Raw genomic sequence first — 44,542 nt, 5'->3', positions numbered from 1 at the left:
TCCTCATTCACTCTGATCAAGGTTGGCACTATCAAATGAAACAATACCGCCATTCTCTTAAGAATTGTGGCATAACTCAAAGTATGTCTCGCAAAGGAAACTGTTATGACAATGCCGTTATTGAAAATTTCTTCGGTATTATGAAATCGGAATTTCTGTATCGAAAAGAATTTGAAAGTATAACACATTTCAAACAAGAATTAGCAAAGTATATAGAATACTATAATCATAAAAGAATTAAGGCAAAATTAAAGGGTATGAGCCCAGTACAATACCGGGCTCATACCCTAGAGGCTGCCTAATGAAACGACCTGTCTAACTTTCGGGGGTCACTTCAATTGGATTGGCTTTTTGTCAGGTTGTTGGAAAAAGAGCGTACATTTTTCTCTTTTAAACATTAGCTAAAATTTGATCATAGCACGAAGTAATAAGTGCTTCCAGATCTTTTAAGTCATTAACGTTATCAATAAAAATTCTACTCACTCCCTGTGATTTTGGGGCTTGCCGGATGCCCTTAAAAAGAACAAGAAGGCAATATTGAGTATCAGTTTAATGGTCATAGAGATGTTAATGGGCATGAACAAGAATACCATTGCAAAGATGGAGATGTGAAGTTTTGTCTTTATGATAAAATAAATCAAAAAGCGTTGTTTTCTATGGACTTCTTTAAAAAGAGGCCTCCAATTATGAAAAGTAAAGAGGATGAAAGGGCAATAAAATTAAATTTATTATATGTTATTGATGATTCGTTGAGAGACAAAAGAATATCCACTTTTTATGTTAAAAAACTTCAGAAGAATGCGCTTGATAAGGAAATGAATTGCATTCATGTAGACCCAAACGTTAAAGTTGATATATTTGAAAATAACATGGCTAACGCATTAAGTCTAAGGAAATCAGAAAAATTTTACGACAACTTAAGCACTCCCGAGATGCCTATTAAACGTAAATATTAGTAAAATAAAATAATATTGAAGCAATACGAGAGCATCTATTTGGTTGCTCTTTTTATTATGTATGGAAGATAGAAGCTGGAAAGTAGAATTAAACAAAAAATCTTTTTTTGAAAAAAAAGAAGGAGTCTACTTTTTTTCTGTAAATAGAAAGGGGCAAGTAATTTTATTTATAGAAAAGGGGTAATTACATGGAAAGTTTATTAGAAGGGTTTTACATGTCTTTATGGACAATAGCTTTTGTCTCATTTTTGGTTTTGACACTTTATTGCTACGGAACTAAACAAAAGGCAGGTATCAAGTTTCGAGAATACATGGATGTAATGGGAAGTTTGTTGACTAGCGGTGGAGGTACAATTACTGTAATTATTTCAGTAGTACAAAATAAAGGTGCTTTATTGATTTATGTTGGTTTAATCGGATTATATGTAGGGGCTTTTAATTCGTTTAAGAAAATGATGGACATGTACGATAAAGTATCAACGGTAAAAGAGGAAGAAGAGGAAAAGGGTTTGTAAGTAAAATAAAAAGCATCCATAACGGGTGCTTTTATTTTGGAAGGATTGAGATAAATGACATGGTGAACATTCTTTATAGGATGTAGCGTTGGTATGACATTAACTGTATTAATCATGAAAGGTGTTATCGAAGCGAACTCATCCATATTAAAAATGAAATGTGCAGGTGATGATAAATTTAAAACTCATATCCAAGGTTATGGGATGTGAATTCGAAGGTTATAAATAAAAAAACAGGCTCATGAAATCTTCAAGAGGGGGAGCATTTGAACTTTTATTAATCTGATAAAATAACAAGTTGATTTTTATGATACAAATGGGCATTAGTATTTAAAAATTCTCTAACTTTCCCGCCATTCATACGAGGTGAACATAGTGAGCATACCGCAATATGTTGTCCGGCTTTTATATCGTCTGGTGAAAGTGTTCCAGCATCGAAAAAAATAGATGGTGAAGGAATTTGTTCTATTCCTTTGCTGTTAATTCCCTTTTTTCCCCAGCGAAGGTTTATAGCATATTTATCTGATATTTCTATATACCGCACACTGTCTACAATACCCTCTATGCAAATAGGGTGTCTGTTTTTCCATTCTAGTTGTTTTATGTAATTGAATGCTTGTATATAACGATTTGGTTCGTAATAAAAATCACTCCACTTTATTCTTTTTCCATGCATTTCAATTTCAATAATAGAGTGTAGTTCGGTTTGTTTTTCTAGAATATTCCGTAACTCAATTATCTTTTTCATGGTTGATAAGTATGAGTTTAAGCTCCCGCTAGAATGATAAGTTCTATCTTTTTTATTCAGTGCCTTGTTTTGATCATTCTTTGGCTTTGTAGTTTGATTTTTCAATTCTTCTAAAGGCTCATGGATCATATTTAAGCGAAATAAAAAAGTTTTATCCTCTACACTTTTTAAAATGTCATCATCGGAATCACGTGCGATAACTTTAATCTGACCGAGTGTATTGTATGAACAGAATTCCTCGTGGTTTATGCCGCCTTTTCGGTAAAAAAGCGCTGGAATATCTACTTCATTTCTCATATGTCTTGTGCGATGCGCCACAGGTATTCTACAAACTCCACATTCTAATTCTTGTTTTAAATGCTTATTTACAGGTTCATCTATTTCTTGCGCTGAAACCTTTTCATTCAAAATTGTCGAGTAAGCTTCTTTCATTGTTACTGCCATTTTCCTCTCCTCCTAATAAAGAAAATTTAACACCATCATAAATTGTATTTATATAGGATATTTTACCATTATCAGCATTCGAAGTGGCTAAGTTTGGAATTTAATATTTGACGTATGAAAGAAATTTGGTATCTGAAGATAATCTGATTTTTATTACGTTATTTTGAAAAGAGGGGGGTTATTTAATTATAAGTAGATTCTTTTTGCGCTTTTTTTAGGGGTATTAATATAACTCAAAGAAAACTTATCCATATTCAAAATGAAAAAGAAGAACGTTAATCCTTATAATAAGGCGTTCTTCTTTTATTTTTTATTCCTCGTCTTCTAAATCGCGTAAGCTATTAAGTAATTCGGTAAAAGACGAACAAACAGGATAAATTGCTTTTTCGATATCTTCTTCTTCGTGTTCCCAAAATACAACAGTTGGTGATTCAGGATTGTTTCGATAGTCAAAACATAAGTGATTTCCAAATGAATCTTTACCAAAAGGATATGTTTTATTTGCTAATCGATCTTTTATATCTTCATAAATTTGAATAATTGAATTTCTACTTTCTAAATCAAAAGTTAAAAGCTTACTAAATACATTTTCATCCCGTCCAGGCACATCAAATATTTTAGGTCTCGGATAACCTCCATCGTATTTCTTTACACATGCAATGAAATCTTCAGGAAATTTAATACCAAAATATTTTTCTGCTTTTTGGATTTCTTCATCTGTAATTGGTGTTTTACTCATAAAGGACCATGTAATATTCTTCATTTTAATACTCCATATTAAAGGAGGGCTGTTTTCAATGCTTCTTCAAGCATTGTATTGAAATCATTATATGTGTTCATCACTGTTCCAGATGGTTTATCAAGTTCTAAATAAGTACTGTCAGATAAGTTTTTACAAAACCACGCAATATTTGAATCTCCAAAGAAAAGATACTCTTTTTGAAATTCATTTTCATACCAAATCTCATTCGTTTCTATAAAGCCGCAAATTTGTTCATCTTTTTCTGTTTCTAGTAAAGAAGAATCGACTCCATAAAGTACCAGCCCATTAAAATCTAAACCATTTACAGTTTTAAGAAACTCTACGTATTCACGCGGTAAATCAATACTAATTTTCTCTTTTGCATGTTCTCTTAATCTCTGAATTTCAGTATCCGTTGCGGGTGTATTCAATTTATCATTAAAACTTTTCTCTATTTTTTCAATTTCTAAAACTAGATTTTTCCACATACAAAAACCTCTTTCTAAATTTATTTATTCCCCTTTAGGATAGATGTTGTATTTTGGGATAGGCCAGCTTATGTCTACACTATCTCCTGGTTGCAAGCCTTTAGTTAATGTACGTTGTGTATTAGTTATAACTTTATGATATGGATGATTTTGTATTAAAGTTAAATTTTCAAATGTATTTGTTCCTCCATCGTCTAAGGGGAGGTTATGATGTACCTGCCACCCTTTTGGGTTGTTTCCTCTTTTCATCCTTTCTATATCAGCATCTGTTATCCCCGCTTTTTTGAGTTCTTCCAATTTAACAGGGTCATTTACCAATGCATTAAGAAAATCTTTTCTCACACTTCTATCAAATTCCTTCCGAAGTTGTTCAGCTTCTTCTCTAGTTCTCTTAGAATAAGTAATATCTGCAACTTTGACATCGTCGAGATGTACATCTTTTCCATATAATTTACCAACAAAAGTGTCTCCATCTGTGTTGCTTTTAGTATATTGATAAGGCGATAGTTTATCCTTAGCTGTTTGATAAGTATCAACAAGGCTAGTTTTTAAAGAATTCCCCCCAACACCAGCATAAGCAAAACGGTTTCCGGTGTTCAATTTAAAATTATTTAATGTATACAATGCATCTCTGTATGCAGGGGCAGTAGTTAGAATCGATTTTCCTTTTGTAAGACTTGTAACAGCTGCTATTTTTCCTACTTGTCCAACTTTATCCAGACCTTTGCTACCAATAAAACCTGTGAGTAGCGAGGTGACCGCATAAGCTGCATAATGTTCTCTACTTTTCATATCCCCATTCCATAATTCATTCATGAATGAATCGGATAGGGCATTCCATGCCACAGGTAGGGTTTCTTTATAATTTACGATTGCATCTTTCATGTTTAACCAGGTCTCTTTATCTCCTAAAGCGACAAATCCGTCCCATGCGTCTACAACCCCATCTACAACCCCAGTAGAAATCCCAGTCCACGCATCATTCAAGTCCTTTTTATTTCTATCCCAAAAGGTCTCTTCTGATTTTGGCGGAATTTTGCTACACATTGCACCTTCTTCTAGTGTAACATCTTGATTATCCGCATTGCGGAATTTTTCAGCAATCCTTTTCAATTCTTCTTCCACATTTGTGATTGCATTGATAGAGGTAAATGCTTTTGGTCTTGCATCATTGAACATTTGGATGAAATTTTGATTAGAAGCACCTATCCATTGATAACATAAATAATCAATTTGATTACATAAGTCGTTATGTATGGATTCTAACGCGTTTCTAGTGTTATTTGCACGGTTTGCAACTTCTTCTAGCATTTCGGGTGTTACTTTGATTTGAACCATATAGCCCCTCCTCTCCCTAAAATTTACCAATGAAATTATACCATATAGGCATTTTTCTGTTACAGGGATTTTGGGTGAAATCTAGTATGGCTCTTTATTATGTATTGGATGTAGAAGGAGCCGGCGATATTAGATAATTCACCTAATAAAAAAGTGAACGAGTGTGAAAAATATTCGTTCACTTTTATTTTACCCTTTATAAATGCAATTCATAATTTCCGTCCGTACTATCGGGCTTTCTAAAAATTTCCTCGAATGGATCAATCTTTTTTGAGAAACCATTTTTTAATGCAAAGTGGTAACCTTCTTCAGTTATAACTTCTTGTAATACTAATCGTTCGAATCCTTTTTCTTTAGCGAATGTTTTAAACCATTCAAGAACAATACTTCCCTTACCTTGATTACTTGGTGTAATGTTTATAGCAGTAATCGCCAAGTATGGATCGGGGAAAAATTCGCTTCTAAGGTTAATGGTGACTTTAGATTTTTTAGAAGAAATATCTAAAGAATACTTAGAAAGGCCTTCTATGAACATTATTTCATCTTGCACTAATTCTTCTAATAACAATTTAAATTTTTGAAAGTCTTGTACATGGAGAGGGATCTTGTTGGATTTTTCTTTCAAAACAAGTAACTCCTTTTACCATCTATTTTGTGTACTTATCCATTTCTATACACACGCCAGCCTTTTTTATTGTGACCCCAAACTAGCCCCAATTACATTCTTTTTTATGCCTTATCTTGCATTATTAAATAAAATAAAAAAAGCCCAGGCTCCTTGATAAACAAGGTTCCTAAGGCTTTTAATAATACTCTTTGCAGAGTACCGAGATTAACGAGAGTAGAACTCTACGATTAATGCTTCGTTGATTTCAGCTGGTAACTCAGCACGCTCAGCGTGACGAGTGTAAGTAGCTTCTAATTTGTCAGCATCGAAAGTTAAGTATTCTGGTACGAAGTTGTTAACTTCGATCGCTTCTTTAACAACAACAAGGCTGTTAGATTTTTCGCGAACGCTGATAGTTTGACCAGGTTTTACACGGTAAGATGGGATATCTACGCGAGCGCCATCAACCATGATGTGACCGTGGTTTACTAATTGGCGAGCTGCACGACGAGTGCGAGCTAAGCCCATACGGTAAACTAAGTTGTCAAGACGAGCTTCAAGAAGGATCATGAAGTTTTCGCCGTGCTTACCAGGCATTTTACCTGCTTGGTCAAATGTGCGACGGAATTGACGCTCAGTCATGCCGTACATGTGACGAAGTTTTTGTTTCTCTTGTAATTGTAAACCGTATTCTGAAAGTTTCTTACGTTGGTTAGGACCGTGAGGACCTGGTGCGTAAGGGCGTTTTTCTAATTCTTTTCCTGTGCCGCTTAGAGAGATTCCAAGACGACGAGACAGTTTCCAAGCTGGACCTGTATAACGAGCCATAGTTGACTCCTCCTTTAAAAATGTTTTTATTTACGTAAAATAAAAACAGACGTAATCGATATTTACGGGCATTTTGTTTTCATGTACCTTCGCTCCAGCAGCAGGGAGTTACGAGATACACCTCCGTAGAGGAACAAAATACAAACGATAAACTCACATTACAAGGCTGCCTTTTTATTTTACACAAACGCTATTATATCTTTTACCCAGAGTTTCGTCAAGCGAGTACGTTTTTGTTTTATGCATATAAATTTTGGAAATTAATATAAGAAGGAATTTAAAACAATATAAAAGAAGAGATAGAAACACAAATAAAACGCTTACATAAAATGTAGTAAAAACGTTCATCAGTTTTTTACTGGTGAATATGCGGTAATAAAAACATAAAGGGGATGTTTTTATGAAAAAGAAGCATATGGAGACAGCGTTAATTCATCACGGTTATACACCTGAGGAACATAAAGGAAGTTTAACACCACCTTTATTTCAAACCTCTACGTTTACATTTGAGACTGCGCAGCAAGGAGAGGCGAGTTTTGCGGGAGTGGATCCATCTTATATTTACTCAAGGCTTGGAAATCCGACTGTGAAATTATTTGAAGAACGTATGGCGGTGTTAGAAGGAGGAGAAGAAGCACTTGCCTTCGGATCTGGTATGTCAGCTATTTCAGCAACTTTAATCGGTTTTTTAAAGGCTGGAGATCATATTATTTGTTCAAATGGATTATATGGTTGTACGTACGGTTTTTTAGAAGTGTTAGAAGAAAAATTTATGATTACGCATTCGTTTTGTGAGATGGAGACAGAGGTTGATATTGAAAATAAAATTCGTCCAAATACAAAGCTTATTTTCGTTGAAACACCGATTAATCCAACAATGAAATTAATCGATTTAAAACAAGTTATTCAGGTTGCGAAGCAAAATGGTTTACTTGTCATTGTTGATAATACGTTTTGTTCACCTTATTTACAAAGACCGCTTGAGCTTGGCTGTGACGCTGTTGTGCATAGTGCGACAAAATATATTGGTGGCCATGGTGACGTTGTAGCGGGTGTAACAATTTGTAAAACGAAAGCGTTAGCTGAAAAGATTCGCCCGATGCGAAAAGATATCGGCGGCATTATGGCGCCGTTTGATGCATGGTTATTATTACGCGGGTTAAAGACGTTAGCGGTAAGAATGGATCGTCATTGTGATAATGCAGAAAAAATTGTATCGTTCTTAAGAAAACATGATGCGGTAGAAGGTGTTTGGTATCCAGAAGGGGAGTTAGCATCTCGTCAAATGAAGCGCGGGGGCGGTGTTATTTCTTTTTCAGTAAAAGGCGGAAAAGAAGAGACGCAAGCATTTATTAATGACCTCCACTTTATTACAATTGCGGTGAGTTTAGGAGATACAGAAACGTTAATTCAGCATCCAGCAACGATGACGCACGCTGCGATTCCAGCTGAACTAAGAAAAGAAATGGGCATTTTCGATAATTTAATACGCTTATCGGTCGGTTTAGAATCTTGGGAGGATATCGTTTCTGATTTAGAGCAAGCATTAAAGAAAATATCTACTGTTAATCAATAAAAAAAGAGTGAGATATCGGTTTTGTACAGGACGTACTAAATCGATAACTCGCTCTTTTCTTTTTACATATGTTTTAGGAGTGTTTCCACAAACTTTTCTAAATAGCGCTGATCTACTTCATCAAAACGATTCTTTTCAGGACTATCAATGTCAAGTACACCAATGACAGCTCCTTCTTTCACAATCGGTACAACGATTTCTGAATTAGAAGCACTATCGCAAGCGATGTGACCTGGGAATTGGTGAACGTCCGCTACAAGCTGAGTTGTTTTCGTTTCAGCTGCTACGCCGCAAACGCCTCGTCCAAATGGAATGAGTACGCAAGCAGGCATTCCTTGGAACGGTCCAAGGACAAGCTGATTTCCTTCTGTTACGTAAAAGCCAACCCAATTAACGCGATCTAAAAATTGGTTTAATAATGCGGACGCATTTGATAAGTTTGCGACTACGTTTGATTCGCCAGTTAATAACGCATCCAGTTGTTTAATTACTGTCTCATATTGCTGCACACGAGATCCTGCATAACTTTCTTTAGTAAACATGGAAACAGCTCCTTTTTTATCGAGATGTGTAAAATATTAGCAAAATACGATGTATTTCACATGACTTTGTCGATAGAAAATTAAAGGAATTTGTCTTAAAAGTCAAGAAATTTAAACTATAGCTGTTCATTGAGAGGAAGTGAGCGCATGAAGCAGACGAAACAAAAAGTAATTGATGCGGCAATATCGTTGTTTAATACGAAAGGTTATGATGGAACGTCGGTGCGAGACATTGCAAAGCGAGCGGATGTGAATGTAGCGAATATTTCATATTATTTTGCTGGGAAGCAAGGTTTATTAGAACAGCTTATTACTGATTTTTTAGAAGGGTATATTCATGTGATTGAAATTTCGTTTGAACAGAGAGAGTATTTGTCGGCTAAAGATGTGATGGTGCAAATGGTGCGTGGGATGTTACGATATCAATTTGAAAATAGAGAACTAACACGTTTCTTCTACCGAGAGCTTTCGCTTGATACGACATTAATTCGTGAAGTGATGACCGTTTATTTTTCTAAAGAAAGATATTATATAGAGCAAATTATTAGACAAGGACAAATGAAACAAGAATTTCAGAAAGTATCATTTACAATGTTTATGACGCAATTAAAAGGCATGATAAATATGCCGTTTTTATATCCACAATATATATCAGAAGTACTGCATTCTTTCCCGTCCGAGACATTTTTCATAGAAATGTACACGAAAGAGATTGAGCAATGGATGGAACAAGCATTATGTAAAGTGAATATGTACCATGAATGGCCAAGAGCTGTTCATATGTGAAGAATCCCCACCTAACGAACTGAGGTGGGGATTCTTATGTTTACTTTTCTTTGCCATAAATTGTTACATAATAGCGCGATAATTGTTAATGCAGCTCCAGCAATTTCAATTTTATCGACTGTATAACCTCGAAACATAGAACCAATCAGTGCAAGGATAGGAACTAAATTCATAAATAATATGCCGTTAATAGATGAAATATAGCGATTTCCCATATTCCAGCAAAATACAGCGATAACCCCTGCGATAATCGACATATAAAAGAGCTCAAAACGAACACTCACAACTGTACGCAGTGACGGCATAGTAACTATATTTGTATACGTTAAGAAAGTAACAATAACGATGAGTGAAATGGAGCCAAATAAACAAGTTAATGTCGTATATCGAAGTGGTGACCAAGATTGAAAACGAGCACCCCCGTTTGTATAAATGACCCAGCAAGTAACGCCGCATAGCATCAATATATTTGTCGATAAGTGGCTTGCAGCTCCAAATAATAAGTGAATATTTCCTTTTGAAATGACAAGCATAACACCGAGTAATGCAACGAACATACAAAGGAATGTGTAGTTTTGTGGGCGCTTGTTTTTTGTTATCCATTGTAATGATAAGGCAATTAGTGGCATGAGAGACTGAATCATCGCTGCATGGATTGCTCCAGAAGGCCCGGCAAGTTGTTGTCCGTAGAAAACGAGAAAACCATATCCTGCGAAACCGACTGTCCCGTAAAAGAACAGAGAAAGTGTTCTTTTTTCTAAGCGGAGTGAAGTCTTCCCTTCAGTAATTAATAGCAAAATAAGAAAAATAATAGCTGCTGATCCATAGCGAATCGTTGTGAAGAAGAACGGATCGATAAATTGCAGGGCATTTGCCATTACAGGAAACATAAATCCCCAGGCAGTGACGGCGAGTAAGCATAGAAAGGATCCGAGTAGCATTTGTTTTTTGTTCAAGAGTATCTTTCCCCTTTACATTTCGTTATAGTAAGTTGATGAAATAAGTATAAAGAGTAATTGTTTATAGGAGGAAATATCGATTTCTTATAACGGTTATAACTTTTTGTTAGAGGTGTGTACGATGGATTTGGAGGCAGTACGATCTTTTATCGAAGTGAAGCATACGCGAAGTTTATCAAAGGCAAGTAAGATTTTACATATATCTCAACCAGCGCTTAGTAAGCAAATTCAAAAGTTAGAAGCGGATTTAGAGGTTACTTTACTTAAGCGTTCTGCGCAAGGAGTGGAGTTAAAGGAGGCAGGAGAGTTATTTATAAAAAGAATGCTACCGATTTTGGAACAAATAAATGAAGTGAAAACAGAAATGAGGGGGTATCAAGAGAACCGAAAGTTTTCAATTGGTATACTACCGAGTTTAGCAGAGCATTACATATTAGAGTGTAAAGATGTATTAGGTGATGAGTTCGAAGTAGAGTGGCAAATCGGACATACGGAAGTATTAAGAGATTTATTTAAAGCGCGGGAGATCGACGCGATGTTCATCGATTCAGTAGTAGAAGGTGCTACGTATATAAAAGAAGTGCAACAAGAGAAAATTGTTTGTGTCATTTCAAATAATCATCCGTATAAAGAGAAGAAAGTCATTCAAATAGAAGAGCTGCAAAATGAAAAATTAATTGTATATCCAGAAATATGCGATGTAAGGAAAATGATTATGAACATGTTTCATGAGAAAGGTGTAAAACCAACTATAGCTGTGGAAACATCTTACGCAGAACCGATGCTTGCAATGGTAAAAGCTGGCCTTGGCATCACTTTACTTCCAGAAAGGGCAGTAGAGCAGTCTGTAAGGCAGGGAAATGTACATGGAATTTCTGTTGAACCACCACTCATGCGGAAAATTTATTTCGTATCTCATACGAAAGATTGTTTGTTATTACAATCATTTGAGGATAGGTAGTGAGGTAGGCGGAATATTGAGAAAGATTACAATCGCATTGAAAGAAACATGAAATTTTAAAAAAAACTAGGTCAAAAACAAGCCATTACATGGTATGATTAGTACATTGTTAGTTGTTAAATATAGGGGAATTCCCTTTTTATACATAATGCCTTCCATTTCATAAACGGAACGGACAAAAAAAGAGATATAACTAGGAGGCTTTTTTGCATGGATTCTATCCTGACGATCGTTATCATTGTAGTAAGCTCTATTCTAGTGCTGCTCATGATAGAGCTTGTGATAAGAAATCGTTCATATAAAGATATTGAAGCACTGGAGCAGTGGAAACAAGAGATAAAAGATAAACCTGTGGCAGATGAACTAAAACGGGTAAAAGATTTAAACATGACGGGTCAAACAGAAGAACTGTTTGGTAAATGGCGTGAAGAATGGGATGAAATTGTATCAACAACCCTTCCGAAAGCTGACAAAGATTTAGCGCAAGCGCGAAAATTCGCCTCGCAATTCTCCTTCCGAAAAGCAAAGCATGCGATGAACGAATCCATAAGTGGTTTAGATGACGCTGATAATCGTATTACAGGTGTTTTAAATGAATTACAGCAATTGTTAGAAAGCCATGAGAAAAATAGCTCGGAAATTGAAGGGTTACGTGATACATATCGTAGTATGAAAAAGAGTGTTCTTGCTCATAGACATATGTATGGTGCAGCAGAGCAGAAAATCGAAGAGATGCTAGACGCTGAATCTAATAAATTTAAAAGTTTTGAAGAAGCAACAGATAATGGTGACTACTTAAAAGCGAGAGAAATTGTTATTAGTTTAGAAGAAGGTTTAGCTGGTTTAGAAATCATTATTCACCAAATTCCAGATTTATTAGTAGAGTGTCAAGCGACGCTACCAGTTCAACTGGAAGATTTATTACAGGGTCATAATGATATGGTAAGGCAAGGTTATGTATTAGAGTATTTGGAAGTCCCTAAAGAAGTTCGTGATATGACGACACAACTAAACACATGTTTAATGGATATACAGGAGCTTCATATAACAGAAGCGGCTGAAAAAGTGGAAGACTTAAAAACTCGTTTAGATGGTTTCTATGATCAACTTGAGCAAGAGGTGCATGCGAGACATTATGTGGAGCAAAAAACACTTTCTGTTTATGAAGACTTAGAAGAAATACGTACCGAAACGATTGAAACGAAAACAGAAACACAACTTGTGAAACAAAGCTATCAATTGCAAGATAAGGATATTGAATCTCAAAAAGTAATTGAAAAGCAAATGCACATTTTAACGAAACGTTTTGAAATGCTACAATTACGCGTTGCTGAACAAGATATTGCCTTCTCTATTATTCGTGAGGAACTAGAAGAGGTTTATGAGCAATGTGAAACATTAAAAGTACTTCATGCAGAATATAAAGAAATGCTGCAAACGATGCGTAAAGAAGAATTTGAAGCGCGTGAGAAGTTACAAGAAATGCGAAATACTATTTTCGAAACGAAACGCTTTATGCAAAAGTCGAATTTGCCAGGTCTTCCAGAGAGTATTATGGAAGATTTAAAAAGAGGGCAAATGGCAATGCAAGCTGTATATGAACAATTAGAAGTGAAGCCGTTAAATATGAACGCTGTAAATAGCAGTTTAGAAGAAGCATACACAACTGTGAACGGTGTAGCTGAAATGACAGAAGAGTTAATTGGACAAGCGTATTTAGTTGAAAAATTAATTCAATACGGTAACCGTTACCGCAGTCATGATGAAAGCCTTGCAGAAAGCTTAAATTATGCGGAGAAATTATTCCGTGAATATCAATACGATGCAGCTTTAGAACAAGCAGCTTCTGTACTAGAGCAACTTGAACCTGGTGTTGTTCAAAAAATAGCTGAATATGTAGACAATGAACAAACCCTTTCATAAAAGGGTTTGTTTTTTTGTGTAATTTTGCAGGCGATGTTGCTATAATGAATAGCGGAATACAGTAAGGTTATTCGTTTCAAAATAAAGTGAAACTGTAATCAGTGGGGGTATCTCACTAATTATTATTATTCACTAATCGGGATAAAACGGAACCTTTGCGTAGTCTTAGCGTAATGACACGTATTTATGATATGATTATATGATGTGATAGCGCTGAAAGGGGAAGAACGATGATCTATTTTGATAATAGTGCGACGACGAAGCCATATCCAGAAGCTCTTCAATCGTACGTGACGGTTGCTGGGAAATATTTTGGTAATCCTTCTTCTATTCATTCGCTTGGAGGAGAGGCAGAGCGTCTATTAACACAATCAAGAACGATTGCAGCGCAGCTTCTTCACGTTAAACCTTCTGAAATTATTTTCACATCAGGTGGAACGGAAGGGAACAACCTTGCGATTAAAGGGATAGCGATGAGGAATCGTTCGCGCGGCAAACATATCATTACAACAAATATTGAACACGCGTCTGTGTTTGAGGCATATAAGCAATTAGAAGAACTCGGATATGATGTAACATATTTACCGGTTAACGAGCATGGTGTTGTATCGGTAGAGGATGTAAAACGAGCACTTCGTGAAGATACGATTCTTGTATCAATTATTCATGTGAACAACGAAACTGGAGCAATTCAGCCCGTTGCTGAAATTGGAACGTTATTATCGAATCATCCGAAAATAAGATTCCATGTAGATCATGTACAAGGGATAGGAAAAGTACCGCTTGATTTATATGCTTCTCATATTGATCTTTGCTCAATATCTGGACATAAATTCCACAGTGTAAAAGGAACGGGTCTTCTTTATATACGTGATGGCGTAAGATTAGATCCGATTTTATCAGGTGGGCAACAAGAGCTTAAGTATCGCTCTGGTACAGAGAATTTACCTGGCATTGTAGCAATGGTGAAAGCACTTCGCATGACAATGGAACAAGTGAAAGAAAAGGTAGCTCATTTGCAAAGTTTACAAGCAGAGCTTGTCAGCTTCTTTAAAGAGATGGAAGATGTGACGATTAATACATCGCTTGCATATGCAGCACCGCACATTTTAAATGTATCATTTGTTGGTTTAAAACCAGAAGTAGTCGTTCATGCTTTAGAAGAGCACGGTGTATATGTATCGACGAAGTCTGCTTGTTCTTCAAAAGCAAATGAAGTGAGCAGAGTGTTAGTGTCAATGGGAGTGCCGCATGCAGCAGCTGCAAGTGCTATTCGTATTAGTTTGGCACCAGACAACACGATGGAAGAAGTAAAACAATTTGAAGGTATTGTGAAAGAGACGATGCCAAAATTATATGAAGTGATGAGGTAAAGAAATATGATGACATATGAATATATTTTAGTACGTTACGGAGAAATGACGACAAAAGGTAAAAACCGTTCTAAATTTGTAAGCACATTAAAAGATAACGTGAAGTTCAAACTGAAAAAGTTCCCAAATATTAAAATTGATGCAACGCATGACCGTATGTACATCCAGTTAAACGGTGAAGATCATGAAGCAATCTCTGAAAGATTGAAAGACGTATTTGGTATTCATAAGTTTAACTTAGCGATGAAAGTACCATCAGAATTAGAAGACATTAAAAAAGGTGCATTAGCAGCGTTCTTACAAGTAAAAGATGATGTGAAAACATTTAAAATTACAGTGCACCGTTCTGATAAGCGCTTCCCAATGAAGACGATGGAGTTACTTCCAGAAATCGGTGGGCACATTTTAGAAAATACAGAGGATATCACAGTAGACGTCCATAATCCAGATGTGAATGTACGTGTAGAAATTCGCAGTGGTTACAGCTATATTATGTGTGGTGAGCACATGGGAGCTGGCGGTTTACCAGTTGGCGTTGGCGGAAAAGTAATGGTACTTCTTTCTGGTGGTATTGATAGCCCAGTAGCAGCGTACTTAACGATGAAACGCGGCGTATCTGTGGAAGCAGTTCACTTCCATAGCCCACCTTTCACAAGTGAGCGTGCAAAACAAAAAGTAATCGATTTAGCACAAGAGTTAACGAAATACTGTAAACGTGTAACGCTTCACCTTATTCCGTTTACAGAAGTGCAAAAAACGATTAATAAAGAAATCCCATCTAGCTATTCAATGACGGTTATGCGCCGTATGATGATGCGTATTACAGAGCAGATTGCTGAGGAGCGTAACGCACTTGCAATCACAACTGGTGAAAGTCTTGGACAAGTAGCAAGCCAAACATTAGATAGCATGCATACGATTAACGAAGTAACAAACTACCCAGTTATTCGTCCGCTTATTACGATGGATAAATTAGAAATTATTAAAATTGCTGAAGAAATCGGCACGTATGATATTTCAATTCGTCCATACGAAGATTGCTGTACAGTATTCACACCAGCTAGCCCGGCGACGAAGCCGAAGCGTGAAAAAGCAAATCGATTTGAAGCGAAATACGATTTCACACCGTTAATCGAAGAAGCTGTAGCGAACAAAGAAACAATGGTATTACAAACGGTTGAAGTAGTGGCGGAAGAAGAAAAATTTGAAGAACTTTTCTAAAACCATAAATTACCATATTTAAAACGTGTATGAAGTCATGTTATTTATCACACTCTATACTCACAAGGAGGTGATATAACATGTCACGTAGCACAAATAAATTAGCGGTTCCTGGTGCTGAATCAGCATTAGACCAAATGAAATACGAAATCGCTCAAGAGTTTGGTGTTCAACTTGGAGCTGATGCAACAGCTCGCGCTAACGGTTCTGTTGGTGGTGAAATCACTAAACGTCTAGTTTCACTAGCTGAGCAACAATTAGGCGGTTACCAAAAATAATCCCATATGATGGCTTAGAAAGAGCGGGTTCTCCCGCTCTTTCTTTTTGTTGTTCATATTAGTATAAATTCATTTCGACAAAAGCATAAAAAAATTGTCAAAAGAAGAGGGTTCAAAATTTACTGAAAATTCTTTATTATATAAGGGAGGCATAAAGAAAAAGGAGGATGTTTATGAAGAGAGAGGAATTGTTGGCACCACCATCTTATAATTTAGTTTCAGAAATAGAGAAATATACAGATGATAAAGAGAAGCTTGCTTTAATTTGGCAAGATGATAAAGGGAATAGACGAGAAGTTACATATTTTGAATTAATGCAAGGGGCAAATAAAATTGGAAACGCTTTTATAAAAAGTGGCTTACAAAAAGGGGACAAGCTCCTTATTATGATGCCGCGTTTAATTGAAGCGTACATGACGTATATCGCTGCGATTAAAGCGGGATTTGTCGTAATTCCAAGTTCGGAAATGTTGCGTAAAAAAGATATTGAATATCGAATTGGACATGGCGAAGTAAAAGCGATAGTAAGCTATGAGCCGTACATTGGACAGTTTGATGATATAGAAGCAATGGAATCCCTTCAAAAATTCGTCCTGAGCGAGCAGTCAGTAGACGGGTGGATCAATTTAAAAACAGCATTAGAAACAGAAAGTGACATGTTAGAAATGGCGAAAACAGATAAAGAAGATATGGTCTTTTTATCTTACACGTCTGGGACGACAGGAAACCCGAAAGGTGTTGTTCATACGCACGCGTGGGCATACGCTCATTTACGTACAAGCGCCCCGAATTGGCTCGGAATTGAAGAGAATGATGTTGTATGGGCAACGGCTAGTCCAGGGTGGCAAAAATGGATTTGGAGCCCGTTTTTAGCAACTCTCGGTTCAGGGGCAACAGGATTTGTGTACAACGGTAAGTTTGAACCGAAAACGTATTTAAATTTATTAGACGATAATAAGGTGAATGTGCTTTGTTGTACACCGACTGAGTATAGATTAATGGCAAAGGTAGAAGATTTAAGCGAGTACAATTTAGAGGCGTTACATAGCGCTGTATCCGCAGGTGAGCCGTTAAATAGAGAAGTCATTGGAACATTCCAAAAGCACTTTGATATTACAGTAAGAGACGGCTATGGGCAAACGGAAAATACACTACTTGTTGGTGTAATGAAAGGGATGGATATTAGACCAGGATCAATGGGGAAACCAACGCCAGGTAACCACGTCGATATCGTAAATGAGGAAGGTATTCCAGTTAAAGTAGGCGAAGTTGGTGATATTGCAGTTCACATTGAAACGCCGGCACTCTTTAAACAATATTATAAAGACGATGAGCGTACAGCGATGCAATTCCGCGGTGATTATTATATTACAGGTGATAAAGCGAAGAAAGATGAAGATGGCTACTTCTGGTTTGAAGGGCGTGGTGATGATATCATTATTAGCTCTGGTTATACAATCGGGCCGTTTGAAGTAGAGGATGCGCTTGTAAAACATCCTTACGTAAGAGAATGTGCGGTTGTCGCAAGTCCTGATGAAATTCGGGGAAGTGTCGTGAAGGCATTTATCGTATTAAGAGAGAATATAGAAAAGAACGAAGAAACATTAATTCCAACACTCCAACAACACGTCAAAGAACTCACTGCACCATATAAATACCCTCGCAAAATTGAATTTGTAGATGAACTACCAAAAACGATTTCTGGAAAAATTCGCCGTATTGAACTTAGAAAACAAGAGATGGAGATTCCGTCAAAATAATTTTGAAAACAGTGAAGTAAATAGTTGAATGAAATGCAAAACAATGATAATATAAAAACGAACACAAGTTCTATTTTATAAACTTAAAAAAGAGGTGTCCGTATGATTTTAGGTATTAATCCGTACTTAGTTTTAGATGGTAGTGGGCAAGAAGCTGTACAGTTTTATAAAGAGGCTTTAGATGCAAAAGTAGAAGTCATGCAAACTTTTGGTGACATGCCTGAAAATCCAGAATACCCTATTCCAGCTGAAGCGAAAGAGCGCGTTTTACACGCTACTTTAAAAGTTGGTAATACGGATCTTATGATTTCTGATACATTCCCAGGTCAAGGACATGCAATCGGATCTCAAGTAACAATCGCAATTCAAATTAGTAATGCAGAAAAAGCAAAAGAAGTATTCGATAAGTTACAAGAAGGTGGAGAGGTTATGATGCCACTTCAAGAAACATTCTGGAGCCCAGCATACGGACAAGTAAAAGATAAATTTAATATTGAATGGCAAGTTACAACGTCTACTACTGAACAAAAGTAATTTTTAGAAAAGCACCATGTTTTGAAATGGTGCTTTTTTTTATACAATAAAAAATAAAGGAGATGGGATATATGGGAGAAATTTGGTATGGCGGCACCATTTACACAATGAGAGAAGAAAATGAAAAAGTGGACGCTGTTTACGTTGAAAACGGTACGATCGTTGATTTTGGAAGTAAAGAAGAGTTAGAAAACCAATATGCCGCGGTTACATTGCACGATTTAAAAGGCAAAACAATGATCCCAGGCCTCGTTGATAGCCATATGCATCTTATTGGGCATGGAGAGAGATTACTCCGTCTAGATTTATCAAATTGTACATCTTATGGTGAGGTGCTTACTCTTGTTCAGAAGCGAGTGAAAGAAGCTCCAAAGGGCTCTTGGATTATTGGAGAAGGATGGAATGAAAATAACTTTACAGATACGAAAGATGTTCACGCGCGTGATTTAGATGAAATTTCGAAAGAACACCCCATTTTATTAAAGCGAGTTTGTCGTCACGTTACATGGGTGAATTCATACATATTGCAAGAAGTGAACATAACAGAAGCGACGCAAAATCCAAAAGGCGGGAAAATCGGTAGGGATTCATCAAATAAGTTAACAGGACTTTTATATGAACAAGGACAAGAATTAATTAAACATGTTCAGCCTGAAATTGATGAAGCGTATTTACAAAGAGCTTTGCAAACAGCGATTAAAGATTGCTGGAAATACGGACTTGTTGGCGGGCATACGGAAGATTTAAATTACTACGGTGGTTTTAGAAAAACATATAATGCGTTTTCTCACGTTATAAAAGAAATGCCATTTAAAGCCCATTTGCTCGTTCATCATGAAGTAGCACATGAACGAAAAGAATATGAAAATGAACATTATATTGAATTTGGGGCAATGAAAATTTTTTCTGACGGTTCTTTTGGCGGAAGAACAGCATTATTAAGTGAACCGTATGAAGATGCGAAGGAAACGAATGGGGTTGCAATTTTCTCACGTGAAGAACTTGCGGAATTAGTGAAGAAAGCACGAGATTTACATATGCCAGTTGCGATTCATACTATCGGTGATTTATCGCTTGAATATGTCATTGATGCACTCGAATTATATCCGCCAGCAAAAGGGTTACGTGACCGCATTATTCATTGTCAGCTTGCTCGTGAAGAGTTGATAGAAAGAATGAAAAACTTGCAAGCCATTATCGATATACAGCCAGTCTTTCTTTCATCAGATTTTCCGTCAGTCATTGAAAAACTGGGAGAACACCGTCTTCGTTATGCGTATGCTTGGAAGACATTACTGGAAGCAGGACTACATTGTAATGGTGGTTCAGATGCTCCTATTGAACAAGTAAATCCGTTTCTAGGCATATATAGCGCTGTTACACGTAGAAGTTTTATTGACGGTGTATGCTATATGCCTGAGGAAAGATTAACGGTATATGAGGCTGTTTCTTTATTTACAACAGGAAGTGCCTATGCAATCGGAAAAGAAGCGAAACGAGGGCAAATTACAAAAGGATATGAAGCAGACTTTACAATATTAGACCACAATATTTTTGAAATTGAGGCAGAAGAAATAAAAGAAGTACAAGCAGAAATGACTGTAATAGATGGCCGAGTTGTCTATAGAAAAGATGTGTAAAAATATATCAGCGATTTTCGGAATATATCGACCGTAACTCGAAATATATGAGCGATTATTAAAATATATCGACTTACCGACAAAAACTGACAAGAATAACGGCCGGATAGTAAGAGATTATTGTTCGCGTCAATCGGGGTAAATAAATAACCGCAGAATTATGGAATTCCATAATTCTGCGGTTATTTTAATCCTATAAAAACGTTCTCTGTACTTTTTCCCAGAACGAATTATTTTTTAATTTAACTGTTTTAATTTGTTTATCGCTTAAGCGTACAACAGCTTTTTCCACTTGTTTAATGCTAAGCGCTTCGTTATCCATGCCAATAACAGGATAATCGTTACCGTCTGGTCTTAGTTTTAAAGTTAATGTACGTTCGTGATTTAAAATGAACGGTGAACCGAGCGTACGGTAAGTGTTGTTGTTTAAAGATGCTAGTTCGCTTACTTGGAAACATGGAATAAGTGGATCAACAACTGCACCATGCAATGATTTATTGTAAGCAGTACTTCCTGTTGGGGTAGAAACTACTAAACCGTCTCCTCTAAATGTTTCGAAATATAAATCATCAACGTGAACATCTACAACGAATGTTTTAATAATGCTAGAACGTAATGAGAACTCATTTAAACAATGGAAAGATGTACTGTGATCTACATCTACCTGAATTGTTGGATATTTTCGCACTTCAATTTCATTTTTTGTAATTTCTTGAAGGGCTGTATCAACGTGATCAATGTGGAAATCGCAGTAGAACGAAGTTTCATCTTTCGTAGAAATCCCTGCGTATAAGCAATCTTCTCTAAAACCAGTTTTACGAACGGCTTGTAAGAAGGTTGCATCATCTCCAACACTGACGATAGCGTTTGCATTTTTTGGATGATCTAATATGGTAAATCCATTCTCTTCTAAAATACGATAGATTGGTTTCATTTTTTCAACGAGCGTTGCTTTGTCATCACCATAAAAGAAAAATAAATTGCGACGATCTGCCATTATGTATCCCTCCACTGCAGTTAAATTTTCTGTTTTTCGTGCTACATATCATTAGAGTCCGTTCCCTGATGATATGTTCAAATAATATATTTCGATACAAATTGTCAAAATACCTTTTTATTTTTAGAAAAATTTTTATATTCAATCTTATGGAACTCTGTTTAATGATGAATAAAGTTGTCGATAATGGGTACGGAGTGAAAGGATGATACGTATGAAGTGGCTCGTAATTGGAATAATAATTCTTCTCCTTTTTATTTTGCTTATACTATTGTCGAAAATATCGCTTAAGGTGACATTTTTATATTCAGAAATGGAAAAGCAATGTTTATTTCAAGTGAAAATATGGATGATTCGATATACATTTGATGTATTGGAAAGAATTGAAAAACAGCAGAAAAAAACAGGACAGAAAATCGAAAAAGCTGAAGAGGACGGCGGACTAGATAATAAAATTATGGCGCAACTTGACAGTATTGGGGAACTGATAAAAAGGCTTCAAAAAGTTCATACTATCGTTAAAGATTTTCTCAAACGAGTGAAAATCAATGGTTGGAAATGGCATACGCAAATTGGAGCAGGCGACGCAGCTAGTACTGGAATTGTCACTGGATATGCATGGGGGACAAAAGGTATGGCTGCTGGAGTTGTCGGACAATATATGCATATTGTCGATGTACCAGAATTTGAAATTACTCCTGTTTTTCAAGGGAAAGGATTTGCATCGAGATGCGAGTTAACAGCATCTTTTCGTATATTTCGTACTATAAAAACAGCGGTGAAATTGCTCGTATTTATGAGGCAGCAAAAATCTGGTATGACAGAAAAATCTGTTCAAGCATAGGGGGGATATAGAATGGACCATCCAATTCAAGGTTTAATGACAACCGCAATGCAGCATTTAAAACAAATGACTGATGTAAATACAATTGTTGGTGACCCAATTAAAGCGGCAGATGGAAGTGTAATTCTTACTGTTTCGAAAGTAAGTTTCGGATTTGCTGCTGGTGGAAGTGAATTTGGTAGGGTAGAACATTCAGGCCGTCATCCATTTGGCGGAGGAAGTGGAGGAGGAGTTTCTATTAATCCTGTTGCCTTTCTTGTTATAAATGGAGATGGTGTAAAAGTATTACATTTAGATAAGCAAACGCATGTCATCGATAAAATAATTGAATTAGCGCCACAAGCTGTTGATAAAGTGAAAGAAATGATGGATAAACGAAAAGAAGATGATCCTGAATTTCAAATTTAACGAATAAAGAAGCTAATCAATAGGTTAGCTTCTTTTATTTTTTTGTAAATAAAGCGATTTTATTTGCATTATCGATAGGGACAAACTATCATTTACATTGTACATATTTTGTTTAAATAAGGGAGGATTTTCAAGTGGCAAACGTAACTTTTAAAGGTAATCCAATGACTTTAGTTGGAACAGAAGTTAAAGTTGGCGATCAAGCGCCAAACTTCCAAGTATTAGCAAACGACTTATCTCCAGTAAGTTTAGAAACATACAAAGGCGAAGTAAAATTAATTAGTGTTGTACCTTCAATCGACACAGGTGTGTGTGATGCACAAACACGTCGTTTTAACCAAGATGCAGCAGGTATTGAAAACGCAAAAGTATTAACAATTAGCGCTGATTTACCATTCGCTCAAAAACGCTGGTGTGCAGCAAACGGTTTAGAAAATGTTGTAACACTTTCTGACCACCGTGACCTTTCATTCGGTGAAGCTTACGGCTTAGTAATGAAAGAACTTCGTTTACTTGCTCGTGCAGTATTCGTAGTAGATAGCAACGACAAAGTAGTTTACGTAGAATACGTAGGCGAAGGTACAAGCCATCCAAACTATGAAGCAGCATTAGAAGCAGCTAAATCTGCAAAGTAATGTGAAGGAAATGACCTCTTATAAAGAGGTCGTTTTTTCTCATATATCGCTGCGTAACGGTGCCGATATATGAGAAAAAACGTTATATCATATATAACTTGAGAGGGAGCTCTTTACAGGAGGTCGCTTTTTCTTTTTGGAAAAAATCACTTTGTGGTATGATATAAGTTATGTGTAAAAGAGAGAAGGAGGAATGTACGTGAGTCAGACAGTGGAAACATTATTTTCTATTTTTGATTCTTCTGCGGTAGTTTTACGTAAAGAATTAGATGTGACATATTTAGAGGCGCTTGTAGAAACAGGTGATAACTTGTTTGAGGGAGCGATTTTACAAGAGGAATTATCCGAATCAGCAATTGAAAGGCTGAATCGTGAATATAGTACGTTTAATGAAGAAACATATAAAGGTGAAGAAATTCGTAAAGCATTTCAGTTAGCCATCTTAAAAGGAATGAAAGAAGGCGTACAAGCGAATCATGAAATGACGCCTGATGCAGTTGGGATGTTCATGAGTTACTTATTCCATAAATTTATGCAAGGTCAAAACGAAATTACAGTTTTAGATCCTGCAATTGGAACAGGAAATTTAATGACTACAGTGTTTAATAGCGCCAAAGAAGGACTAACAATGAGTGGATTTGGTGTAGAAGTGGATGAAGTGCTAATTAAACTTGCTTTAGTAAATGCAAATTTACAAAAGCATGCAATCGAATTCTTCCATCAAGATGGACTAGCACCACTTTATATCGATCCAGTTGATGCAGTCGTTTCAGACTTACCGATTGGTTACTATCCAAACGAAATCGGTGCCAGTGAATATAAATTAAAAGCAGATGAAGGAATGTCGTATGCTCATCACTTATTTATTGAACAAAGTGTGAAACATACGAAAGAGGGCGGGTACTTATTCTTCTTAGTACCAAACTTCATTTTTGAAAGTGACCAGGCACCAAAATTACATGCATTTATTAAAGAAACATGCTTTATTCAAGGGTTATTACAGCTACCTGTTTCCATGTTTAAAAACGAGAAAAATGCAAAAAGTATATTTGTTCTCCAAAAGAAAGGCTCTAATGTAACAATGCCAAAACAGGCGTTATTAGTGGAGTTGCCTAAATTCTCTAACATGAAGGCGATGGAGAACATTATGGATCAATTAAATACTTGGTTTGCAACACATAAATAAAGCTGGGTATATGTAACAGAGTTAGTGATTCATGTAGTACAGTTTTATATAATATGTCATATTTTTAAATATATACTAGATTTAACTGAATTTTTTTGAAATCTGTAATATATATTTTTTCTTGGTGTTACAATTTTTTTACTTGAAATATATGTCGGACGATGTTTAAATTAAAATCGTGAGTATAAAATTTGCTAATGATGAAACGTTTTCATATTTAGTAAATTTGATTAGATAAAATCGAGCGGTTTGTGGAAACATCCACACAACTACCAAGAGAAAAAGGGGCGAAAGACTAGATGTCAAAAATCATCGCGATTAACGCAGGAAGCTCTTCCTTAAAATTCCAATTATTTGAAATGCCAAGTGAAACAGTATTAACAAAAGGTTTAGTAGAACGTATCGGTTTAGAAGATAGTATCTTCACTATTACTGTAGATGGCGAAAAACAAAAAGAAATTACAAACATTCCAGATCACGCAGTAGCAGTTAATATGCTTCTTAAAAAATTAACTGAAAACGGAATCGTTAAATCTCTAGATGAGATTGGCGGTATCGGTCACCGTGTTGTTCACGGCGGCGAAAAATTTGCTGACTCTGTTTTAATTACTGATGAAGTATTAGCTGATATCGAAGAATTAAGCGATTTAGCACCACTTCATAACCCAGCAAACGTTGTTGGTATTAAAGCATTCCAAGAAGTATTACCAAACGTACCAGCAGTAGCAGTATTCGATACAGCATTCCACCAAACAATGCCGGAATCTGCATTCCTATACAGCTTACCATATGAGTACTATGAAAAATTCGGCATCCGTAAATACGGTTTCCACGGAACTTCTCATAAATATGTAACTGAGCGTGCGGCTGAATTATTAGGTCGTCCAATTGAAAGCTTAAGCTTACTTTCTTGTCACTTAGGTAACGGTGCAAGTATCGCAGCAGTAGAAGGCGGTAAATCTATCGATACTTCTATGGGCTTCACTCCACTTGCTGGTGTAACAATGGGTACACGTTCTGGTAACCTTGACCCTGCGTTAATTCCATACATCATGGAAAAAACAGGCCAAACAGTAGAAGAAGTAGTTAACGTATTAAACAAGAAGAGTGGTATGTTAGGTCTTACTGGTTACTCTAGTGACCTACGTGACATCATTGCGAAAGAAGAAGAAGGCGACCACCGTGCGAAAGTAGCACTTGATGTATTCGTAAGCCGTATCCACAAATACATCGGTTCTTACACAGCTCGTATGAAAGGTGTAGACGCAATCATCTTTACAGCTGGTGTAGGTGAGAACAGTGCGATTATTCGTGAGCGCGTATTAGAAGGCCTTGAGTACATGGGCGTATACTTCGATGTAAAACGTAATAACGTATTCGGTGAAGAAGCATTCATCAGCTTCCCACACTCTCCAGTAAAAATTATCGTAATTCCAACTGACGAAGAAGTTATGATTGCTCGTGACGTACTACGTCTTGGAGATATTGGTTAATATATGAAAAAAAAGACGAGATCCTACAGGATTTCGTCTTTTTTCTTTTGGATGTATTTTAAAACACCATCAGGATATAATATTTTTTCTTTCTGAATGAATGCCGTAATAGGAATCCATTTCGCATACGCTACTGTTTGCTCATCTTGTATATTTAATATTTTCATTTCATATAGTGATGTGTCTAATAAACGCAAAGAATATAGTTGAATGATTTCATGACCAATGCCCCCATCTAGATGAAAGACATTTTCTAAACAACCTAAATAATTGATGATTTCTATCTCCGTATGAAGCTCTTCTGTAAACTCCCGAATAACAGTATGTGCTGATTTTTCACCAAGTTCAATGGAACCGCCAAGAGGACGATAATATGTTTCGCCTTCTATATGATATTCTTGTACGAGAAGGCGATCTTGGTGTACAGCAAGACCGAAAGCTTTTGCACGTGGATACATATAGAATCACTCCTTATTTGTTTCGTATAAGGACGATTATAATGTATGGTGTGATAAAAGTATCGTGTATTTAAGTGTGTGGTCTAACTGTAATTCCATCAAATAAGTCTTTCCAAAATGCTTCATTGTATTGGTATACATCCATAATAGGACATTTCATAATGCAAGTACGTTGTAATCCCCAATCTTCTTGGGTGATAGTTGGTATATCGGCAGGAATTAGTAATAGGACAGAGAATGTATGTGTAACGATTTGAGATAAAATTTGTTCTAGGGAACATGCTTCTTCATATGTTCCTCCAGTTCGAATAAACAATATGGATTCTGCCGTTTCAATTGTAGTTAGAAAACGATTAATTCGATGTTCATAGTTTAACTTAATTTCTGTATAAGAAGGCCAATAATTTGGTGTGTTTACATCTGTTTTAAAGTCATGACAGGAGTCAATTTCATAAAGGTTGTCCCTTAATCTTAATTTGGCATCATCATCCCAAAATGAGATGAAGGATAGATTTTCGAAATTTAAAAAACGGTCAAATCGATTTTGTAATAATAAATTTACTTTCGTTAATGAAGGACTTAGCATAAAATCAATAACGCCAAAAAATGGTGATAATTCTAATTGATATAATGCCCAAGCAGGCCAACAGTTTTGTCCTAAGCTGAATACTGCGTTATAGTTTTGTTTTAGATTGGATAGATTCATGTGAAGTATCTCATCCTTTTTGCTATTATTTTATGTCACTCATAAAGGGTATGTGAAAAGAGATATACAAGCATATTTGTAAAGAATAAGCAGAAATATGTTACAATAGAAAAAAATCGAACGAGGTGGTTGTTACGATGCGATCGAAGCGAGAACAAGCCATTTTAGACAATATAAAAGAATGGGAAGCGCAATTAGTTGAGCAAGAAGCGACCGATTTTCAAAAAGTGTTTGATAAATGGTTACATACTACAGTTGCGAAATTACCTGAGAAAAAGCGAAAAGAATTCTTCACGAAAGCAGATGGATGGCTCTTTCATTTGCATGCATTTATTCAAAGTTCACAAGCACAGTTAGACGCACGTAATCGGATTTTAGGAACATCGAGATTATTTGATGAATCGATTGAACAGCTTGAAGATTTGAAAGCATTATCTATTGATCAGTTAACATACATAGCAGAGCAGCAAACAGCACGTCATCGTCTATATTCATTTGTGCAAGGCGGGGCGACAGGTGCTGGAGGTTTATTATTATTAACGGCGGATTTTCCGGTTATGATCGCGTTAAATGTGAAGGCGGTCCAACTTATTGCAACATCATTTGGACATGATGTGAACAAGCCATATGAAATGATGCTTGCGTTAAAGGTGTTTCACGCGTCATTACTACCAGGAAGACTTCAGCAATACGCATGGTACAATTTATTGCAAGAGCTGGAACAAGAAGATTCGTTCTTTTATGAAGGAGACGAAGCAGTGTTACAAACAGCTTCTACTGAAGTTGTGTTAAAACAAATTTTGAAGACATTTTCGATTTATGCTCTTCGTCGTAAATTATTCCAAGGTATTCCGGTAATTGGAATGGCAATTGGATCTACAGTGAATTATCGTTTAACAAGAAACGTTACTGAATTTGCAAATAGATTTTATCAAGTGCGCCATATAGTCGAGAAAGAAAAAAGAGTATAAAAAAAAGCGAGAGGCCGAAGCCTTTCGCTTTTTTAATTTGTTGCATGTTTTTTGGACATTGGAACAGATACTGGCTGTTTTTCTGCTGTTTTTTCTGTTTTTGGATAATAAATTAAATCCAATGTTTTTGCCTGTACGGCAATCGAAAGAATAGTAAAAGCAATTTCTGTCCAATTTAAATAATATAATGAAAGCGCAAGAACAATCGCGTCAAAGACGAAGAAAATTTGCCCAATTGTAAAACGAGTTCGTTTACTTAATACAATTGTTAAAATATCGTCTCCACCGGTTGCACCGCCAAATCGCAATATAAAACCGAGTCCAATACCAGCTAACGCACCGCCAACTACTGCAGCTATAAATAAGTTATTTGATAAATCTACCGTAAATGGAGAATAATTTTCCATAAAGGAATAAAATACTCCGAATGAAATTGAACCTAAGAATGAATAGCCAACCATTTTTTTACCTAAAAATGAAGCACACAGTAAAATAATTGGGATATCCATTAATACAGTTGAAATAGATGGTGAAATATCATAAAAGTTTTGAATGAATAGTGCAATTCCTACAAATCCACCTTCTGTTAAGTGGTTTTGAAAGTGAATATGATATAGCGCTGCTGCTAAAATAAATGAACCGATTAAAACCATAAAAATTTCTTTAATAATTTGCCGACTTTGGATGTTCCTCATCGTTATTCCTTCTTTCCGTAGTTAGTAGTCCTTTTTGTGTTGTAAACTAACTACGAGCTCACATGTAGCTTTCAGTTAGTTTACGAAAAAACTAACTACGCTATATGTCGCTGAAGAAATAACGAATAATCCTCTCGTCCATCAATTCTCCCTACCTTCGTTTTAGTTTAAGTCTTAAAACGACTAAACAAAACGTGGAGTAGGATTCGTCATTTAGCAATCCTGCTCTTCTTTGTTTTGTTTAGTTAGTAACAATTAAGTCCTAAACAAAACGCTATGTGTAAGAAGAGTCTTTTTTTTGCCAAATTATCCTTCGGGCAATCATAATTTCCCCACTCTCGTATTTTTTTCGCTAGACTAAAGTATCTGAGCTGAAAAATACGCTACGTGTATGATTCGTCAATACGATGCCACATGCTCCTTCGAGCGATCATGATATCAAAATCCCTTCCTTCAAGATTTATACTATTATATCATACTTTTAAAAAATGTATGCGGATGGAAACCGACAATAAACGGAGGGAATCTACAAAAAATGTTATGTTTAAATATTTTTGTAGAAAAGCCTAAGTTATTTCGGAGGATTGGACAGTTTGTAACGGTTTGTCCAATAAGTAAGAAAAAAAGGGTTTTATTCAGTTGTATTCTTTTCATCACTTTTATCTTTAAAAAACGCATCCCAACTAATCACACTTAAAAAAGTTAAAGCGATAATAACGAAAGCACGCATAAGCTTTAGACCCCCCTTTGTACATAGTATATGAATCATTCGATTCGGAATGTGTCATTTTTTTACAAGTCTTAACTATTATGAGAGTATATTAATATAGATAGATGAAGGGGAGAGTGAAGATATGCTAAAAGACATGTTCAAAAGAAAAGAATTAATATGCATTTCATGTCAGAAAAAAATTCAATATGAAGAAGAGCTTGTTGCTTTTGTAAAGTTGCCGAAAGAAAGAAGTATATTAGTTGGTCTATTCGATGTATGTTTGGCAAAAACAGCACAAGAAATATATTGTAAATCATGTTACGACAAAAAAGCATGACCCAAAGTAATTGAGGGGCATGCTTTTTTCATTGGTGTGCTTTCCCCTCAGATACATTTTGAGTGAGTCGATACCAAAGCCAAAGGTCATTAATGATGGAAGCAAGATCGGCAATTTCTGAATTTAGTTTACAAGAAACTTCGAAATCTTCTTCGTTATTTAAATAATGTTGTTTTGTATTAATATAGTGCTCAAGTTCTTTTATACGATCAGGAATTTTCCCGCGAACTTGTTCCCATTTTAGTAAAATAGCATGTTGCATTTTTTCGGGGATTTCTTCCCAGTCTTCTTGTAAATGCGGAATTTCAATTCCTAGATGTTCGTCGTATAAGAAATACTTTTCCATAAGTTCACCCCCGTTTTCCTGCTTATATTGTACAGAAAAACAGAAAGAAGTTCGACGAAATTGTTTGAAAAAATTTGAAAATGACTCTTGATACATTTTGTGAAAGGTGGTAAAGTGTGAATTATTATAAAAGAAAATGAATATTTATTCTTTAGGGGGATGCAAAATGGAGAAGAAAAAAGTTGTATTAGCATATTCCGGAGGTCTTGATACTTCCGTTGCAATTAAATGGTTACAAGAGAAGAATTATGATATTATCGCGCTTTGTTTAGACTTAGGGGAAGGTAAAGACTTAGCATTTGTAAAAGAAAAGGCACTTTCAGTAGGTGCAATTAAATCATATATGATTGATGTTCAAGAAGAATTTGCAAACGAATATGCATTGATGGCGATGCAAGCACACACATTATACGAAGGGAAATACCCTCTTGTCTCTGCATTATCTCGTCCGCTTATTGCGAAGAAATTAGTGGAAATCGCAGAACAAGAAGGCGCAACTGCAGTTGCACACGGATGTACAGGGAAAGGAAATGACCAAGTTCGTTTTGAAGTTTCTATCCAAGCATTAGATCCTTACTTAGAAGTGATTGCGCCTGTACGTGAATGGAAATGGTCACGTGAAGAAGAAATTGCATATGCAAAAGAAAACGATGTACCAATTCCGATTAATTTAGATAGCCCGTTTTCAATCGATCAAAACTTATGGGGACGCAGCAACGAATGTGGAATTTTAGAAGATCCATGGGCAGCGCCGCCAGAAGATGCATATGAGATGACATTGGCATTAGAAGATACACCGAATAAACCAGAGTTTGTAGAAATCGGATTTGAAGCAGGAGTACCGACTACTTTAAATGGCACTGCATATTCACTTGCAGAATTAATTAAAACGTTAAATGCGCTTGCTGGAAAACACGGCGTTGGACGTATTGATCACGTAGAAAATCGTCTTGTCGGTATTAAATCTCGTGAAGTATACGAATGCCCAGCAGCAATGACGTTAATCACTGCGCATAAAGAGTTGGAAGATTTAACACACGTAAAAGAAGTAGCACATTTTAAACCAGTGATTGAACAGAAAATAACAGAACTTATTTATAATGGTTTATGGTTCTCGCCTTTAAAACAAGCGCTTCATGCATTTTTACAAGAAACGCAAAAGAATGTAACAGGTACAGTGCGTGTGAAATTATTTAAAGGTCATGCGATTGTAGAAGGACGTAAATCTGAATACTCTTTATACGATGAAAAATTAGCAACATATACTGCTCAAGATGAATTTAATCATGATGCAGCAGTTGGATTCATTTCATTATTCGGTTTACCGACGAAAGTATACAGCCAAGTGAATCAAAAGAAGGTGGAAGCGTGAGCAAACTTTGGGGTGGACGTTTTACAGAAGAAGCGGAAGCGTGGGTTGAAGAGTTCGGAGCATCCATCTCTTTCGATCAACAATTAGTAAATCAAGATATAAAAGGAAGTATTGCACACGTAACGATGCTAGCAAAGCAAGGCATCGTTACGAAAGAAGAGGCAGAGAAAATAAAGATAGGTCTTCAATATTTATTAGAAGAAGCGAAACAAAATAAATTGCATTTTTCGGTTGAAGCTGAAGATATTCATTTAAATATTGAAAAGATGTTAATTGAAAAAATCGGTGAAGTAGGAGGGAAACTTCATACAGGCCGAAGTCGTAACGATCAAGTGGCGACAGATATGCATTTGTATTTAAAAGAAAAGGTAGAACATATTATAAAAGCTACAAAACAATTGCAAACTGTTCTTGTTCATCAAGCAGAAAATAACATTGAGACAATTATGCCTGGCTATACGCATTTACAGCGTGCCCAGCCGATTTCATTTGCTCATCATATTCTTGCTTACTTTTGGATGTTAGAGCGTGATGTGAATCGTTATGAAGATTCATTAAAGCGTATTAATATCTCCCCATTAGGAGCAGGAGCGCTAGCTGGGACGACATTCCCGATCGACCGAGAATATAGTGCGGAACTTCTTGGGTTTAATGGAATCTATGAAAATAGTTTAGATGCAGTAAGTGATCGTGATTTCATACTGGAGTTTTTAAGTAACTCATCTATGCTTATGATGCACTTATCACGCTTTTGTGAAGAACTTATTTTATGGAGTAGCCAAGAGTTTCAATTTATTGAAATGAGCGATCAATACGCGACAGGAAGCAGCATTATGCCGCAAAAGAAAAATCCGGATATGGCGGAACTAATCCGTGGTAAAACAGGCAGAGTATACGGTAATTTATTCAGTTTACTTACAGTAATGAAAGGATTACCACTCGCTTACAATAAAGACTTACAAGAAGATAAAGAAGGAATGTTTGATACAGTCAAAACAGTAGAAGGATGCCTTCATATTATGGCGGGCATGCTTGAAACGATGACTGTAAACAAAGAAAAAATGGGGCAAGCTGTGACGCAAGATTTCTCCAACGCAACAGAAATTGCCGACTACTTAGCAAACAAAGGACTACCATTCCGTCAAGCTCATGAAATTGTTGGGAAGTTAGTGCTACATTGCACACAAAAAGGAATTTATTTATTAGATGTCCCGCTTGAAACATATCAAGAAATGAGCTCTTTATTTGAAGAAGATTTGTATGAAGTTCTTTCACCATATGCGGCTGTAAAGCGTCGTAACAGTGCTGGTGGGACAGGATTTGAACAAATCAAAAACGCTTTGGAGAAGGCGAAGGGGTTAGTTGGAGAGTTTGTTAGAAGTTGATTGATTTTATAGGGAAGAAGGTACGCTAATCTTGATGGAGAGAAGCTTACCTTCTTTTTTTTATAGCCCAAAATTAATCATACTTATGTCGATCTTCTGTAATTCGAATATACTCAATATCCATCAAATCACGAAGCAATGCACCATTACTTAGTTCAACGCCATGTTTCTCTTTAAAGTGAGTGCGAATTGTATCTAGCATTTCAATTTCTTTTCCGTTCACGTCTAAAATAATGCGTTCAGAATCATCCATATAGCATCCTCCTTTTTTACACATATATATTTTGTCCGTCTATTTCTAAAAAATGTATGTTAACGTAATGTTAGGAAATAAGAAAGGGATGAAAAATGAGACGTATTTATTTTATAGGGCTAATCTTGTACACGCTAATTGTATTGCATGTTGCATTCCCAAATATCTTTTCATTTGAGGATTTAGAAACAGTACACGTTGCGATATTTATTTTTGCTCTATTTGTAGTAGATTGCTTTATTTCTATATGGCTTTCGAAAAGAAAAGATATACAAGGCAAAAAAGAAATGGAACGGAAAAAGAGAAAACGTTCATTTTGGATGATGACATACTGTTTGTCTGTAGTGCTTACTGCTGCTTTTTTTAGTGAACATATTCCATTAGAAAGAGTAAATATTGGATTTGGAGCATTCGTATTCGCATACTATTTTTTTATGCACTTTCTTCCTTATATGAAAGAAAAGCGAGGCGAAGGGGAAAATCCGCTTGTAGAAGAAGCGAAAGAACAAGAGCATAAGAGAATAGAAGAAGATATAAAGAAACTTGGAGAACAAAAGTGGTATTTAAGATCAAAAATCATATACGTTCTTTGCTTTATTACGCCACCAATTGGTTATTTGTACGTTTTCTTATTTCGTAAAAAAATGACAGAAGGTGCAAGACGAACGTACTTAACGGTTGCGACGATTATGATGGCATTATGGTCTTTGAAGTTTCTTCCGCCCTATGTGTTGGCAATTACCGTTGTTGTCGTAGCATGTCTTGTGTTTATAGTGAAGTTGATAAAATGAAAAACACCAAGCCTATGTGGACTTGGTGTTTTATCTGTAAATTAAAGATCACCTTGCTCCTCATCACCACGAACAACAAGGACATCGCATTTCGCATAGCGAATAATATGTTCAGAGACGCTACCGATTAGGAAGCGTTCAACAGCATTTAAACCAGTCGCACCACACATAATTAAATCTACTTTATGGTTTGGAGCGATTTCTTTTGAAATTTTAGATTTAGGATTACCAAATTCTAATACAGTTTCAATTTTTTCAAGACCAGCTTCAAGCGCAGTTTTTTTGTAGTCTTCTAATAAGTCTTCTGCAAATAGATTTGCACGTTCAGCAATTGCACGGCTATAAGCCTCTACTGCTGAGTACGCTTTTACATCAACGATATGAGCGATTGTTAATGTTGCATTGTTGCGCTTTGCGACTTGAATTGCTTTTTTAAAGGCTTTTTCTGCTTCTTTAGAACCATCCACCGCGATTAAAATATTTGTATATGTATTATTCATAGTAAATTCCTCCCAATCTGTTTTATAACTGTTTACAACTTAATTATAAAACAAATTTTGGTAACGTGCTTGCCAGAAACGTTACAGAATTTTGAAAACTCTGTTTCAATTCATTTTAGTTGTAATTGGAGCGAGAACTTGTTACATATGAAGTATAGCAATTTAAAAGGGGGCAGTTTTGTGAGACATGCGCTCATTACAGCCGGTACGAAAGGTTTAGGAAAGCAAGTAACAGAAAAGTTATTGGCTAAAGGCTATTCAGTAACAGTAACGTACCATAGCGATATCACCGCTATGGAAACGATGAAAGAAACATATAAAGATGTGGAAGAGCGTCTACAATTCGTGCAAGCAGATGTCACGAAGAAGGAAGATTTACATAAAATAGTAGAAGAAGCGATGAGCCGTTTTGGCAAAATTGACTTTTTAATTAATAATGCTGGTCCATATGTATTTGAACGAAAAAAGTTAGTTGATTATGAAGAAGATGAATGGAATGAAATGATTCAGGGAAATTTAACAGCGGTATTTCATTTATTAAAACTTGTCGTTCCGGTCATGAGAAAACAGAACTTTGGCCGTATTATTAATTACGGATTTCAAGGGGCGGATAGTGCACCGGGATGGATTTATCGTTCAGCTTTTGCAGCGGCGAAAGTAGGACTTGTTTCATTAACGAAAACAGTTGCTTATGAAGAAGCGGAGTATGGTATTACTGCGAACATGGTATGTCCTGGTGATATTATTGGCGATATGAAAGAGGCGACTATTCAAGAAGCACGTCAGCTAAAAGAGCATAACACACCGATTGGTAGATCTGGAACAGGTGAAGATATTGCAAGAACCATTTCGTTTTTATGTGAGGACGATTCCGATATGATTACCGGTACAATTATTGAAGTGACTGGTGCAGTGGATGTTATTCATAGACATCGATAGAATAAAATAAGATGAAGTTTCGAATAATTGGACAGTTTATCCATTGTGCTGAGAGGTGCGGATAATACTGTCCTTTAATATAAAATTAAATCTATCGGAAAACTTGTATTATTTTTTGTCAAATATTGAGATATTATGTTAAAATATAAGAGCGTAGAAAGCGCTTTAAAAAATGATTCAGGGGTCATTTCATAACTCAAGGGGGAACTAATCATGCGTATCGGTATTCCAACAGAAATTAAAAACAATGAAAACCGTGTGGCAATGACGCCAGCGGGAGCAGTACATTTAGTACAAAATGGTCACGAAGTTTTTGTTCAAAAAGGAGCAGGTTTAGGATCTGGCTTTACAGATGAAGAATACGTACAAGCTGGTGCGAAACTTGTAGAAACTGCTGAAGAAGCATGGAATCAAGATATGGTTATGAAGGTAAAAGAGCCAGTAGCAAGTGAATACGGCTATTTCCGTGAAGGTTTAATTTTATTCACATACTTACACTTAGCTCCAGAACCAGAATTAACGAAAGCATTAATCGATAACAAAGTTGCATCAATCGCATACGAAACAGTACAATTAGACAATCGTTCTTTACCATTACTTGCACCTATGAGTGAAGTAGCTGGTCGTATGTCTGCACAAATCGGTGCACAATTCCTTGAGAAAAACAAAGGCGGTAAAGGTATTTTACTTGCAGGCGTTCCAGGGGTAAAACGCGGCAAAGTAACAATCATCGGCGGTGGTCAAGCTGGTACAAACGCAGCTAAGATTGCAGTAGGTTTAGGTGCAGATGTAACAATCATTGACTTAAGTGCAGAACGTCTTCGTCAATTAGATGATATTTTCGGTAACCAAGTAAAAACATTAATGTCTAATCCATACAACATTGCAGAAGCTGTTAAAGAATCTGACCTTGTTATTGGAGCAGTATTAATTCCAGGTGCAAAAGCGCCAAAACTTGTAACTGAAGAAATGATTCAATCAATGGAACCGGGTTCTGTCGTTGTAGATATTGCGATTGACCAAGGTGGTATTTTCGAAACAACTGATCGTATTACAACTCATGACAACCCAACTTACGAAAAACATGGCGTTGTTCATTATGCAGTTGCTAATATGCCAGGTGCGGTTCCACGTACGTCAACTCTTGCATTAACAAACGTAACAGTACCATATGCAGTACAAATTGCGAACAAAGGCTATAAAGATGCTTGCCTAGGCAACTCTGCATTATTAAAAGGTATTAACACATTAGATGGATATGTAACATTCGAAGCAGTTGCAGAAGCTCACGGCTTACAATACGCTGATGCGAAAGAGCTACTTGAAAAAGCTCCTGCTTTATCATAATAGAAATACATTTGAGACCTTCCTTTTCATAAGGAGGGTCTTTTTTATATGGGGAAATAACATGTGAATAATTGTTATTTATTGGTGTAAATCGATTTTTATTATGATAATTTAGAATTATATAATAAAAGAGGGGATTCAATGGGGAGTAAAAAAAGGAAGCAAAAGCAAGCTAAAAGACAAAAGTACATAAAGAAAAAACAGGAACAGAACATACCTTTTTCACAAAAAGTAGTCATTATGATAGAAAAAACATTCCGGTATATTTGTATGGCTCTGTATGTAATTTTGTGTATGTATTCATTTGGAGTGTTTTACAGTTTTGGGATAACTCCCAATATTATTGAGAGCATTCTAGAATTTATACTTGTTGTAATAGAATTAGCCTTATTCGTTATACTCTTTGCTACAGTATGGCCTAGTCATGAAAGTAAAAAAGATAGAAAAAGAAGCAAAAAATCTTCATACACTTCAAGCTCATCAAGTGGATTCGGTCACTACAGTAGCAGTGATTGTAGTAGCTCAAGTGATGGTGGAGATTAAGTTAATTTTTCAGAAGAACGACTAACGAAAGGATGGGATGAAATATGGAAACTGTGAACTTAATAGAATTAACAAAAGACATTCAAGATCAACATAAAAACTTCGTCGTTTCAAATATAAACAGTCATTGTTTACGAATCGCTGTATTTACTGGTGAATATGATTGGCACTATCATTCTAATTCGGATGAATTATTTATTGTGCTAGAGGGAGAATTACTTATTGATTTTGAAGATGGAGAAACAGCGGTTTTAAAGCCAAATGATTCTATTTTAATTCCAGCATGTACGATTCATAGAACAAGAGCATTAAAGAGAACGGTAAATCTTTGTTTTGAACATATAGAGGCTGATACGATTAAAGTGGAGCAATTATGAAAAAATTATCTGTAGCCGATTATAGAAAAGTTCTTCCGGTTTTAGAAGGTAATACAAGAACGACGACGTTTGCTTATGCGGTATGTGATCAAATGATAGATGGTGAGGTTTTTATAAACGGGCAATTAACAGCAGGATTAATTATTACAGCTAATGGTATCTATTATTTATTTGGTGATACGGATGATCAAAATTATAACGAAGAGTTATTTTCATATTTAAAAACGGCTATTGAAAAAACAGAGAAGAGATTTACACTGTTCACTTCGAGTGAACAGTGGGAAATGATGATAGAAGAGCGTTTTAGTAATGTACTTCGGAACATCCCGCGAATGAAATTTCAAAGCGTAACCTTTGAAGAGAGTCAACGAGATTTTAACAAAAATACATATGAAGTGAAGCGTATTGATAGAAGAGATATAGAGCGCAGCGGTGAATTTAAAGAGGAGTACTACAAAGAGTATTGGGGATCAAAAGAAACGTTTTTGAACAGTGGTTTTGGATTTTGTATAGAACAAGATGGGATAATTGTAGCTGAATGTGTCTCAATATTTAGCGGGAATGGTTTTGCTGAAATAGATATTGCAACACATGAAGCGCATCAAGGGAAAGGATTAGCTCAAGCTGTTGCGACAAGGTTCATTGAACATTGCATGCAAAATGACATTATACCGAGCTGGGATTGTTATGTAGACAATATTCCTTCGCGAAAATTAGCTAGTAAATTAAGTTTTTATCATCCAATAGAATATAGTTTGTTTGTACGTAAGAAAACGGGGGAATAAAAATGAATGTAGAATTAACAAGATTTAAAGTTAAGCCTGGTAAGAGTCATCGAGTAGATGAATGGATGCAGCTTCTTAATGACAATTTGAAAGAAGTGCTTTTGACATTAAACGACGAAAAAATGTACGTTGAGACAATTTTCCGGGAAATAAGAGATGGAGAAGAGTACTTATATTGGTATTCTGTGCAAGGAGAAGGTGGTATTTTTGTCGAAAATTCGCATCATGAAATTGATAAAAAGCACTTAGCATTTTGGTATGAATGTATCGATGAAGAAGCACCGTCTATTGATATGAAAACAGAAGTTGTTATGATTCAAGATGTTGTGAAGGAAGCGATGAAATAATAGAATAGTATTTCAGAGAAGCGCATCAAAATGGATGTGCTTTTTATTATGAAACAATTTATAAAAGCTGCATTTGGATGTCTTTAAGTGAAAATAAAGAGGGATACTGAGAATATTTTAGGATAAACTATAAAGGGAAACTTTAATCAGTGTGGGGTTCATCCCCCATCTAACTTCTTGCTTCCGCTGAATTTTGATGTGAGGTCTTACTGCCCGTTAATGCGGGATAAAGAAATAAAAAACACCAAACCAAAAGACTTACCAATATACGGTATAGTCGTAACAGGAAAAACAGAGGATTTACAAAGTTTACAAGGGTCACCGTATATTAAGGCTGCTGTAAGAGGTGTAACAGTTGAGAAATATTGATTACAAGTAATTAATGTGAATAATCAGAAAATTTATGTTATAATATGGGAAAGGGAGGTTTATATGAGGCAAATACATGGAGCAATTTATATTTACATAACAATGTTTTTCGTGGCGATATCCTATGGGTTGGGGCACGTGTATTCGCATCCTATACTAACTTTTTTAAGTGGAGCATGTATGGCGTTTGCGCTTCTTGTCCACCTTTTCTCAGTTTGGATCGTGAAATTTCAATTAAATATTAGTGAAATAGAAGAAGGCACTTTTTGAGTGGCCTTCTTTTTTAATAATATTTTGGAAGCTCTTGTAGCAATTTTTCAATTTCGAATTCGGTTTCTTCACATATAGAAAGTGTGCGTAGTCTGAAAAATAAGCTACGTAAGAAAGATTTTGTATTTCCATATAAAAACTCGTACGATTCAATAGGTAGTGCTTGTTTTTGGACCGGTAATTGAGCCACTAAGTCACGAAGGGCTAATATGAGTATTTCTTCTTTCAGACCATTTTGCAGCATTGCGACAATCGGATAAACGAGACGCTCGTCTTCTTCGTATTTATAGTAAATAGAATGGACAAAAACTTTGTTTAACAAAGTTTTTAATATCTCTTCGTAATGTAAAGTTTCTAGTTTAGGACTATGAACAAGCGCCTCAAATGTATCGGAAGCATGTGCGATACTATGTGCCCAGCCGTGGTCTTGCACATATCCGCGGAAATCATGTTCATTGTTCATATATAGAATTAATTGATCTTTTACAGTTAAAATATCATTCTGTGATAAGAAATTATGAGTTGTATCTGCATCTATAATGAGCGCAATTAATAAGGTCGTAAATGCACGAGTAAATACAGCATCTTCATCATCTGAATGAATCTTATACAATAAATATTTTTCACCGATGCTTTCTAATAATAGTTTCTGTAATTGTGTGTGTGAAAGGTAGCGATTTTTGATGAGATGATAAAAAGTAGAGTAGATGAGTTTGTCCCTTAAGTAGCTATCAGTAACACCGATATGTTCAAGCATACTGGAACTTAAAGAATCAATATGAAGTGTGTTATCTATGATGTAATTATTATTACGAATTTCTTCTAACTGTTGTTGTAACATATAAACCTCCTGTTTTAGAAAATTCTGTATTTAAATAGTATAATAAAAGGAAGGAATAGGCAATGAAGTGAAACTTTAATTAGTGGGGGGATTCCCCACCTAACTTCTTTGCTTTCACCGAATTTTGATGTGGGGATCTTACTGTCCGTAAATGCGGGATAAATAAGTGCATTTGAATGGAGGGGGCATTATGAAGAGAGCATTATTCTTTTTTATTAGTATTTTCTTTTTAGGAAGCTGTTCCATTTCGTATGTTAATTTTTCTAGCGAGAGCAAAAGTTGGACTGGACAATATAAAGGGCATATTAAGGATGACAGTGAAGATGGAATGTTTACGTTTCAATATAAGGGTGGGGATGGAAAGACAGAATTTAAAAACTTAGAGATTGCTATTAATGGAGCCTTTAGTACAATGACACAAACGTCAGAAGTTCATAAAGGAGCAAGGGTTGAAATAAAATCTTCTTGTGTAAGTTGTGCACCTCTATCTAAAGATGAACCGATAGAAGTTGTAATTAAATGGGATGATAAGTATGAGGAGAAGATGGTGTTAAATTTGAAATAGCCTAAAGTAAGGAGCTAAAAATGAATAGGCATGTGAAAATTGTTATGTTTTTAAGTGTATTTCTAGTCATATTATCAGCTTGTACTACAAAACAAGTAGAGCAGGTAACGGTAAAAGAAGTCCCTAAAGAAGGGTATATCATATTAAGAAATGACACGGTATTTTTTGTCGATGATAAAACGTTTAACACAAAAGTAGAGTTGCAAAATTATATAGAACAACAAATGAATAAAGAGCATCCATCACATATAGTCTTGAGCTTTAAGGACAAAGACGCATATAAACAGTTAAAAACAGGGGATAAAATAAAAGTATGGTTTTCTCAAATACTTGAAAGCTATCCAGCAAGAATGATTGTAGAGAAATTTGAAATAGTAGAGGAATAAAAAAAGGCAGCATTCACGCTGCCTTTTTATTATTTTACAAATTGTAATTCTTTCGGGAATTTCGTTAAAATTTCTGATCCGTCTTTTGTAATGTAAATATCATCTTCAATACGAACGCCACCTACGTTTGGTACGTAAATACCAGGTTCGATTGTGAAGACCATACCTTCTTTTAATGGAGACTCGTTACCAGCTTTTACATCTGGATATTCGTGTACGCTAATTCCAAGTCCATGACCAAGTCGGTGCGGGAAGAAGTCTCCGTAACCTGCATCTGCGATAACAGAACGAGCAGCGTTATCGATTGCGCCAAGTGTAACACCTGGTTTACATGCTTCAACTGCTTGTAGTTGTCCAGCAAGTACAGTGTTGTAAATGCGAGTTTGCTCTTCAGAAATCTCACCGAATGCTACTGTACGTGTAATATCAGAGCAATAACCTTCAATGATTACACCTAAATCAAATAGTACGAAATCACCGCGCTTCATTTTGTTTGCGCCAGGAATACCGTGTGGAAGAGCAGAGTTTGCACCCGCTAATACCATCGTATCAAATGACATCTTATGTATGCCTTTTGTTTTTAATTCGTGTTCAATAATTGCTAATACTTCTAGCTCGCTACGGTTTTCTTTAATTGCATTTACACCAACTTCAACAGCGTAGTCCGCCATTTTAGCTGCTTCGCGTAAAATAGAAAGTTCTTTTTCATCTTTAATTAAACGAAGTTCGCGAACTTTCTCCTCAGCTGATTTGAAAGCTGCATTTGGGAATAATTTCGTTAATTCTTCGTAGCGCTCTACGTTTAAATGTTCTTTTTCAATTGCAACTGCATTTGCATTGATGCCGCGGTCTTTAATTGCTTTTGCAATCATATCCCATGGTCTGTCAGTATCAGTAAATCCGATAATTTCATGTGCCCAGCCAGCGTTACGTGCTTGACCTTCTTCCATTTTAGGACAAATTAAAATAGGTTCTTTTTCTTGGAATACAAACATACCAAGTAATCTTTCATGCGGTTCACAGTGGAAGTTCGTCATGTAGAAGACGTTCGGTGTAGAAGTTAAGAACGCAGCTTCTACGTTTTTTTCTTTTAGCCATTGCATTAAATTTTCTAATCTAGCATTCATCGATTGGCACCCCCGAGATATTTAATTACAAATATAACTTTAACTCGGAAGAAAGCGTTATGACAAGTAAATAGATGTTAGAAAAGACAGGGAATTGAAAAATCATGTAGAATAAAAAGTGAGAATGTGAATAGGGGAGGAATGTAATAATGAAAGTATCTTATCATGGGCATTCAGTTGTGAAAATTGAGGCGAATGGAAAAGTTATTTTAATTGACCCGTTTTTAACAGGTAATCCGAAAACAGATTTAAAAGCTGAAGATGTAAAAGTAGATGCAATCCTTTTATCGCATGGACACGGTGATCATGTTGGAGATACAGTAGAACTTGCGAAGAAAAATAATGCAGTTGTTGTAGCGCCATTTGAACTAGCAACATTTTTAAGTTGGCAAGGTGTAAATACACATCCGATGCATATTGGTGGTTCACATGAATTTGACTTCGGAAAAGTGAAGTTTACACAAGCATTCCACGGCTCTAGTTATATTGATGAAGCAAATAAGACGATTACATATACAGGTATGCCAGCAGGTATTTTATTTACAGCAGAAGAGAAAACAGTGTACCACGCAGGAGATACTGCACTATTCTCTGATATGAAGTTAATTGGGGAATTAAATAAAGTTGATCTAGCATTTTTACCAATTGGTGATAATTTCACAATGGGACCAGAAGATGCTGTACTAGCGGCAAAATGGATTAATGCGAAAACTGTTGTACCGATGCATTACAATACGTTCCCAGTTATTGAACAAGATCCATATCAATTTGTAGAAAAGCTACAAAATTGTACAGGGAAAGTATTAGAAGCTGGAGAAAGTATTACACTATAGAAAAGAAACCCTTCATTTGAAAAGAAAAGTGAAGGGTTTTTTACGTGTGTAGGACAGCTTTTAATGCTTGTATTTGTTTTGGTGATTCTTTTCTTTTGGTACGTGGTTGTTCAGGTGTTTCATTCAATTCCATTGCAACTTTTTTCCCATCTACGAAAGCTAAAAATACAGCACCTACAACCTCTAAAAATTTTTTCATCATGTGTACGCTCCTTTGTTTTATTTCTTGTCTTCATTGTATAGGGAATCAAGTGGGCGAACTATCGAATGAGATGACAATAGCATTACATTGTTGTAATAGAATGACTGGTGGAATGTAAGAGTCATTTTGTTATAAAAAAAATAGTACAGGTATGCAAAGAGAGAGTGTAACAGTTTTGAAAATATAGTATACTGAAAGTACAACACATGAAGAATTTAGGGAAAAGAAAGTATGGTGAAACCATTTGGCTACCAAGCATAACCAAATTTTAGAACATATTAATAGCCTGCCAGTAGGCCATAAAATTTCTGTAAGACAAATTGCGAAAGATTTGAGTGTAAGTGAAGGGACAGCTTACCGTGCAATTAAAGATGCAGAAAATAAAGGGTATGTTAGTACAATTGAACGTGTCGGAACAATTCGAATTGAACAAAAGAAGAAAGAAAATATCGAAAAACTGACATATGCAGAAGTCGTTAACATTGTCGACGGTCAAGTACTTGGGGGCAGAGAAGGACTACATAAAACATTAAATAAATTCGTAATCGGAGCTATGAAATTAGAAGCGATGATGCGCTATACAGAAGCTGGGAATTTACTCATTATTGGTAACCGTACGAATGCACATCAATTAGCGCTAGAAACTGGAGCTGCTGTATTAATTACGGGTGGATTTGATACGGAAGATCATGTGAAGAAATTAGCAGACGAATTAAAGCTGCCGATTATTTCAAGTAGCTACGATACATTTACGGTCGCAACGTTAATTAACCGTGCAATTTATGATCAACTGATTAAGAAAGAAATTGTACTTGTTGAGGATATTTTAACACCAATTGAAGAAACGTTATATTTAAAGCCACATGATACAGTACAGCAATGGCATGCATATAATGAAGAGACGATGCACGGAAGATATCCAATTGTCGATGAAAATAAAAAAGTGCTAGGAATCGTAACTTCAAAAGACATGATCGGTGTAGCGAAAGAAACACCAATTGATAAAGTAATGACAAAACACCCAATTACAGTGAATGGTAAAATGTCTGTCGCAGCTGCGGCACGTATGATGGTGTGGGAAGGAATTGAATTACTTCCTGTCGTTGAGGAAGGAAATAAACTGCAAGGTATCATTAGCCGTCAAGATGTACTTCAGGCACTGCAAATGATTCAACGTCAGCCACAAGTTGGAGAAACAATTGATGATATTGTAACGAATCAATTTATGACGCCAAAAGAAGCGAAAAATGAGCATCTATATCAATTTTCAGTGACGCCGCAAATGACGAACTCAATTGGAACG

General features: G+C 35.9%; 53 protein-coding genes and 2 pseudogenes (1 of these 55 running past the window's edge). 36 read left to right on the top strand and 19 right to left on the bottom strand.

The window, feature by feature from the left end; all coding sequences use genetic code 11:
• The coding region (locus ATL10_RS16390) for an IS3 family transposase (protein WP_142669969.1) at positions 1 to 302 on the top strand (302 nt) is incomplete at its 5' end.
• An 88-nt stretch (positions 303 to 390) separates the two neighbouring features.
• Here ATL10_RS16390 and ATL10_RS32360 read toward each other — a convergent pair.
• Positions 391 to 510, bottom strand: a pseudogene (locus ATL10_RS32360) (type I restriction endonuclease); the annotation flags it as partial.
• A gap of 176 nt (positions 511 to 686) precedes the next feature.
• On the opposite strand from ATL10_RS32360, the gene ATL10_RS16385 reads away from it, so the two are divergent.
• The 3 genes from ATL10_RS16385 to ATL10_RS16380 all read left to right on the top strand — a co-directional run bounded on the left by ATL10_RS16385 (position 687) and on the right by ATL10_RS16380 (position 1,471).
• A complete protein-coding gene (locus ATL10_RS16385; RefSeq protein ID WP_090976890.1) occupies positions 687 to 956 on the top strand; it encodes a hypothetical protein in 270 nt (89 codons plus the stop codon).
• 61 nt (positions 957 to 1,017) lie between these two features.
• Complete coding sequence (locus tag ATL10_RS31900) at positions 1,018 to 1,140, top strand: hypothetical protein (RefSeq protein ID WP_258375778.1); 123 nt, start codon at positions 1,018 to 1,020, stop codon at positions 1,138 to 1,140.
• 4 nt (positions 1,141 to 1,144) lie between these two features.
• Positions 1,145 to 1,471, top strand: coding sequence for a hypothetical protein (locus tag ATL10_RS16380; protein WP_090976892.1), 327 nt, complete (start codon positions 1,145 to 1,147; stop codon positions 1,469 to 1,471).
• Positions 1,472 to 1,748: 277 nt separating this feature from the next.
• On the opposite strand, the gene ATL10_RS16375 is transcribed toward ATL10_RS16380, so the two are convergent.
• The 6 genes from ATL10_RS16375 to rpsD form a co-directional block, all read right to left on the bottom strand.
• On the bottom strand, positions 1,749 to 2,663 hold the full coding sequence (locus ATL10_RS16375) for a hypothetical protein (RefSeq protein ID WP_098236704.1): 915 nt from the start codon (positions 2,661 to 2,663) through the stop codon (positions 1,749 to 1,751).
• A gap of 310 nt (positions 2,664 to 2,973) precedes the next feature.
• On the bottom strand, positions 2,974 to 3,426 hold the full coding sequence (locus tag ATL10_RS16370) for an SMI1/KNR4 family protein (protein WP_110497157.1): 453 nt from the start codon (positions 3,424 to 3,426) through the stop codon (positions 2,974 to 2,976).
• A 14-nt stretch (positions 3,427 to 3,440) separates the two neighbouring features.
• A complete protein-coding gene (locus ATL10_RS16365) occupies positions 3,441 to 3,893 on the bottom strand; it encodes a YrhA family protein (protein WP_090976898.1) in 453 nt (150 codons plus the stop codon).
• 24 nt (positions 3,894 to 3,917) lie between these two features.
• Positions 3,918 to 5,231 (bottom strand): WXG100 family type VII secretion target, encoded by a 1,314-nt coding sequence (locus tag ATL10_RS31895; protein ID WP_257142716.1) that lies wholly within the window; start codon positions 5,229 to 5,231, stop codon positions 3,918 to 3,920.
• A 196-nt stretch (positions 5,232 to 5,427) separates the two neighbouring features.
• Positions 5,428 to 5,856: a GNAT family N-acetyltransferase gene (locus tag ATL10_RS16350; RefSeq protein ID WP_098250727.1), complete on the bottom strand. Its 429-nt coding sequence runs from the start codon at positions 5,854 to 5,856 to the stop codon at positions 5,428 to 5,430.
• A 207-nt stretch (positions 5,857 to 6,063) separates the two neighbouring features.
• On the bottom strand, positions 6,064 to 6,666 hold the full coding sequence (rpsD, locus tag ATL10_RS16345) for a 30S ribosomal protein S4 (protein ID WP_000135315.1): 603 nt from the start codon (positions 6,664 to 6,666) through the stop codon (positions 6,064 to 6,066).
• Positions 6,667 to 7,066: 400 nt separating this feature from the next.
• On the opposite strand from rpsD, the gene megL reads away from it, so the two are divergent.
• Positions 7,067 to 8,242, top strand: coding sequence for a methionine gamma-lyase (megL, locus tag ATL10_RS16335; protein WP_098211551.1), 1,176 nt, complete (start codon positions 7,067 to 7,069; stop codon positions 8,240 to 8,242).
• A gap of 62 nt (positions 8,243 to 8,304) precedes the next feature.
• Here megL and ATL10_RS16330 read toward each other — a convergent pair whose 3' ends face one another.
• Positions 8,305 to 8,784 (bottom strand): GAF domain-containing protein, encoded by a 480-nt coding sequence (locus ATL10_RS16330; RefSeq protein ID WP_110497155.1) that lies wholly within the window; start codon positions 8,782 to 8,784, stop codon positions 8,305 to 8,307.
• Positions 8,785 to 8,931: 147 nt separating this feature from the next.
• Here ATL10_RS16330 and refZ point away from each other — a divergent pair, with 147 nt between their 5' ends.
• Positions 8,932 to 9,570 (top strand): forespore capture DNA-binding protein RefZ, encoded by a 639-nt coding sequence (gene refZ, locus ATL10_RS16325; protein ID WP_075718479.1) that lies wholly within the window; start codon positions 8,932 to 8,934, stop codon positions 9,568 to 9,570.
• Positions 9,571 to 9,581: 11 nt separating this feature from the next.
• Here refZ and ATL10_RS16320 read toward each other — a convergent pair whose 3' ends face one another.
• Positions 9,582 to 10,526 (bottom strand): DMT family transporter, encoded by a 945-nt coding sequence (locus ATL10_RS16320; protein ID WP_097821771.1) that lies wholly within the window; start codon positions 10,524 to 10,526, stop codon positions 9,582 to 9,584.
• A 124-nt stretch (positions 10,527 to 10,650) separates the two neighbouring features.
• On the opposite strand from ATL10_RS16320, the gene ATL10_RS16315 reads away from it, so the two are divergent.
• The 8 genes from ATL10_RS16315 to ATL10_RS16280 all read left to right on the top strand — a co-directional run bounded on the left by ATL10_RS16315 (position 10,651) and on the right by ATL10_RS16280 (position 20,219).
• Positions 10,651 to 11,490: a LysR family transcriptional regulator gene (locus ATL10_RS16315; protein ID WP_142669968.1), complete on the top strand. Its 840-nt coding sequence runs from the start codon at positions 10,651 to 10,653 to the stop codon at positions 11,488 to 11,490.
• Positions 11,491 to 11,700: 210 nt separating this feature from the next.
• Positions 11,701 to 13,413: a septation ring formation regulator EzrA gene (gene ezrA, locus ATL10_RS16310; protein ID WP_110497151.1), complete on the top strand. Its 1,713-nt coding sequence runs from the start codon at positions 11,701 to 11,703 to the stop codon at positions 13,411 to 13,413.
• 230 nt (positions 13,414 to 13,643) lie between these two features.
• Positions 13,644 to 14,786, top strand: coding sequence for a cysteine desulfurase family protein (locus ATL10_RS16305; protein ID WP_000638982.1), 1,143 nt, complete (start codon positions 13,644 to 13,646; stop codon positions 14,784 to 14,786).
• Between the two features lie 6 nt (positions 14,787 to 14,792).
• A complete protein-coding gene (gene thiI / locus ATL10_RS16300) occupies positions 14,793 to 16,007 on the top strand; it encodes a tRNA uracil 4-sulfurtransferase ThiI (protein WP_000989274.1) in 1,215 nt (404 codons plus the stop codon).
• An 80-nt stretch (positions 16,008 to 16,087) separates the two neighbouring features.
• On the top strand, positions 16,088 to 16,285 hold the full coding sequence (locus ATL10_RS16295; protein WP_000091640.1) for an alpha/beta-type small acid-soluble spore protein: 198 nt from the start codon (positions 16,088 to 16,090) through the stop codon (positions 16,283 to 16,285).
• Positions 16,286 to 16,458: 173 nt separating this feature from the next.
• Positions 16,459 to 18,045 (top strand): acyl-CoA synthetase MbcS, encoded by a 1,587-nt coding sequence (gene mbcS / locus ATL10_RS16290; protein WP_000817726.1) that lies wholly within the window; start codon positions 16,459 to 16,461, stop codon positions 18,043 to 18,045.
• 102 nt (positions 18,046 to 18,147) lie between these two features.
• Positions 18,148 to 18,579, top strand: coding sequence for a VOC family protein (locus ATL10_RS16285; protein ID WP_000600352.1), 432 nt, complete (start codon positions 18,148 to 18,150; stop codon positions 18,577 to 18,579).
• A 71-nt stretch (positions 18,580 to 18,650) separates the two neighbouring features.
• Complete coding sequence (locus ATL10_RS16280) at positions 18,651 to 20,219, top strand: amidohydrolase (RefSeq protein ID WP_090976911.1); 1,569 nt, start codon at positions 18,651 to 18,653, stop codon at positions 20,217 to 20,219.
• Positions 20,220 to 20,412: 193 nt separating this feature from the next.
• On the opposite strand, the gene ATL10_RS16270 is transcribed toward ATL10_RS16280, so the two are convergent.
• The gene (locus tag ATL10_RS16270) at positions 20,413 to 21,216 is read right to left on the bottom strand and encodes an NAD kinase (protein ID WP_000785186.1); all 804 of its coding nucleotides are present in this window, start codon (positions 21,214 to 21,216) and stop codon (positions 20,413 to 20,415) included.
• Positions 21,217 to 21,421: 205 nt separating this feature from the next.
• Here ATL10_RS16270 and ATL10_RS16265 point away from each other — a divergent pair, with 205 nt between their 5' ends.
• From ATL10_RS16265 to ackA, 5 genes are all read left to right on the top strand, one after another.
• Positions 21,422 to 22,060 (top strand): DUF2953 domain-containing protein, encoded by a 639-nt coding sequence (locus ATL10_RS16265; protein WP_097821767.1) that lies wholly within the window; start codon positions 21,422 to 21,424, stop codon positions 22,058 to 22,060.
• Between the two features lie 12 nt (positions 22,061 to 22,072).
• Positions 22,073 to 22,468, top strand: coding sequence for a GerW family sporulation protein (gene ytfJ, locus ATL10_RS16260; protein ID WP_000350007.1), 396 nt, complete (start codon positions 22,073 to 22,075; stop codon positions 22,466 to 22,468).
• 134 nt (positions 22,469 to 22,602) lie between these two features.
• Positions 22,603 to 23,103, top strand: coding sequence for a thiol peroxidase (gene tpx / locus ATL10_RS16255; protein ID WP_000024527.1), 501 nt, complete (start codon positions 22,603 to 22,605; stop codon positions 23,101 to 23,103).
• 199 nt (positions 23,104 to 23,302) lie between these two features.
• Positions 23,303 to 24,289 (top strand): class I SAM-dependent methyltransferase, encoded by a 987-nt coding sequence (locus tag ATL10_RS16250; protein ID WP_000084365.1) that lies wholly within the window; start codon positions 23,303 to 23,305, stop codon positions 24,287 to 24,289.
• A gap of 299 nt (positions 24,290 to 24,588) precedes the next feature.
• On the top strand, positions 24,589 to 25,782 hold the full coding sequence (gene ackA / locus ATL10_RS16245; protein WP_053563553.1) for an acetate kinase: 1,194 nt from the start codon (positions 24,589 to 24,591) through the stop codon (positions 25,780 to 25,782).
• A gap of 23 nt (positions 25,783 to 25,805) precedes the next feature.
• On the opposite strand, the gene ATL10_RS16240 is transcribed toward ackA, so the two are convergent.
• Both ATL10_RS16240 and ATL10_RS16235 read right to left on the bottom strand, forming a co-directional pair.
• Positions 25,806 to 26,240: an NUDIX hydrolase gene (locus ATL10_RS16240; RefSeq protein WP_110497149.1), complete on the bottom strand. Its 435-nt coding sequence runs from the start codon at positions 26,238 to 26,240 to the stop codon at positions 25,806 to 25,808.
• 70 nt (positions 26,241 to 26,310) lie between these two features.
• A complete protein-coding gene (locus tag ATL10_RS16235; RefSeq protein ID WP_090976914.1) occupies positions 26,311 to 26,946 on the bottom strand; it encodes a DUF1796 family putative cysteine peptidase in 636 nt (211 codons plus the stop codon).
• Positions 26,947 to 27,083: 137 nt separating this feature from the next.
• On the opposite strand from ATL10_RS16235, the gene ATL10_RS16230 reads away from it, so the two are divergent.
• The gene (locus tag ATL10_RS16230; RefSeq protein ID WP_110497147.1) at positions 27,084 to 27,917 is read left to right on the top strand and encodes an EcsC family protein; all 834 of its coding nucleotides are present in this window, start codon (positions 27,084 to 27,086) and stop codon (positions 27,915 to 27,917) included.
• Between the two features lie 32 nt (positions 27,918 to 27,949).
• On the opposite strand, the gene ATL10_RS16225 is transcribed toward ATL10_RS16230, so the two are convergent.
• Entirely contained in the window at positions 27,950 to 28,612 is a 663-nt protein-coding gene (locus tag ATL10_RS16225) for a YitT family protein (RefSeq protein WP_043935401.1), read from the bottom strand.
• 854 nt (positions 28,613 to 29,466) lie between these two features.
• Between ATL10_RS16225 and ATL10_RS16210 the strand changes: the two genes are divergently transcribed.
• Positions 29,467 to 29,661, top strand: a complete 195-nt coding sequence (locus tag ATL10_RS16210) for a hypothetical protein (RefSeq protein WP_142669967.1) — start codon at positions 29,467 to 29,469, stop codon at positions 29,659 to 29,661.
• A gap of 28 nt (positions 29,662 to 29,689) precedes the next feature.
• Here the strand turns inward: ATL10_RS16210 and ATL10_RS16205 are convergent, their stop codons facing one another.
• Complete coding sequence (locus ATL10_RS16205) at positions 29,690 to 30,007, bottom strand: hypothetical protein (RefSeq protein WP_000417218.1); 318 nt, start codon at positions 30,005 to 30,007, stop codon at positions 29,690 to 29,692.
• A 166-nt stretch (positions 30,008 to 30,173) separates the two neighbouring features.
• Here ATL10_RS16205 and ATL10_RS16200 point away from each other — a divergent pair, with 166 nt between their 5' ends.
• Both ATL10_RS16200 and argH read left to right on the top strand, forming a co-directional pair.
• Positions 30,174 to 31,379, top strand: a complete 1,206-nt coding sequence (locus ATL10_RS16200) for an argininosuccinate synthase (RefSeq protein WP_110497145.1) — start codon at positions 30,174 to 30,176, stop codon at positions 31,377 to 31,379.
• Positions 31,376 to 32,764 carry an argininosuccinate lyase gene (argH, locus tag ATL10_RS16195; RefSeq protein ID WP_097821763.1) on the top strand — a complete coding sequence of 463 codons (1,389 nt, stop codon included), beginning with the start codon at positions 31,376 to 31,378 and terminating at the stop codon, positions 32,762 to 32,764. Before ATL10_RS16200 ends, argH begins: the two co-directional genes overlap by 4 nt.
• A gap of 73 nt (positions 32,765 to 32,837) precedes the next feature.
• Here the strand turns inward: argH and ATL10_RS16190 are convergent, their stop codons facing one another.
• Positions 32,838 to 33,017 (bottom strand): hypothetical protein, encoded by a 180-nt coding sequence (locus tag ATL10_RS16190; RefSeq protein ID WP_000342760.1) that lies wholly within the window; start codon positions 33,015 to 33,017, stop codon positions 32,838 to 32,840.
• A gap of 95 nt (positions 33,018 to 33,112) precedes the next feature.
• Between ATL10_RS16190 and ATL10_RS16185 the strand changes: the two genes are divergently transcribed.
• Positions 33,113 to 33,808 carry a hypothetical protein gene (locus tag ATL10_RS16185; RefSeq protein WP_097821762.1) on the top strand — a complete coding sequence of 232 codons (696 nt, stop codon included), beginning with the start codon at positions 33,113 to 33,115 and terminating at the stop codon, positions 33,806 to 33,808.
• Between the two features lie 41 nt (positions 33,809 to 33,849).
• On the opposite strand, the gene ATL10_RS16180 is transcribed toward ATL10_RS16185, so the two are convergent.
• On the bottom strand, positions 33,850 to 34,308 hold the full coding sequence (locus ATL10_RS16180; RefSeq protein WP_001066672.1) for a universal stress protein: 459 nt from the start codon (positions 34,306 to 34,308) through the stop codon (positions 33,850 to 33,852).
• Positions 34,309 to 34,455: 147 nt separating this feature from the next.
• On the opposite strand from ATL10_RS16180, the gene ATL10_RS16175 reads away from it, so the two are divergent.
• From ATL10_RS16175 to ATL10_RS16140, 8 genes and pseudogenes are all read left to right on the top strand, one after another.
• Positions 34,456 to 35,247: an SDR family oxidoreductase gene (locus ATL10_RS16175; protein WP_002024902.1), complete on the top strand. Its 792-nt coding sequence runs from the start codon at positions 34,456 to 34,458 to the stop codon at positions 35,245 to 35,247.
• A gap of 213 nt (positions 35,248 to 35,460) precedes the next feature.
• On the top strand, positions 35,461 to 36,594 hold the full coding sequence (gene ald, locus ATL10_RS16170; RefSeq protein WP_001219401.1) for an alanine dehydrogenase: 1,134 nt from the start codon (positions 35,461 to 35,463) through the stop codon (positions 36,592 to 36,594).
• A 141-nt stretch (positions 36,595 to 36,735) separates the two neighbouring features.
• Positions 36,736 to 37,137, top strand: a complete 402-nt coding sequence (locus tag ATL10_RS16165) for a hypothetical protein (protein WP_097821761.1) — start codon at positions 36,736 to 36,738, stop codon at positions 37,135 to 37,137.
• 44 nt (positions 37,138 to 37,181) lie between these two features.
• Positions 37,182 to 37,514 (top strand): cupin domain-containing protein, encoded by a 333-nt coding sequence (locus ATL10_RS16160; protein ID WP_000450933.1) that lies wholly within the window; start codon positions 37,182 to 37,184, stop codon positions 37,512 to 37,514.
• Entirely contained in the window at positions 37,511 to 38,299 is a 789-nt protein-coding gene (locus tag ATL10_RS16155) for a GNAT family N-acetyltransferase (protein ID WP_110497143.1), read from the top strand. The genes ATL10_RS16160 and ATL10_RS16155 overlap by 4 nt, the downstream gene beginning before the upstream one ends.
• 2 nt (positions 38,300 to 38,301) lie before the next feature.
• On the top strand, positions 38,302 to 38,646 hold the full coding sequence (locus ATL10_RS16150) for a DUF6176 family protein (RefSeq protein ID WP_001100204.1): 345 nt from the start codon (positions 38,302 to 38,304) through the stop codon (positions 38,644 to 38,646).
• Positions 38,647 to 38,874: 228 nt separating this feature from the next.
• A pseudogene (locus tag ATL10_RS16145) lies at positions 38,875 to 39,015 on the top strand (anti sigma factor C-terminal domain-containing protein); the annotation flags it as partial.
• Between the two features lie 63 nt (positions 39,016 to 39,078).
• Complete coding sequence (locus ATL10_RS16140; RefSeq protein ID WP_001248905.1) at positions 39,079 to 39,285, top strand: hypothetical protein; 207 nt, start codon at positions 39,079 to 39,081, stop codon at positions 39,283 to 39,285.
• Between the two features lie 13 nt (positions 39,286 to 39,298).
• On the opposite strand, the gene ATL10_RS16135 is transcribed toward ATL10_RS16140, so the two are convergent.
• On the bottom strand, positions 39,299 to 40,126 hold the full coding sequence (locus tag ATL10_RS16135; RefSeq protein WP_095690146.1) for a DUF2785 domain-containing protein: 828 nt from the start codon (positions 40,124 to 40,126) through the stop codon (positions 39,299 to 39,301).
• A gap of 190 nt (positions 40,127 to 40,316) precedes the next feature.
• Here ATL10_RS16135 and ATL10_RS16130 point away from each other — a divergent pair, with 190 nt between their 5' ends.
• Positions 40,317 to 40,691 carry a hypothetical protein gene (locus ATL10_RS16130; RefSeq protein ID WP_000816700.1) on the top strand — a complete coding sequence of 125 codons (375 nt, stop codon included), beginning with the start codon at positions 40,317 to 40,319 and terminating at the stop codon, positions 40,689 to 40,691.
• A 20-nt stretch (positions 40,692 to 40,711) separates the two neighbouring features.
• Positions 40,712 to 41,077 carry a DUF3221 domain-containing protein gene (locus ATL10_RS16125; protein WP_071731423.1) on the top strand — a complete coding sequence of 122 codons (366 nt, stop codon included), beginning with the start codon at positions 40,712 to 40,714 and terminating at the stop codon, positions 41,075 to 41,077.
• A 29-nt stretch (positions 41,078 to 41,106) separates the two neighbouring features.
• On the opposite strand, the gene pepQ is transcribed toward ATL10_RS16125, so the two are convergent.
• Positions 41,107 to 42,204, bottom strand: coding sequence for a Xaa-Pro dipeptidase (gene pepQ, locus ATL10_RS16120; protein WP_000994037.1), 1,098 nt, complete (start codon positions 42,202 to 42,204; stop codon positions 41,107 to 41,109).
• A 149-nt stretch (positions 42,205 to 42,353) separates the two neighbouring features.
• Between pepQ and ATL10_RS16115 the strand changes: the two genes are divergently transcribed.
• The gene (locus tag ATL10_RS16115; protein ID WP_000868922.1) at positions 42,354 to 43,037 is read left to right on the top strand and encodes a metal-dependent hydrolase; all 684 of its coding nucleotides are present in this window, start codon (positions 42,354 to 42,356) and stop codon (positions 43,035 to 43,037) included.
• A 40-nt stretch (positions 43,038 to 43,077) separates the two neighbouring features.
• On the opposite strand, the gene ATL10_RS31305 is transcribed toward ATL10_RS16115, so the two are convergent.
• On the bottom strand, positions 43,078 to 43,236 hold the full coding sequence (locus tag ATL10_RS31305) for a hypothetical protein (RefSeq protein WP_170925758.1): 159 nt from the start codon (positions 43,234 to 43,236) through the stop codon (positions 43,078 to 43,080).
• 247 nt (positions 43,237 to 43,483) lie between these two features.
• Between ATL10_RS31305 and ATL10_RS16105 the strand changes: the two genes are divergently transcribed.
• A protein-coding gene (locus ATL10_RS16105) for a CBS domain-containing protein (protein ID WP_000201579.1) crosses the window boundary here: on the top strand, positions 43,484 to 44,542 show its 5' portion. The gene runs 255 nt beyond the window's last position; 1,059 of the gene's 1,314 nt are visible here — the first part of the coding sequence; its start codon is at positions 43,484 to 43,486; its stop codon lies off the right edge, out of view.

Source organism: Bacillus sp. 196mf (assembly GCF_003217275.1).
Lineage (GTDB): Bacteria > Bacillota > Bacilli > Bacillales > Bacillaceae_G > Bacillus_A > Bacillus_A thuringiensis_S.
The sequence above is the reverse complement of the archived record's forward strand: the minus strand, read 5'-3'. Positions and strand labels throughout refer to the sequence as shown.

Bases quoted from the DNA above. Each gene is read 5' to 3' on its own strand.
- ATL10_RS31305 (WP_170925758.1), bottom strand. From the start codon at position 43,236: ATGAAAAAATTTTTAGAGGTTGTAGGTGCTGTATTTTTAGCTTTCGTA.
- ATL10_RS16180 (WP_001066672.1), bottom strand. From the start codon at position 34,308: ATGAATAATACATATACAAATATTTTAATCGCGGTGGATGGTTCTAAA.
- ezrA (WP_110497151.1), top strand. From the start codon at position 11,701: ATGGATTCTATCCTGACGATCGTTATCATTGTAGTAAGCTCTATTCTA.
- ATL10_RS16185 (WP_097821762.1), top strand. From the start codon at position 33,113: ATGAGACGTATTTATTTTATAGGGCTAATCTTGTACACGCTAATTGTA.
- ATL10_RS16115 (WP_000868922.1), top strand. From the start codon at position 42,354: ATGAAAGTATCTTATCATGGGCATTCAGTTGTGAAAATTGAGGCGAAT.
- ATL10_RS16135 (WP_095690146.1), bottom strand. From the start codon at position 40,126: ATGTTACAACAACAGTTAGAAGAAATTCGTAATAATAATTACATCATA.
- ATL10_RS16315 (WP_142669968.1), top strand. From the start codon at position 10,651: ATGGATTTGGAGGCAGTACGATCTTTTATCGAAGTGAAGCATACGCGA.
- ATL10_RS16295 (WP_000091640.1), top strand. From the start codon at position 16,088: ATGTCACGTAGCACAAATAAATTAGCGGTTCCTGGTGCTGAATCAGCA.
- ATL10_RS16210 (WP_142669967.1), top strand. From the start codon at position 29,467: ATGCTAAAAGACATGTTCAAAAGAAAAGAATTAATATGCATTTCATGT.
- ATL10_RS16130 (WP_000816700.1), top strand. From the start codon at position 40,317: ATGAAGAGAGCATTATTCTTTTTTATTAGTATTTTCTTTTTAGGAAGC.
- ATL10_RS16385 (WP_090976890.1), top strand. From the start codon at position 687: ATGAAAAGTAAAGAGGATGAAAGGGCAATAAAATTAAATTTATTATAT.
- ATL10_RS16280 (WP_090976911.1), top strand. From the start codon at position 18,651: ATGGGAGAAATTTGGTATGGCGGCACCATTTACACAATGAGAGAAGAA.
- ATL10_RS16200 (WP_110497145.1), top strand. From the start codon at position 30,174: ATGGAGAAGAAAAAAGTTGTATTAGCATATTCCGGAGGTCTTGATACT.
- ATL10_RS16140 (WP_001248905.1), top strand. From the start codon at position 39,079: ATGAGGCAAATACATGGAGCAATTTATATTTACATAACAATGTTTTTC.
- ATL10_RS16230 (WP_110497147.1), top strand. From the start codon at position 27,084: ATGCGATCGAAGCGAGAACAAGCCATTTTAGACAATATAAAAGAATGG.
- ATL10_RS16125 (WP_071731423.1), top strand. From the start codon at position 40,712: ATGAATAGGCATGTGAAAATTGTTATGTTTTTAAGTGTATTTCTAGTC.
- ATL10_RS16270 (WP_000785186.1), bottom strand. From the start codon at position 21,216: ATGGCAGATCGTCGCAATTTATTTTTCTTTTATGGTGATGACAAAGCA.
- ATL10_RS16205 (WP_000417218.1), bottom strand. From the start codon at position 30,007: ATGGAAAAGTATTTCTTATACGACGAACATCTAGGAATTGAAATTCCG.
- ATL10_RS31900 (WP_258375778.1), top strand. From the start codon at position 1,018: ATGGAAGATAGAAGCTGGAAAGTAGAATTAAACAAAAAATCTTTTTTT.
- mbcS (WP_000817726.1), top strand. From the start codon at position 16,459: ATGAAGAGAGAGGAATTGTTGGCACCACCATCTTATAATTTAGTTTCA.
- megL (WP_098211551.1), top strand. From the start codon at position 7,067: ATGAAAAAGAAGCATATGGAGACAGCGTTAATTCATCACGGTTATACA.
- ald (WP_001219401.1), top strand. From the start codon at position 35,461: ATGCGTATCGGTATTCCAACAGAAATTAAAAACAATGAAAACCGTGTG.
- ATL10_RS16190 (WP_000342760.1), bottom strand. From the start codon at position 33,017: ATGGATGATTCTGAACGCATTATTTTAGACGTGAACGGAAAAGAAATT.
- ackA (WP_053563553.1), top strand. From the start codon at position 24,589: ATGTCAAAAATCATCGCGATTAACGCAGGAAGCTCTTCCTTAAAATTC.
- ATL10_RS31895 (WP_257142716.1), bottom strand. From the start codon at position 5,231: ATGGTTCAAATCAAAGTAACACCCGAAATGCTAGAAGAAGTTGCAAAC.
- rpsD (WP_000135315.1), bottom strand. From the start codon at position 6,666: ATGGCTCGTTATACAGGTCCAGCTTGGAAACTGTCTCGTCGTCTTGGA.
- ATL10_RS16285 (WP_000600352.1), top strand. From the start codon at position 18,148: ATGATTTTAGGTATTAATCCGTACTTAGTTTTAGATGGTAGTGGGCAA.
- ATL10_RS16330 (WP_110497155.1), bottom strand. From the start codon at position 8,784: ATGTTTACTAAAGAAAGTTATGCAGGATCTCGTGTGCAGCAATATGAG.
- ATL10_RS16380 (WP_090976892.1), top strand. From the start codon at position 1,145: ATGGAAAGTTTATTAGAAGGGTTTTACATGTCTTTATGGACAATAGCT.
- ATL10_RS16225 (WP_043935401.1), bottom strand. From the start codon at position 28,612: ATGAGGAACATCCAAAGTCGGCAAATTATTAAAGAAATTTTTATGGTT.
- ATL10_RS16365 (WP_090976898.1), bottom strand. From the start codon at position 3,893: ATGTGGAAAAATCTAGTTTTAGAAATTGAAAAAATAGAGAAAAGTTTT.
- ATL10_RS16305 (WP_000638982.1), top strand. From the start codon at position 13,644: ATGATCTATTTTGATAATAGTGCGACGACGAAGCCATATCCAGAAGCT.
- ATL10_RS16265 (WP_097821767.1), top strand. From the start codon at position 21,422: ATGATACGTATGAAGTGGCTCGTAATTGGAATAATAATTCTTCTCCTT.
- refZ (WP_075718479.1), top strand. From the start codon at position 8,932: ATGAAGCAGACGAAACAAAAAGTAATTGATGCGGCAATATCGTTGTTT.
- ATL10_RS16150 (WP_001100204.1), top strand. From the start codon at position 38,302: ATGAATGTAGAATTAACAAGATTTAAAGTTAAGCCTGGTAAGAGTCAT.
- ATL10_RS16155 (WP_110497143.1), top strand. From the start codon at position 37,511: ATGAAAAAATTATCTGTAGCCGATTATAGAAAAGTTCTTCCGGTTTTA.
- ATL10_RS16165 (WP_097821761.1), top strand. From the start codon at position 36,736: ATGGGGAGTAAAAAAAGGAAGCAAAAGCAAGCTAAAAGACAAAAGTAC.
- ATL10_RS16375 (WP_098236704.1), bottom strand. From the start codon at position 2,663: ATGGCAGTAACAATGAAAGAAGCTTACTCGACAATTTTGAATGAAAAG.
- ATL10_RS16370 (WP_110497157.1), bottom strand. From the start codon at position 3,426: ATGAAGAATATTACATGGTCCTTTATGAGTAAAACACCAATTACAGAT.
- ATL10_RS16160 (WP_000450933.1), top strand. From the start codon at position 37,182: ATGGAAACTGTGAACTTAATAGAATTAACAAAAGACATTCAAGATCAA.
- ATL10_RS16175 (WP_002024902.1), top strand. From the start codon at position 34,456: ATGAAGTATAGCAATTTAAAAGGGGGCAGTTTTGTGAGACATGCGCTC.
- pepQ (WP_000994037.1), bottom strand. From the start codon at position 42,204: ATGAATGCTAGATTAGAAAATTTAATGCAATGGCTAAAAGAAAAAAAC.
- thiI (WP_000989274.1), top strand. From the start codon at position 14,793: ATGATGACATATGAATATATTTTAGTACGTTACGGAGAAATGACGACA.
- ytfJ (WP_000350007.1), top strand. From the start codon at position 22,073: ATGGACCATCCAATTCAAGGTTTAATGACAACCGCAATGCAGCATTTA.
- ATL10_RS16240 (WP_110497149.1), bottom strand. From the start codon at position 26,240: ATGTATCCACGTGCAAAAGCTTTCGGTCTTGCTGTACACCAAGATCGC.
- ATL10_RS16235 (WP_090976914.1), bottom strand. From the start codon at position 26,946: ATGAATCTATCCAATCTAAAACAAAACTATAACGCAGTATTCAGCTTA.